We start from the raw sequence: 57,671 nt of genomic DNA on the forward strand, positions 1-57,671 counted from the left end.
TGATTGCATAGGCTGCTCCTCCGAATCGTGGGAGCCTCAAACGGCGCCCCATCCTTGGCACTCTCGTGCCCGTGGAGGAGCCGTCCACAGCATCAAAAGCGGACTTATAGGCGCTCCCAATCGAACCAGCGGATTGAAGGACCTCCGATCATCTTGGATAATCGCTCCACTGCCCGAAGACCTGCGAGTCCATTCAAGGCCGTCTAGCTCGATTTGTCTGTGAACATTACCCTGCGGTCGGCAGACGCCGGGAGGCTTAGGTGAGCAAGGCACGCGAGTTCATCGACTTCTGGGTTGAAAACAGTGTTCACCCCGCGGAGCAGTTCCGGGCTCCTGGAGCCTCTCAGGACGAGGCCGAGCTTACCAGCCGTCTTGTCGCGTCAGCAAAGGAGCAGGACATCTCGGAAACCGACTTGCAGGCCGAGATCGGGGAAGTTCGCAGCTACGTGAGAGACAAGCTCTCGGAGGCCAACCAGGCCGAGAGCGCTCGACTCGGCCGGCGTGTAAATTAGCGTCTGGCGCTTCTGACAGGAACGACTCGGCGCTCCGTTGATTGAGATATCGGTCTGTGGCGCGATACCTGGACCCCTCTAGGTTTTTCGTCATCCACCCGGAACGGCCCATCGTCCGACGCGCGTTAGGCGATGGGCCGGTTCTCGTAATGCCACCTCGTCGGCATCGTCACAACGCATTCGTGCAGCGCCGCGTGATGCACCGCTGGCTTTCTTCTTGAAGTCTCTCAACTGCTAGTGTATTGTCTCATATATCGATACTGGCCGAACAACTGTTCCGCTTTCGCCTCAGATCCTGACGGCGCGCACGTTTCAGACATTCTCCAACATCGACTAACCGGACGACTGGCCGCAACTCCGTGCGCCAGGTCCTGCGCGCATACGAAAGGAAGACCTGATGAACACAGGTACAGTGAAGTGGTTTAACACCCAAAAGGGCTTCGGCTTTATCCAGCCATCAAATGGCAGCAACGATGTTTTTGTTCACATCAGCGCGGTCGAACGTGCCGGTATGGGTACTCTGAGCGAAGGTCAGACGCTGTCTTATGACGTCGTCGCAGACCGTCGCACGGGCAAGTCCGCTGCCGAAAATCTTCGTGCTGCTTAGTTAAGAGCACGACAGACCTGTCGCTCTAGCCACGGATGTACTGGTAGAGCTTGTGGTCCTGCCCCGCTCCCGAGTTATCGGGGCGGGGTTTTTCATTCAAGCAGGTAAAAAGATCGAAAGCGGGCGCCACTGCGGCTTCCTTGCCTATGCCCGGTGACTACGTCAGCGTGTTCACCAGCCGCATCGGGAACGTGATTCCTCAGTGCCACGCAGGAGACTCAATGAGCATAGTTAAACGTCATCTAGCCGAGCAAGAAGAACGCCTGGTCCTGATCGAGGAAATTTGTATCGATACAGGAGCGCTTGTCTTGGACACTGCCACAGACGAAGTCTACTTCTCCGCGGACGAAGCGGCTTACAAGAACGCCTACGTCACGGTGTTCCAAGCTTGGGCAAAGGGCACGATTAAGGGCACCGCGGAACAGATATTCGAGGCTACAAAATCCATTCTTGAAGACTAGCAAGACCGCCGATAGAGCCGCAAACATCGAGGAAAAAATGTCATACGCCTATAAGCTAAATGAAGAGGTTCGGCACCACGCTCAAGGTCCCCAAGGACGCGCCGCAACTGAACTGCCAAGGATCTACACGATCGTACAGTGCATGCCGATCGAGTCCGATGGACGAGTAAGGTATCGCATCAAGTGCAGGTCCGAGAACATTGAGCGCGTGGTTACGGAAGATCAGCTTTCGTATCTTCACTGATCTCCGCGAGGATGACGCCTTGGTTGAGGGAGCTGGATGAGTACAAGTGAGTCCAGACCTTCAGCCACGCCAAAAGCACCGGACGCGCACCTGAAGGGTCATCGAGTCACTTCGCGTAACCCTGTGATCGGAGCCAAGCGATCCGACGCTCTCCGTTCATCCACTCGTCAATATCGGCTTTGCTCGCGAAGCCCGTAATCTCTCGCGCTTCTGCGCCCGGGTACTCGGCGATGATAGCCCAGTCGCCCTCGGATTTACGGACTGGTTTGAAGCTCACTTTTATTTTTGCCATGCCGAATTATGTAGGAAGGCGGTCGGAAAGGGAACCCCATCGTGCCATGTTGGGCCTAGAGGAAATAGCAGACGTTGCCCCCCGAGGATGCCTTACTCTGGAGCGATCCTGTAAACATCGCCAGGTTTGAGGTTGAGTTCCTCGAACATCCTCTGCTGCTTTTCAGTGAGGACCGCTGGTACAACTTCCGCAATCCAGCCTTCGGGAACGGCAGCAAGGACTAGCGTCAATGCCTGATTAGGCTTGGCTAAGGCGAGCCACATCTGCTTCGTTGGCTGCGGAGCGTCGTCCGAGGTCACCTCAACGATAGTGAATGAAGTGCCGAACGATTCTGCCATCAATGGCTAATCCGCGGAATTGCTAAGAGTTGCAATTACTAGCTGGGTCGCGGAAGGCGGACGGGGCCAGCAATCAATCTATAGGTGGGCACCCAAGCGGTGTTCCACGATTCCATGGTCGCGCCGCATACCGAGCACTCGAAGCTGGCGATCTGCCGACCCGGGGCCATCGCCTCGGTTCGGCTATAGACCGCTCCACAGTGGCAGGTTCGGCAGTGGGAATCGGGCATGCCCGTTTATGCGCTCAAAAGGCGAAACAGGCCACTGCGAAAATAGAACTAGGCCGCTGAGGATGGAAGCAGGATGGCCCGTGAAGCCGGGGCATACAGGCCCACAACTGGAACGTCCGATAGCTAAGCCTGGCACCGCTGTGCGGGCGCCGCCTTGCCCCCAGGTCTGCATATAATTACTCTCCACGCGAAGCTCAATTCGATACTGGTCACATGCCAACGACGACACGCGAGTACATTGATTTTTGGGTCGAGAACAGCGTTCACCCTGCGGAGCAATATGGGACGCCGGGCGCTTCACAAAGCGTGGACGAATTGGTTGGCCGCCTCGTTGAGGGGGCCAAGAACCAACACATCCCACGAGAGGCCCTTGAGAAAGAGGTCGGTGATCTAAAGCAGTACATCGAGGGAAAACTCGCGACTGCCAATCGGATTGAGCAGGATCGCCGCAAGTGACTTCGACTTGCGCAGATCCGACGAAGACGCGTCTACTTTGTTCCGATCAGGAAAGGCACTGCGAGAACGGCCATGGCAATGCGAGAGGAAATAAAGCGAGTGATACATGCTGCGACACCCGGTATGTCGCAGCAGCTCTACTCAACACTGCTGGTGTTAGGCGAGCTCCTTAGCAAGGCACTCGACCGAATCGATGAACTCGAGAAGAAGGCCAGCGGCCAAACGGCAGACAAGCGCTGATCGGCCGCCCCATCTCATTGCTCAAGCTTTTTCCGGTTACCTAGAACGACGTCAGGTTAGCCACAGGCGAGGTCCGCAATGGGTCGAAATGCGAAGAACTCAGGTTGAGCAAATCTGGTCCGCTCTACCGCGATGGGCGGACCTCCGACAGACACGGCGCAACTTCGCAGACGAGCCAATTTCGGACTTAGCAGCGACAGCATTTTGAATTCGCACGATTGCCCGCGTCATTCCTGATCCGATTTCCTGCATCGTGATCGACGCCCTCTTGCGGGTCCTCCGTCTTTGCCCATCTCCGTATCCGGAAGGCGATCGCGTTGCAGGCCCAAAAACCCGGAGACACGTCGATGACATCACAGGCCGACGAGACCGCACAGTCCACGCGCATGGAGAATATTCCGTACGATCAGCGGGCCAAGATCACTATCGAGCGCAAAGGCCAGACCGTGTTGATTGGCATCAACCGGCCCTACATCGACAACCGGCTGGACCCGGACGCGACAGAGAGCCTGGCGCGAGCCTACTACAATTACGATCGCGATCCCTCCCTCCGTGCCGCTGTTCTGTTCGGCTATGGCGATCGCTTCTCCAGAGGTATCGATGTCGATGCCTACAAGGCCTTCGCTCAGTCCGGAAAAAAGATGATGGATGGACCCGGCTTTATCGACCCTCTCAGGCGCACCAGGCCGGCGCTCACGAAGCCCTTGGTTGTCGCGGTGCATGGCGACACCTGGAACATGGCGCACGAGCTTTTTCTTGTCGCTGACATACGCGTGGCGTCGGAAGACACGGAGTTCGGTCAGGACGAGAACACGCACGGCCGTTTTCCCGGCGGCGGTGCAACGGTACGTTTCCCCAGAGAGGCCGGATGGGGCAATGCGATGCGCTTCATTCTAACCGGCGATCATTGGGGAGCGAAGGAAGCTCTCCGGATGGGAATGGTTCAGGAAGTGACCCCGGACCGGGATGCGGCTCTCGCGAAGGCTGTCGAGATCGCCAGCAAGATCGCCGCATGCGGCCCTCTCGGCATCAAGACGTCGCTGGCCTCCTCGCATATGGCGCTCGATGACTCCGAAACGGCGCTGGGCAAGCTCGACGACCAATATCGTGCGCTGTACGCGACCCGGGATTTCCGGGAAGGCCGCGATGCCGAGGCAGAAAAGCGTCCGCCCGTTTACGAGGGACGTTAGCGGCAAGCTCTCGACGATGGCTTATTTGCTCAGGACGTCCGGATTCTTAGGCGCTGCAAAGGCACGATTGCGCGGCCCTCAGGCCTGCGTTCCGCCGTCGACCGGAATGATCGCGCCGGTCATGTATGTGGAAGCTCGCGACGCCAACAGCAGCGCGAGCCCCTTGATCTCATCCAGTTCGGCAAGCCGCCCTAAGGGCACGGTATCTGCAAACGCCGCGGCACCTTCGGGCGTATGCATCCGGCCATTGCCGATATTCGTCCGAAAAGGACCTGGCGCGATGGCATTGACACGCACATTGTGTGGACCAAGCTCGAGAGCCGCGACGCGCACCACCTGTGCAATGCCGGCCTTTGCCGCGTGGTAGCCGTAACTCGGTAGCGCCGACGCGCGCAGCGCCGCGACGGAAGACGTCACGACGATCGATCCCTGCCGCCGTGGCTTCATATGTTTTGCCGCCACGCGAATTGTCCGAAAAGCGCCATCAAGATTGACCCGAAGGCAGGCGTCCCAAAGCTCCATGGACGCCGCCTTGAGCTCGCCTTCGGGCTTACCGTATCCGGGGCCACCGCTCACGCCTGCGTTCGCAAACACACAATCGAGCCGGCCAAGTCTTTCGACGTAAGCATCCACGACAGCTTCGACTTTGCCGGCCTTTGCTATGTCGACGCTGAACGTCTCAACGGCTCCACCGGCTTCGTCAATGGCAGCCGCCGCCTGCTTCAATTTGCCCTCGTCGATGTCAAGCATTGCGACCCGCCCTCCATTGGCTGCGATCACTTGCGCAATCGCGAGTCCAAGGCCAGACGCAGCGCCTGTAACGACGGCGACATGTCCGGACAGGTCAAACAAGTCAGCGGCTTTCATCGTGTCTCTCGTGGTTTAACGTTCGAGATCAATTTAGTCAGCGCGACCAAGCAAGGCGCCGCCATCGATGACGATATGGGTCCCCGTGATGTAGCTAGACGCTGGTGAAGCCAGGAAAAGCGCCAGCCCCTGTATCTCCTCGGGTCGACCGACGCGGTGAATAGGGCTGCCGGCTTCGAAGCGCTTCTTGAGGTCGGGCGTCGTGAGCTGGGTCAGAAACGGACCCGGCAAGATTGCGTTGACGAGAATGTTGTAGCGGGCGAGCTCAAGTGCGGACTGCTTGGCGAGGTGCGACACACCCGCCTTCGAGATCTGATAGGGCATACCGACGATAGCACCTGGCCTGATGCTCGCAATCGACGAGGTCAGGATGATGCGTCCGCCGTTCTGTCGCTTCATATGCGGAACAGCGGCTCGAATGGTCGAAAAGATCGAGGTCAAATTCGTATCGATGACCTTGTCCCACAGCCAGTCCGGGACGGCCTCGATCGCACCCTCCGGATCCCGTTCGCCAGCCATCGACAGAAAACCCGGTCCAGCGTCGATGCCCGCATTGGCGAACACGACATCGAGGCGGCCGTTTCGTTCGACGGCTTTGTTGACAGCGGCCCTGACTGCATCGCGATCCGTAACATCGACGGCAACGCCGGCTACATCGCCGCGCGCCTTGAGCTCGGACACGGCCTGATCGAGGCTAGACTCGTCTTTGTCCAGCAGGACGACGCGTGCATCATTGTCGAGCATTGCTTCGGCGAAGGCCCGACCCAGGCCTTTGGCACCGCCGGTAATAACGACAGAAAGGCCAGTGACGTCGAACAGATCCTGGGTTTTCACGTCGTGGCCCTTTGTTTGAGTGACCAGCGCCGGATGGGATCCTTGCCGCCCCAGTTCTGCGCCGCTGCAAAGTAGCTGTGATAGATGCCTTCGAGCGCCTCCGTCGTCTCGATCACCTCAAGCATGCCCGGCAAGTCGCGGCGGGTATCGACATAGACGATCCGCACGCCGCGCGGCGAGAGGTCGGAGAACACGACTGGGTAGCCGGCAGCCTCGTAGCGGGCGACGTCCGCATCGAAGTCCTTGGAACAGACGGCCCAGTGATGGAAACCGTGACCTTTGACCTTGATCGTCTCTTGATAGACCGACGGCTTGGTGTCGTGCTGCTCAATGAGCTCGATCATCATGTGGCCGGTAAAGGCGACGGCGAGAGTCAGGCTCATGTCGGTCGGCTGGCCTCGATACATTCCCTTGGCAGGCACGAAAGGACCGCTCACAAACCAAGGCCCGATATTCAGCGCCTTCACGTAATGCATCATCGCCTGATCGATGTTTTCGACCGTATAGGCTGCCTGCACCAGTCCGCCGACCGGCTGTCCGAATGAGAGTGGTTTCATCGTGCAAAAAACTCCCTACTAGCCGTCGTGCGCTCTTTGGCGACGACGAAGTCGAGAATTGCGGGCTTACCGCTTTCGTTGGCGACGAACGCCCGTTGTAGGGCGGCCTCGACCTGGTGGGGATCGGTGACACGCTCGCCGTAGCAGCCGGAGGCGACTGCAAGACTCGCGTAATCGAGATCAAGTGCGAATTCGGTCCCAATGAACCGCTCATTGAACGCATGCACTTGGATGTCGCGGATCGAGCCCAAGGCGTGATCGTTGAATATGCACCACGTGACACCGAGCTTGAGTTCGGCGGCAACGGGAAGGATATTCATCACCATCTGGAAGGATCCATCACCGACGAAGCAGACGGCAGGCCGGTCAGGATAGACGAGGCGTGCGACGGGAAAAGCCGATGCCGCGAAGCCCATTCCATAGAAGCTCGAGGGCACGATCGTCGCGCGTGGCTCAAAGATCTTAAAGTACGGGAATGCGCCACCCATACCCTGCGCGATCACGCCGACGTCGATGGCGACGGTCGCATTGCGTGGGAACACGCGCTGGATGCGGTCGAAGATCCGAATCGGATGAATTGGCGTGGCATTAGAGCTCGCCATGCTTTCGCGCTCCGTTTCGAGCGCAGCGCGCCGGTTCGATAACTCGGCGAGCCACTCCTTGGAGGCCGTGCGCTGACCAGTACCCTTTGTTCTTAACTCCGTGAGAAGATCCTGGAGAACCAGGCGCGCATCTCCCGTGATGCCGATGGTCGCAACGACCGAGCGGCCGAGTTCGTTCGGATCGATATCGATCTGGATATAGGTGGCTGCCGGCGCCGGAATATATTCCGGCTTCCAGTTGGTTTCCTGCTGTTCAAAGCGAGCGCCGATACCGATAACGACGTCGGCGTGTGGCAGAAGATACTTTGTGACATCCTGCCGATGATGACCGATGCCGCCAGCCGTGAGTTCATGATCGTCAGGAAAAATGCCACGCCCTGCGAGCGTCGTGACGACGGGACTACCCAGCGTCTCCGCGAGTTGACGCACTTCAGACGTCGCGTTTGCGGCTACGGCGCCGCCACCGGCGACAATTAGCGGCCTTCTTGCCGCGAGAAGAGCCGCCGCCGCGGTCTTGATGCGGTCGCTATCACCCCGAACCGCAGCTGGCTTGCCGACCGGGAGATAGTCGCCGACGTCAAACTGCATTCCAAGGATATCCTGAGGGATATCGATGAGCACAGGACCCGGCTTGCCCGAGCGGGCAATGGTAAACGCTTGACGCAGGCATTCGACAATGAGGTCCGGTCGGTCGACCCGGGCGCCCCATTTCGTGATAGCGGCAAAAATCTTGACTTGGTCGATTTCTTGGCTTGCGCCACGATGCGCGTTGCGAGTGGCACCACGCCCCGCGATGATGACCATCGGCAACGCACCGACATATGCTTCCGCTACGCTCGTGACCAAATTGGTGGCGCCGGGCCCTGCCGTCACACAGCACACGCCGGGCTCACCGGTAAGCTGCGCATAGCCGGCAGCCATGCTTGCAGCATGCTGCTCGTGCCGCACGAGAATGTGGGAGATCTGCTGTTGTCCGTAGAGAGCGTCGTAAATTCCGATTGTATGGCCGCCAGGCATACCAAAGATGAACTTCACGCCTTCCGCCTTGAGAACGTCAACGACGGCTTGGCCGCCACTCTTCATCACCATTGACCCGATCCAGTTTTTATCATTGACGACCGCAGCCCCGCTTCGCGCGACAATTTGCTACGTCGCTTACGGTTTGGCCGAGCCGGCCTTCACCAACGGACATCCGCCATCTTGGAGCGGACGGAACGCTTCATCTCCAGGTACTGTAGCCACCATGTTGTAGAGGTCCCACTTTCCTTTGGACTCCTCGGGCTTCTTGACTTGGAGAAGATAGAGATTGCGCAACACACGGCCGTCGATACGCACCTTCCCGTCTTTGGTTGTGAAGTCATTGACCGGTAGCTCGCGCATCTTTGCGGCGACGGCGTCCGCGTCGCGCGATCCGGCGGCATTGACTGCTTTGAGATAATGGAACACCGCGCTGTACGACATCGCAGGATCCCAATCCGGCGGATGACCTATCTTTTCTTCGAAGCGCTTCGACCAGGCACGCGTCTGGTCATTCAAGTCCCAATAGAAGGGATTGGCCAGAAGCAAGCCTTGGGCGGCCTTGAGCGAGATGCTTTGGACATGCTCCAGAAAGAGCACGTAAGCCGCGAAAGTCGCACCGTTTGAGGTGAGACCGAATTCGACGGCCTGTTTGATGGAGTTGACCGTATCGTCCGAAGAATTTGCAAGGCCGATCACGTTCGGATTGGTCGGCTGCGCCTGCAAGAGGAAGGAGGAGAAGTCGGAAGTGTTCAGCGGCGCGTAGACGGCGCCGAGGACCTTGCCCCCGTTGGCCTCGATTACGGCGCTGGTATCGCGCACAAGGGCGCGTCCGAATACATAATCGGCGCCGAGGAAGAACCAGCGGTTGCCACCCCGCTTGAGAACAGCGGCTCCCATTACGTTCGCCAGCGAATACGTGTCGACGGCCCATTGCGTCGTGTAATTATCGCATTTGGGACCAGTCACGTCGGAACTCAGGGCGCCAACAAATAGCGAAATCTTTTTCTTTTCCTTGGCAAGACTTTGGACCGCGAAAGCAACCGCCGAGTTCGGTACGTCGACGACCGCATCAACACCCTCAACGTCATACCAGCGGCGCACGATTGCCGAGCCGACGTCCGGCTTGTTCTGATGATCGGCAAAGATGAGTTCGGCCTTCTTGCCCAGCACCGGCCCCGCGTCGTCGATCGCCATGCGAACGGCTTCAACGGTCTCTCGACCGCCAGCCACGGCATAAACCGAAGACATGTCGTTCATGACGCCAATCTTGATGGGTGCATCGTCAGCGCGCGCCGAACTCGCCCACATCAACGCACCTGCGAGAACCACACCTAGACACCTCATCGCAAATCTCCTCCCAAGCGAGCGATCCTCGCGCTCTCAATTGTGATTTGTGATAACAAATCACAATTGAGTCAAGGATTCTTTGAGCGCGCCTCAGCACGCGCAACTAGGAGCAGCGCAGCACTCCCAGCTTCGTGTCTGAATTTGGATAGTTTGGGTGGAGGATTGGACGGCTAGTGGGCCGGCTGCTTGTCCCGGATTAAGGTCGCGATGATGCGATCGCCGCCCTTCATAAGATCTTCTGTTAGCGCCGCCCTTGCTGCCTTGGCATCGCCGGCACTAAGCGCAGCTATAATTCGCTGATGGCCGCGGGCGCCTTCCGAGGTCAAGTTGATCGGAATATGGTTGAAAACAGGCCCGATCTGGAGCCACAGCGACTCGATCAGGGAAAGTAATAAGGGGCTCTTGGCCGCTTCATACACCGTAAAATGGAACTCCTGGTTCAGCGCCCAAAATTGACGCTGCTTATTTCCACTCAAGGATTTAATCTTCTCATGGATGCGCTTGAGGGAAGCAATGACGTCAGGGCTAACGTGCTGACATGCCAGGGCCGCCGCCTCGCCCTCCAGAAGAATCCGAACTCTGCGAATTTCCAAGAACTCATCGATCGTCGTTTCAGGTACGATGACGCGATGGTTGGAGAGCATTTTCAGTGCACGTTCGACGACTAGGCGCCCAATGGCGTCTCGAACCGGCATCGGGCTAACATGTAGGCTTTGCGCCAGAGCTCGGAGCTTCATTTCCGAGCCGGGCGCGAAGCCTCCAGACATGATCATAGTCCGGAGTTCGCGGTACACGCGATCGTTGAGAGTTTCTCGTTCGACCGCACGAATCGAGCTCTCGAGCCCGACCTTGTCTACCCCTTTAACCATTCGCTGAGTCGCCTCGTCCCCGACAATTCCGTCACCTTATCAAGAGACGTGCGCTTGGCAATCTGACGCCTTCCCCGGATGCATCCTAGCCGCTCACCGATGATCCGCGCTCCACTCCGCCCAGGCGATAGACGCGTATCGCCGTATCCTTGAAGAGCAACGCTTTTTCCGTGACCGGGGCGCCTCCAGCTCCGCTTCAGGAGCCGAACTCCAAACAGGCTACTCATCGCGCCCGAGCCAATGGTTCCTTCCGCTGTGTGCATCCGGCCGTTACCGATGTTGGTCTTGAATGGTCCCGGCGGATCGCATTTACCCAACGCCCGTTCGACGGCATTGCGCAGGTCGTGCGCATGGCGGCGCTCGAACTTGGACCGCATAATGTGCGAGTAAAACGGTCCATGCCTGCCCCCACATGATCGGGAAACCTTAGCAAGCGTCGAGCCCTCGCAATGTATCAAAAAATATAATCCCACCTGCAGATTGAAGAACTTCTGCAGGTCTGCTTCGGGTCAAAAGTCGACGGATCGGCAGGCGTCGCGGCAGGTCGGCTAAGGGCCACAAGCAGACATTGGCCGAGCCCGCCTCGCGAGTTCTGACGGGAACGTGAGTCAATTGCACACTTCTCTGGTGCGGCCGGCCATCGGGGAGGTCTGATCACTGACGGGAGCGGCCTCTACTCTGCAACCTTTGCCGACAGGACGGCACCCAGCGGAATTGCAGAATAGCTGGCCAGAGGCTTGCGGTTTGTTCGATGGAGCGGTCTCGACCTGTCGCCGCTCCGTATCCCGCTTGCGCGGCTCTTCCCTAGTAGCGACAGGCTTCTTGTCCTGTGCCTTCTCGCATTCGTTGTCATCGTTGACCCGATAGCCTGCGCGACAAGCGATCTTCACGCAGGCATCTCCATCGGCCCTGAACCCATGATCACACACCAAGGGGCAAACGCGGACTGACTTGGCCTTGATCGCATCCAACGCATCGGAGCTTGCGAGCGTCGTGTTGAGCTTCGTCCCGGCGTACTTGTTGAAGAGTGTCAAGGAACGCTGTGACCTGGCACCCCAATCTGCCTCTTCCGCATTTGCAAGACAGCCCACCCGACGCAATTCTGACTGGACCGCTTTCGCGAGTTCTTGCGAGGGTTGCGCCGGTTCAGGCGAAGCCGCAGGCGATGGGAGAGCCGCGACCTTCTGATCGGCTGCTTTCTTCTCTGCTATTTGCCGATCGGCCAGAGCCTTTGCAACAGCGGCTTCGATCTCTTTGCGCCGTTGCTCGGCTGCGGAGGCTTTCGCCTCCTCGACCTGTTTGGCCTTCTCAGCGGCGATCTTTGCATCCTCAGCGGCCTTGGCCGTGGCGGCCGCCTTGTCCTGTTCGGCCTTCTTGGCACGTTCACTAGCGAGCCGGGCCTTGTGTTCTTCAGCCTGCTGCGCCTTATCGGCGGCCACAGCGCGAGCTTCCTCAGCAGCGATCTTGTTGAGTTGGCCCTTCGCCAAGTCGGCATAGAAACCATCGGCATATCGGCTGAGGAAAGCCGTCCAGCCGTCGCGGGTGCCGAGTTGCAGGGCAAGCTCGTAATTTCTACGAACCGCGTCCTCCGGACTTGCTTGTGGGCCCGTTGGCTGTGCCGCAACGAGGGCTACATCATCACCGCCGAGCGAGCCGTAGACATACGGTTCCTGCTTATAGCCGGTGTTCTTCAAAACGTCGTCTCGGACGAAGCCGAATGCTTTGCGTAGGTCGAGGCCGGGTGTTGGTAGTCGTTCGACAAGTGCTGCGGCGAACGGACTGTTCTTGGCGTCGCCGTCCGACGCCGTAGACCCTGCTTTTGCGGCGAACGCGATCATCGTGTTGGGGCTTGTCGGCTCGATCTTGGCGAGACCGCGCCCGACGGCACGGGCAGCCACAGTTCGCTTCATGGACTTGGCAAAGGGATTGTCGCGGCAGGCGTCCAGAATGATGAGCCGAAGCTGCTTCGCAGGCTCGACGGCGAACAGGGCTCGATCAAGCGCCACGGTCTCGTCGAGAACGTCGCTGTCGGTCTCCAGAGCCGCATCAGTCGGAATGAGGTAGTTGGCTCCGTCCAGCTCGATGCCGTGACCGGCGTAGTAGATGACCGCAACGTCCGCATCTCGCACGCGCCCGCCGAAGTCGCGCAATGCCTTGCGCATCTCTGAAGCGTTCAGATCGGTCCTGATGTCGATCCAGTCGAACCCGGCCTTCTTGAACATGCCACCAACCAGGGCTGCATCGTTCGCCGGGTTGGAGAGCTTTGGTACGCTCTTATAGGCGGAATTGCCGATCACCAACGCCATACGACGCTCGGCGTAGGCTGAGCCGCACATCAGCCAGATCGAAACAAACAAAAAAAGCCAACGAAAAGCGCCCATTACAGTCCCCGATAACATGTGCGCAGACTAGGCATAGCCTGCCGAAAGGCAAGGAGGGGTTATGTGACAATTGTCACATTCTGGATGCTTACAGGCTTTGCGGCGATGGTCCTTGGCACATGTCCGCTATGGGTCCTGGCTGTGTAAAAACGCGAGAATGCGAAAGACGGATAGAATAGCGTTCTTCAGTTCGCCGTCTAACTCGAAGTCGCTTGCGAACATGAGCGCTAGATCGGCCTTGGACGAACAACTTCTTCTATCGCTCTCATCTATCTCGGCGTTTTCACACAGCCAAGGTCACAAGCTGCCCATGCCACGGCGCCCACCACAGGTCCGCTATTGAGACAGAACCGGCCAGATGCGCTGCCTCCACGCGTGCGGCCATGCTTGGTTGGCCCTGCCGCTGCCCTCCTCGGGTGTTTCCCCCTAGACTTCGCTGCATCCAGCTGCCGATCGCTTCATCGCGGTCGGCCCTTTTTTGTTTCACGGGTCCCTCTGGCTTCCCGAGCGACCGCGGGTAATTCGCACCGCTCGCTCGCGCTAGCCGAAGCACTTCAAAAGTTAGGTTGACAAAGTTGACATGGTTGACAGAGGGGTTGACAGCCAAATCGACAAGACGCGGGCATCAACTCCCGCGCTACGTCGCCAGTCGGACCATCTAAATTCCAAGGTTAACACGGTTAACGCGGTTAACACCTCCGCGCTCACTCGATGCCGAACCCATACCTCTCGATGAATCCACTCCAGGTTACTCCTGGGACTTCTTGATCAAGCAACCCAAGCCGTACTTCTTGTAGTGCTCGGCTAGTTGCTCATTCGTCATGCATTTGAAGTCGGGCTTGTTCATGATCGCACCAGATAATTTGTCTTCCTGAGCGATCCCCCAGTTTGGTCCATACTTCGCTTTTAGCTCCGCCATGGTGGGGCGGCCCTTCCTATCTTCTGGAGGAGAAATAGATTTACCCAAGTTTTTGCGCCGCTCTCGATGGGCGAACTCTGCTGACACCGCAGTGCATTCCGACTTGATCTCGGCGAGGGTAGGAAACCATTTCAACTTCGTAGCCAGACCAAACACCGGATCGCAGACCTGAACCACAACCTCGAACGGATAGTGACAAAATATTCGGACCACGGCTGCCGCAAAGACCTCAGGATCATCAATCTCCGCTCGGCTGTACGAGCCGAGGAGTAACTTCGCGAACTTCGTCGCATCGGACTGACTTGTCTTGCTGTTCGGCTGCGGCGATCCGTGCATCGAGAACTTCCCGAATGGATTGCCGTTGGTTTGATCTTCGTCGGACATAGGCGGTCTCCGCGCTCGGCGTTGGTACGGTTGGCAATGGCTGCTGCAGGCGCGCGAATGCGGTCGCGAACACCTTCTCGTAGTAGGCTAATGGTTTTGGGCTGGACGACCTCGCGGTGATTTGCCGGGTCTCCTGGATGATCATGTTGGCTGCATAGGCGGACTTGGCCCAGAGACCCGCACGATCGAGCAAATTGTACCAACCAGGCGGCGCGCGTGACCGATCGGGAAAGCCGGCGGCGCTGAGAAAGGCTTGAGCAAGCCTCTCTGCTTCTGGGCTTTCGCTGCTAAGCTTTAGATCGGGGGGGTCCGATCCCTTCACCACATCACTATCATTGTGATTCTGATTGTGATGTGTGTTTGTCTCTTGCGGATGGAGAGGCCTCGGCTTTCGGTCGGCGTGCGATTTGCGTGCGTTTGCAGAAGCGATCGTCGACTTTTCAATGACTTTCGCCAATTCGAGGTCGAGCACATCGTGCCGCCAACCGTCGCAAAAAAGAGACTTCAGGACGGTCGACGATTTAGCCCACTGACGGTTCGTCATTCGCGTGACACGGCGGGCGATATCGTCACTCGCTGGCGGTTCGCCCTTAATCCAGTAATGCATAAGGAGGAGCAGGTACGCGCCATGCTCCACCGTGGTGAGGTGAGCGGTGCCGGCGAGATAATCGGCGATATAGAGAGGCATCCAATGCCGCTTCATGGCCTGGACTATCGCCCGACGGTGTTGCTGGCGATCCAGGCGATCAGCTCAGACTGCTGATATCGAACCGCGCGGCCCGCGCGCACAAACTTTGGGCCGGCGCCGCGCAGGCGCCAGGCCTGGAGGGTACGCACAGAGAGTGAGAGAAAATCGGCGGCTTGCTCCTCGGTGAGGAGAGCCAGGGACGAGCTGTTGGACATCGATAACCCCTTTCAAATCGAACGGGGTCAGAATGTCGTTCTCAGCGGCCCGTAATAGTCGCTGCGATTAAATTAGCGTATTCAATACGGGTGTATCGATTCCGAAAGGTCTCTGCCGCAATCCGGCGTAATTGGGCGGTTTCACGTGGAACGCGCTTGGCTAACTCGGTAGACCTAGCTCTTCACGGGCCCATTCTGGCAGCGCGGCAAGTGCTTTCGGGCTCCTTCGACCCTCGGCTCGCCAGGCAGGTGCCTTTGCATCTGTGACTGCCTTGCTCCAGCAGCGATTGATCGCACGCGGGCCTAAAAGCCACTTCTCGGCGACAGCCTCGTTCTCCAACTGCTTGCGGGTGAGACAGGGCTTTTCAGGAGAATCCTTTATGATGCGGATGAGCAAGCGAACAAATGCTCTTTCTCTTCCTTGGCTAGTCGTGGCCTTCTGAACTGCCTTGTCTACGCGCTCCGATTTCGCCCGTCGGGCGATAGATAGGCGTATGTCAAAGACTGTCGTGCCTGTCGGAATCTCGCGACCGGTCGATTTCTGCCAGTCGATGATCTTGATGTGTTGCCAACCACTAGGCGGGATAAATCGCTCCTCTGCTGCAACACTTCCAAAACGTCCGGTGGACGACAGCTCGCCAGCTAGAAGTGTCTTCCGAAGACCGTCCTCGGCCTGGAACTTCAGCTGCTTCCATTCGCGGTCTTTAATTTGGAATTCTCGATGGCGAAGATCAGGAAATCCGTGCAATCCAACACTGATTACGAATGGAGCTTTCCGGCCTCGGGCTATACGAGCGGCATGTACTTGCTCATAGAGGTCGCCTGAGACGGCCTCTTGGATGGCTTGAGCGATCGTCCATTTCTCGTTCGGCATGCCGACGCCTGATCTCCCGAATCACTTTGCGAATTTTCTTCTGCTTTTAAGAGAGTGCGAGGCAAATCGCCGGCTTCTGCACAATCTGTTCGAGACGACTAAGTACCATTGCGAGCGACGAAGCGCGACGCTTTGCACGTAGAACGGATTTTGCTGGACGGCTGTCTTGCGGTCAGCAGTTTGGGGGCATGTCTGAACCATCCCCACCGCACCGAATCTCCGAAATCGCCGAGCTTTTGGCGCTCGGCCTCAGCCGGATCCAGGCCCGAAAGGCAAGCGGATTAATCGATCACACGGGAGATGTTTCACTCGACATCTCGCCCGACCAGAGCGGACATGCCGCGCCTTTGGAATGGAGAATGGTGGATGGCTAGCGGCGGCGTTTTGGCGCAGATTTTGGCTCTTAAGAGTGCCCCGGTCGGCACGCTGAAGGCGCGCTGGCGCGAGCTGTTTGGGTCTGAGCCGCCTCCATACAACCGCCGTTTCCTCGAAAGCCGGTTGGCGTACCGGATCCAGGAGCTGGCGTACGGTGGACTCTCCGCTGACACCGTCCGGCGCCTGGAAGCCTTGGCGGCCGACCTGCCGAGCAAGGGCAGCAAGCGCGTTCGGCACAAAAATTCGGACCGCCCCGTCAGCGGCACCCGTCTCATTCGGGAGTGGAAGGGTGTCGAGCACCGGGTGACGGTCCGCGACGCCGACTTCGAGTACCAAGGCAGGCCATACAAATCGCTTTCTGCGGTCGCCAGAGCCATCACCGGCACGCGGTGGAATGGCCTGGTCTTCTTTGGCCTGAAGAGCCAGCGAGTTTCGGTATGAGCAAGCCGATCGTTCGCAAGCTGCGGTGTGCGGTCTACACCCGCAAGTCCAGCGAGGAAGGCCTGGACATGGCGTTCAATTCCCTGGAGGCCCAGCGAGAGGCATGCGAGGCTTATGTGGCAAGCCACAAGCAGGAAGGCTGGCTTCTCGTTCCGGACCATTATGACGACGGCGGGTTCTCCGGCGGTACCTTGGAGCGCCCTGCCCTCAAGCGTCTCCTGGCCGACATCGAGGCCGGCAAGGTCGACGTGGTAGTGGTCTACAAGATCGATCGGCTGTCGCGGTCCTTGATGGACTTTGCCAAGCTGGTGGAAGCGTTTGACCGACGCGCCGTCACCTTTGTCTCGGTCACGCAGGCCTTCAACACCACAACGTCCATGGGGCGGTTGACACTCAACATTCTGCTGTCCTTTGCCCAATTCGAGCGCGAGGTCACCGGTGAGCGCATCCGCGACAAGTTCGCGGCTTCTCGCAAGAAGGGCATGTGGATGGGCGGTTGGGCCCCGTTCGGCTACGAGGTCAAAGACCGCAAGTTGGTGATCAATGACAAGGATGCGGAGACCGTCAGGTGGATATTCCGCAGGTTCGTGACGCTGGGATCTGCCACCCTCCTCTCCCGAGAGCTAAAGCAGAAGGACGTTCGGAATCGCTACGGCCAGGCCATCGACAAGGGCGTGCTCTACAAGCTGCTCAATAACCGGACTTACATTGGAGACGCCGTGCACAAGGGCACCGCGTACCCGGGCGAGCATGACGCGATCATCGACCGTAAGCTTTGGGACCAGGTGCACTCCATCCTGCAGGAGAGCCCCCGCAAGCGAGCCGCAAAGCACCGGGCGCAGACCCCTGCCCTACTGAAGGGGCTGATTTTCGATTCCGCTGGCGTTGCGATGTCTCCCACTCATACTCGCCGTCGAGGCAAGCTTTATCGGTACTATGTCAGCCAGCAGACACTCAAAGGTGCGGCTGCAGCCAGCGTCGCCTTTCGTGTCCCCGCAGGCGAGATCGAGGAGATCGTCGTCGACCAAGTCCGGCGCGTACTCGCTTCGCCCGAATTGATTGTCGCGACATGGAAGCAAATGCGCACCCACATGCCCGGGGCGACCGAGCTATGGGTCCGCGACGCCCTCGTCGATTTTGACCAGGTGTGGGGCGAGTTATTCCCTGCCGAACAATCCCGCATCCTTCAGCTTATTGCAGCTAAGGTGGTCGTCGACACTGCAAAGGTCGATGTGCACCTTCGGGTGGACGGCTTCGCCTCGCTGATCGCGGATCTGAAGGGCAACGGGCGTATCGCGGAGGCCGCGTGACAACCAAATCCAAACCGAATGCGCGGCTCAGCCGCGATGGGCGCGAGCTAGTCGTTAGCATCCCGGTCGATTTCCGGCAGAGCGGCGGCAGGAAGCAGATTGTAGTGCCAGCCGGCGTAGAGGCTTGGACCCCTCCTCGATCACGACCAAGCAACAGCCTGATCGCAGCTCTAGCGAAAGCGCACTGCTGGCGCCGACTTATCGAGACCGGATGCTATGCCTCCGCAGCAGAACTTTCCAAACGCGAATTGGTCAACGAGTCCTACGTCTGCCGAGTGCTCCGTCTTACCTTGCTAGCTCCCGATCTAGTCCAGACCATCTTGGATGGTCGGCAAAGCAAAACCCTCGAGCTGAAATCGTTGCTGAAACCATTCCCCGCGGACTGGGCCGCGCAACGAACTCACTTCCGTTCGTGAGGTGCGGACAGCAAAACGGCTCGCAGGGGTTCTAGTGACGGCGAAATTTCAGCGGCTTGTGCCATCCGCTTTCGACATGAGGAATCCCGATCGGAGCGACTCAATTGCCGGCTGGGTTGGCATATTCACCATGATCGCGATGGGATACTCAGCAAGGTTCTGAAACGGTGGCCAGACAATGTCGGGCATCTAATGGCCGGAGAGCAGGTTTCAGCGATCTCAGCACAGTCATGCTAACGTCGCAGATCGGGCGGACTTCCATCGGTTGCAAGGCCGTGTAGTATCGCCTCATGATCAGCCCCGTCCCAGCCACCGTAGAAGATACAGCAGACCGGATGGTCATTCAGCTTGATCCTGGCGGTCCTATAGACCTTGAGGGTCTCGGCGCGAGCTTTGCTGCACTTGCACGATTCTATGCCAGGCATCACGGGCAGACCGCCGATCCTGACACAACTCCGCGCCTTTTCATCTCCAAGCTGGAAAATGGAAGTGTAATCGCGGAAATCGTCCCCTACGTCGTGATGCTCGGGCAGGCCGTGCCCTTCATGCAGCAGGCGATGGTCATCGCAAATTTTACCGACCGTGTAGCCAAAGCCATACGAGCCTTTTCTGGAGCGGAAGTCCCGGCAAAAGCGGACGCCCCTTCGAAGGAGGATGCGCGGGATGTCAAAGAGTTCATCAAGCCGCTCGTCGGCCGGCGAGGATCCGATCTTAAAATTTCGCACGCTCGATTTGAGCGGCGCGACGGAGAAAAAGCGACCGTTATCGAGTATCGCTTCGATGAAGCAGAGCTCAACCGCGCGGCACTGACCATCGATGCTGAACTGGCAAGTCCAGCGCTCCCCGCTCCACCACCCGAAGAACCGCCCTCTACGAAGCCGATTCGCGAGGCCATGCTCTTCTTCCAGCAGGCAAGCCGATCTGCAGGCAAGAGCACGGGCCGCACGAGCGACAAGGCAATAATTCCGTCAGTCTCGGAGAAGGCTCTGCCCGTATACTTTGTCGAGGATGCGGGCTTGAAAGAGCAGATGGTGCAAGGCCAACCAAATCCACTCAAGGACACCACCTACATCATCGATGCAGACGTACAGTTGGTAGATGGAGTGCCCAAGGGGTACGTCATCACACGCGTCCATCGCGTCATTGACGGCGACGATTGAACGCCTGGGCCGCCTGCCCCCCCACCAAACCTAAGCCGGGACTAGAATCGGCACAATGATTGGCCAGCATCAGATAAGAACGCACCAAGTTCACTTTTCAGAGTCAGTCGGCACAAATTGTGTAACTGTATCACGGTGCTCCCGAAGATGGGGGGTCGCGAAGAACCTCCAATCCTGGTTTAGCTCCTCGTAGTGGTTTCTCTGTGCGTCAGTCCAATCATCACAAGTCATAAGGATGAAGTCTTCAGCGATTGAATCGGCGAATTTGGGTGCCTCGATGCCAATTCCGATCACCTTCACGAGGTGGCCGAACTTGTTCTTAGCTGCACCGCAAGCAATTTCTAGTATCGCTTGGCGCTTCTCGCGGTAATCTGCTTCGGCTCGATAACTCCCCGGTACGCGCAGCTGCAGCAGAACGTAACCTATGCCGGACTGATATGACGGTAGAAAGGTAACCTGGCGGGCGAACGGCCCCGCACTTTCAGGGAATTTCTGAACAGCAGAAAGCATTTTCTCTGCAAGTCCTCGACGCATGAAGCGCGGCTCCTTCACCATCTCGTAAATGGCGCTCTCGCCGCGGAATATATTCGAGTTTCCACCTAGCGTGCCATTGAGGCTATTCTCACATGTGCGCTGAATCAATCGGTCCCAGAAATAGGAGACTTCATTAGTTCTCTTTGTGTTTTTGTAGACGGCGGTTGCTATGAAGTCCCGCCACTCGCCCTCACCTATCGTGACGAAGTCAAAGCTCTCATCTTTGGGCCCGATCACGTGCCGCTTGACGCTTTCGTCATAATTCCAGAGGTAATGTGCAAGCAGATCCTCTTCGCCGCAATAGTTCAGACAAGGAAAACGTTTTGCTGCTCGGACCTTTTCATCGAGATAGGCGGAAAGATCGACGACCGTATCGAGCTCTCCAAGGACGATTGGAAGGTTGTGACTGTCTAGTATGTGGACTGGCTTACGACGATCTATTTCGATGTGAAAAGGTCGGGTTTGACCGTCACCTCTGTCCGTATAGCTGATGGCAAGGCTTCCGTAGATATTCGATTCAGAGGCGCGTTCGCAGGCTTCCTTCGCTCCATGCGCAACGATGATCTTGTGCACTATGAAATTTTCAAGATTGATCCTGAGTGGGAAGGGTTGGGTTTTACGAGGATCCAAAAATATCCGGCGTCCGCTGCGGATATAGCGCTCGGCGCCGTGAGCAGTCCTGACCTGGCGATCAATCACATTGCGCTTCCATCGGTCCCACACCACCTGCGGATCCGATGAAGAGCTTTCCGGCAACACGTTTTCCCGGTCGAAGAAGATGAAGACGTGCTTGTCAAACACGGCGAGCAAGTCGCAGAGCTCGTGGCCATCGTCTTTGTGGGGGTTGGGATAGCTCCATAGCTTGAGGAAAGATCGCTCGCAAAAATCTACGAGCAGTTTTTCTGTGTAGGTCGTGCCGGCTGATTTTTTCATCGCTAGCTGCCTAAGGAGAGCTGCGCCTGGCTACTTTTTCTCGAATCCATGCTGTCGAAGATGAACGCGCTCGACGTCGAACTCGGGAGCCTATGATTTTCTTTACGTGATAACCCTCCGTCGTATGCATTAGCGGTAACGGATTGGACTTCGAAATTTGATTCCGCTTTAAGAATTCCGCCAGAGCAGTCATTCGACCTCCTCGTCCACAGCCTTATTGGCCTAGCCCCTAGGCAAACGGATCGTCGCAATATGCTTCGGCGCTGCTTTAGCCGTCTTGGATTCTTATCTGCCGGTAGCTTGCCTAGCATCTGGAACCCGAGAGAGAGACACGGCTCGGGCTCGTCTCTCGGGTTCCTCCAAATGGAATCCCTGCCATTCGAAAACGAACGTTTTCTAAATTCTAAATGGACGACTGGATTTTTTGGCGGTTTTGGCAGCCAAGTACGAAGCGAATTCTTCTACTTTTCCGACGATTAAAACGCCTTGATTTCCAATGAGTTTGTCGTCCGTTACCTGCTCGGAAAGTACAGAGGTTTGGAGAAAGCAGGGCAATGGAGCAGGCCGTAGGTGCAAACCTAATTAGCTGAGTACGGTTCAGCCTCAAAAAGCTCGGGAAATCAGCCGCTAGTTGGTACTTAGACTGACACGGAGAGGACGTTCGAAAAAGGGACTGGCGGAGAGAGTGGGATTCGAACCCACGGTACGGTTTCCCGCACACACGCTTTCCAAGCGTGCGCCTTAAGCCACTCGGCCATCTCTCCGGAGCGCCCTCTCTTGAAGGGGCGCCGATGATTTTGCAAGAGACCGCGGGGAAATCGGGTGAATTTTCCGTAAGATCTTGTATTTACGGGATAATATCTGACACGGCAGATACCATGACCCGCCTGCCGGCTGAACCGGTGACGGGTTTGGCGCGACGATTCACGCAAGAACAGCAAACACGACCGGGGACGCCATGACCATCCGAAGCACCATCGCCGCCCTCAGCCTGATTTCGGCCCTTGGCTCCGCCTTCGCCGTGCCCGCCGCCGCGCAGGTCTGCACCCGGCAAGGCGTCGATGTCAGCTGCAATGACGGCCGGCGCGGGGTGCTGTCGGGCGATGCCATCATCTGGCCGGACGGCACGCGCTCGAGCGCCTCGCCGCATCCGAGCGTGATCATCGGCAACAAGAGCTCGGTGCATGTCGGGCCCGGCGTGTTCGTCGGCCAGGGCAAGGGCATGGTGCCAATGGACGATCCGAACGCACCGAACAAGCGGCAATGCGCGATCCTGGATGGGGTGTCGTATTGTTATTGATGTCCTCTTTCCTTCTCCCCTTGTTGCGGGTGAAGGTGGCGCGAAGCGCCGGATGAGGGGTGTGCATCAACGAAATATGCTTCGGAAGATTTACGCGAGAGAGAAGCCCCTCACCCGTCTCGCCGCATATGCGGCGAGCCACCCTCTCCCGCAAGGGAGAGGGGACGAGCATCGAGCAAGCTCGTGAGAGCTAAATCAGCCTCACGCCTGATATCGCCGACTTCAGCCAGCGCAATGCCTGCGGCGGCTGCGCGGCGAGCGGGGCGACCGCGGCCTTCTCGGTCCGGCACTTCTCGAGCTCGGCGACGAAATCGGCCGACCATTGCTGGATGGTGTGGCCGCGCAGCTTCTTCATCATCGCGTCCCAGCGCATCTTGCGCTCGGTGAGCGGCATCGCGGCAGCGATCGCGATCGCGCGGGCCATGCCGTCGATGTCATGCGGATTGACGACCAGCGCGGCGTCGAGCTCGTTGGCCGCGCCTGCGAATTTCGACAGCACCAGCACGCCGGGATCGGCCGGGTTTTGCGCGGCGACATATTCCTTGGCGACGAGGTTCATGCCGTCATGCAGCGGCGTCACCACGCCGATCTGCGCGGTCCGGTAGAGCCCTGCGAGCACCGCCTGGCTGAAGCCCTTGTTCAAATAGCGGATCGGCGTCCAGTCGACCTCGCCGTGGCGGCCGTTGACGTCGGTGACGAGGCGCGCGACGTCGTTTTGCAGATTGCCATAGGCCTCGATGCCGCCGCGCGAGGGGTTGGCGATCTGGAGCAGCGAGATGCTGCGCGAGAATTGCGGCTGTTCGGTCCAGAGCCGGTCGAACGCGCTGATGCGGTTGACGAGGCCCTTCGAATAGTCGAGCCGGTCGACGCCGATCGCGAGGCGCTCACCATTGAGGCTGCGCCGCAGCCGCGACACGTCGGGATGCGAGGCCGATTTCGCCGCGTATTGGGCGAACTTCTCCGCATCGATGCCGATCGGGAAGACCTCGCAGCGGGTGCGGCCATGCTGCGAAATCGCAACGCCGTCCTCGACGGCGAGGCCAAGCTCGCTCGCGACATAGCCGAGAAAATTCTGACAATCCTCCTCGGTCTGGAAGCCCAAGAGATCGTAGGCCAGCATTGCCGTGATCAGCTCGCGATGATTGGGCACGCCCTGCATCACCGCGGCGACCGGCCACGGCGTATGCAGGAAGAAGCCGATCGGATCGTCGAGGCCGAGATCACGCAGTTCGGCGCCGAGCGCGAGGAAATGATAGTCCTGCACCCAGAACGCAGTCTTGGCTTTTCGGAAGCGCATCAAGGCGCGCGCCATGAAGGCGTTGACCTCGCGATAGCTGACGTAATCGTCGCGCGAGACGCGGATCAAATCGCTGCGCGAATGCAGCGCGGGCCACAGCGCCGAATTGGCAAAGCCTTCGTAATAGCCGCCGTAATGCGCCGCCGGCAGATCCAACGTCGCAATCGCGCCCGATCCGAGCGCTTCGATCTCAGCGAACGGTTCCTTCTGATGGCCGTCACGCACACGGCCTGAAGAACCCACCCAGATCGCGCCCGAATGTTCCACAACCGGCAACAAGGCCGCCGCGAGGCCGCCCGTCATGGGCTCGTTAGGCTTGCCGCGGGCGACGCGATTCGAAACGACGACTAAGTTCACAGGTCGTCCCCTCCTGTTTCATTCCACCCCGTTTAACTGCCGTTCATCAATATGGTTCCTGATCATCGTTTCAACCAATTGAAACCAAAATCGGGCACGCGCGTTGGAACTGGTTTCGCTTCGGGAACCCTAGATTTCGTTGCGAAGACAGCTTGTGCGGGCATGTTGCGCAGCACGCGTTGCAGCGCGCGGCGGCGCCGTTCCCAGAGCATCATGTCCGCGACATGGCGCTGCCTTTGTTTCACCTCGGGTCGAGCAGGCGGGCGAGGAATGCACGCACATCGTTCGGCGCGTCGAAATGGCCATTCACGCCCATGGCACGGCGGCCGACCGAGAAGGCAAGCCCGTTCATGTCGGGCATGATCGCGAACACGGTTTCATCGGTGACGTCATCACCAATGAAGATCGGACGCCGTCCTTTGAACGGTTCCCGCTGCATCAATTCGCGCACGCCGGTCGCCTTGGTGAATCCGGAATGCTTGATCTCGCAAACGAACTTGCCGGGCAGCACTTCGATCGGCGCATTGGGCAGGTCGGCGCGGATCACCGAGACGGATTCGTAGATCGCTTTCTCCGCGTGCGGCGCGAGGCGGTAATGCAGCGCGAGTGAATAACCCTTGTCCTCGAGCAGAATGCCGGGCGAAAGCTTGGCGATCGCGGCCAGGCGCCGCTTCAGCTCCTTGTCCAGCGGCGGCGCGTGCACGTCATCGGCCTCATTGTCGATCGACAGCCGCATCTCCGCACCGTGGCCGGCGACGGCGCGGAACACATCGGGCGCGAAGATCAGGTCGATGTCGTTGAGCGAACGACCGCTGACCAGCGCCAGCGCGCCGGAGGTACGCTCGGTCAGCCGGTTCAGCGTGTCCGACAGGCCCGGCGGCACCCACACTTCGCGCGGCGTCGGCATCAGGTCGAGCAACGTGCCGTCGATATCGAGCAGGATTGCGGTCTCGTCGAGATGCGGCACCAGCGCATGCGGAACCGGTACCGCATCGGGTGCTTCGTCGTCAGGCATGGTGCGCTTCTGGTCCAACGCCATTTCTGCAAATTCTGATTTCATCAGTCTACTCCATAAAGGCGAGCGGCCGCGCGATTTGTTCGAGCGATTTGCGCTCCGCAGGGACGGCATAGCGCCAAGCCACGATCGCGGCTGCGATCATCAGGAATGACCCCAGCAGATAGCCGGCGAACACGCTGGTGCGTGATCCCGTGTCGATCAATACGCCGAACAGCGCCGGCCCGATCACGCCGCCGATGCCGGTGCCGACCGCGTAGAACACCGCGATCGCCAGCGCGCGAACTTCGAGCGGAAAGGTCTCGCTGACGGTGAGATAGGCCGCGCTCGCGGCCGGCGAGGCGAAGAAGAAGATCACCATCCAGGCGATGGTCTGCCCCTGCGCGGTAAGCACACCGATGGAGAACAGATAGCCGGAGATCGCCAGCAACAGGCCCGATACGCCATAGGTGAACATGATCATGACACGGCGGCCGAGCGTATCGAACAGCCGGCCGAGCAGCAGCGGCCCGAGGAAATTGCCGGCGGCGAACGGGAGCAGGTACCAGCCGACATGATCGGCGCTGATGCCGTAGAAATCGGTCAGCACCAGCGCGAAGGTGAAGAAGATGGCATTGTAGAAGAATGCCTGCGCGCTCATCAGCACGAGGCCGACCAGCGCGCGCTGGCGGTATGCCGAGAACAGCGTATGCACGACCTCGCGGATCGGCGTGTGATCGCGCATCTTCAGCCGGATTTTCATGAAGCGCCCGTCGCTCGTTTCCTGATCACGTCCGATCACCGAGCGTTCGATCTCGTCGACGATCGCATGGGCCTGATCGGGACGGCCATGGATCATCAGCCAGCGCGGACTCTCCGGAATCCACATCCGCATCAGGAGCACGACGAGGCCGACGGTCGCGCCGATGAGATAAGCCAGGCGCCAGCCGAGATCGGGGCTGATCACAGCAGGATCCAGCAGCACGATGGACGCCACTGCGCCCATAGCGGCCCCGATCCAGAAGCTGCCGTTGATGACGAGATCGGTCCAGCCGCGATAGCGCGCCGGCACCAACTCCTGGATGGTCGAGTTGATCGCGGTGTATTCGCCGCCGATGCCGGCGCCGGTGAGAAAGCGAAACAGAGCGTAGCTGGCGACATCCCATGACAGCGCGGTCGCGGCCGTCGCCGAGAGATAGAGCGCCAGCGTGATGAAGAACAGCTTCTTGCGGCCGATGCGGTCAGTCAGCCAGCCGAAGCCGAGAGCACCGAGCACGGCGCCGGCGAGATAGGCGGAATTGGCAATACCGAGATCGAGATTGGAGAATTGCAGCGACGGGCTCTGCTTCAGCGCACCGGAGAGCGCACCGGCCAGCGTCACCTCGAGCCCGTCGAGGATCCAGGTGATGCCGAGCGCCAGCACGACGCGGGTGTGAAACCCGCTCCAGGGCAGCGCGTCGAGCCGCGCGGGGATACTGGTCTCGACGATGCGATCGGCCGGGGCTGCCGCGACCACAGGAGCATAGTTCGGCGCTGGGCTTTGCTGCAATTCCATCAGGTTGTTGTCTGATCAATGGAAGCGCCCCCGGTTCACATGATGTGGACGGGGTCGATCCGATCATCGGGGTGCGGCATTCCGCCTGCCACCTGCGACAACGTCTGCGGCGAGGCCGGGTTCCCATGGGAACGGCCCTTCATACCGCTCGTTTCCGATGGAGCCGCAAGGAGTTGACGCATGGCTCATGTCAGAAAGACGACACAATCCCGCAAAACAGCCGCGCGCAGGTCGACGAGCGCCAAGCGCGGCACCGTGCGGACGCGCGCGAAGGGCGCTGCGCCGAAGCGCTGGTCGCAGCGCGTGACGAAGCAGAGCGACGCGCTCGACCTGAAGCGCGGCGTGTTCAAGCTGACCAGCCCGAAGAAGATCGCGACGTCGCTGAAGCGATCGGCCGAGCACAGCTCACGCCGCAAGACCGGCGCCTATCGCTCGGCGCTGTCGATGCTGACCTTCTACATCAACCGCGCCGGCAAGACCTTGCCAAAGACGCAGCGCACGCGATTGGAGAAGGCGAAGCTGGAGCTGAAGCGAGCGTTCGGGAGGGAGTGAGATTTGTAGGGTGGGTCAGGCGAAGCCGTAACCCACCACTCGACTCCCAGCCGTGACATCACGGTGGTGGATCACGCTTCGCCCATCCACCCTACGCGTTCTTTCCGCGGTCCGCTACGCCGCCCTGATATTCCCCATGAACCGATCGAGCTCGGCGCGCAGGCGGGTGCTTTCGGATGACAGCGTCTTGGCCGAATGCAGCACTTCCTCCGAGGCCGAACCGGTCTCGGCGGCGCCGCGGTTGACCTCGCCGATGTCGGTGGCCGCGGTCTGGGTGCCCTGCGCGACGGTCTGGACGCTGCGGGCGATCTCCTGCGTCGCCGCGCCCTGCTGCTCGACGGCGCTCGCGATCGAGGTCGAGATCGACGAGATCTGTCCGATGGTCGCGCCGATCTCCTTGATCGCGGCGACCGATTCGGCGGTAGCGCCCTGCATGCCCGTGATGTGCGAGGAGATCTCGTCCGTCGCCTTCGCGGTCTGGCTCGCCAATGACTTCACTTCGCTGGCGACCACCGCAAAGCCGCGGCCGGCTTCACCGGCGCGTGCCGCCTCGATGGTGGCATTGAGCGCCAGAAGATTGGTCTGCTCTGCAATCGCGGTGATCAGCTTGACGACTTCGCCGATCTGCTGGGCGGCATGCGACAGCTTGCCGATGCGACCGTCAGTCTCCTTGGCCTGCACCACGGCAGCTTCCGCAATCCGGCTGGAGTCGCGGACCTGACGGCCGATCTCCTCGACCGAGGCCGAGAGCTCCTCCGTCGCGGTGGCGACCGACTGCATGTTGGAGGATGCCTGCTCGGACACGCCGGCGACCTGGCTCGACAGGCTCTGGGTGGTCTCGGCGGTGCGGGTCAGCGTGGACGCCGCCGATTCCAGCTGCACGGCCGAGGCCGACACGTTGGAGACGATGGCGCCGACCGCGCTCTCGAAATCATCGGCAAAGCGGATCAGCTCGGAGCGGCGGGCAGCGCTCGCCTCCCTGTTCTGGGCTTCGCTGGCGGCGGCATCGCGCTCGGCTTTTGCCACGGCTTGAACCTTGAACTCCTCGACCGCGCCCGCCATCTCGCCGATCTCGTCCTTGCGGCCGAGACCGGGCAGCACCACGTCGAAGTTGCCCGAAGCGAGCTCACGCATCGCTTTGCACATCGCGATCATCGGACGCGAGATGCCGTTGCCGAGCCACAGGGCCAACACGGCACCGATGGCAAGGCCGCCGAGCGCCATCATCAGCATCAGTTGCTCGGTCTCTCCGATCGTCGCGTTGGCGCTCGCCTCGATGCGCTGCTGGTCGGCGGTCAAATCCGAACGCAGCTCGGCCGAGAGCTTGAGGATGGTTGCCGCCGTCTTGGTCATCTCACCGTTCGACTTGACGATGATCTTCACATTCTCGGTCAGCTTCGCGAACGAGGTACGGTACTGCTTCAGCAGATTTCCGATCTCGGTGACGCGGTCGGTGATCTTCTGGTCGCTGGCATAGATCGAGACCAGCAGGGTCTCCAGGAATTTGATGCGGGCGATCACGCCGTCGGCGGTCTTCGGCTCCGGCTTGGCCACGAAGGCGCCGACCGAAGTGGAGACCGCCAGATATTGCGAGGTGATGTCCTTGGCCGTGGTCTGGACCGATGCCAGCCCCGCCAGCGCGGCAGTATCGGCGAGGTCGTCGAACTTGAAGCGGATCTTGTTACCGACGCTGTTGAGCTCATCGGCCGCGATCTTGTTGTTCTCGCGCGTCAGGACGATGATCTCTCCGAACACCTTCGTGAAGCGCTGAAACTCGGCTTCCAGCTTGCCGACCTGCTCACGGCGGGCGGCGCCGGTCGTGGCGGACATCGACTTGGCGATCGCGCTCTTCAGATTGTCTTCGGCGGCCTTGGCTGCGGTCTCGTCGTCCACCGCGCCCGTCAGGGTATAGGCCCGGGCCAGTCCCTGATAGGCGATCAGCTCACGATCGACCGTCCGCGCGAGGTCGGCTTCCGATACGCTGGTGCGGTAGGAAGCCACGGCGGCCTGGATCCGCTCGAAGCCGAAATAGGCGAAAGCCATGCTGACGGCGAGGATGGCTAGCACCGCCACGAAGCCGAGGATGATCTTTGCGCGAAAACGCAAGGTTGGCAGCTTCGATTGGTTCGACTTCGACTTGGACTTGGACTTGACCGACATTCCCCCACCCCATTCCATTCGCGGAAAACCAGGCGCAGCCCGGAAGCAGCCCGCTTCCTGACTCGCCCGCACGGTAATCGGCAAAGGATAAGCTGTGGTAAATTTGTGGCGCCGCAACTCGCGGTTAGGTGACGCGGGGAAGATGCGTACTCCGCTGTCGCCCCCGACAAGCGAAGCGCAGATCGGGGACCTCCGCGCGAGCGCTTGCGCTCGTCGCCATAGCCACAGGGAGTGGTTTGGCGAAGACTCGGAGTTACGGGTCTTGCGTCCCAACTTCTCCCCGGGGTTATGGGTCCCTGCGTTCGCAGGGACGACAGCGGAGAGCTGGCGATGGCGGAGCGTCTAACGCTCAGCGAGCCTTACGCCGCCCGAATATTGGCCATGAACCGATCGAGCTCGGCGCGCAGGCGGGTGCTTTCGGATGACAGCGTCTTGGCCGAATGCAGCACCTCCTCGGAAGCCGAGCCGGTCTCGGCGGCGCCGCGGTTGACCTCGCCGATGTCGGTGGCCGCGGTCTGGGTGCCCTGCGCGACGGTCTGGACGCTGCGCGCGATTTCCTGCGTCGCCGCGCCCTGCTGCTCGACGGCGCTCGCGATCGACGTCGAGATCGACGAGATCTGGCCGATGGTCGCACCGATCTCCTTGATCGCGGCGACCGATTCGGCCGTGGCGCCCTGCATGCCCGTGATGTGCGAGGAGATCTCGTCCGTCGCCTTCGCGGTCTGGCTCGCCAGCGACTTCACTTCGCTGGCGACCACGGCAAAGCCGCGGCCGGCTTCACCGGCGCGCGCCGCCTCGATGGTGGCATTGAGCGCCAGAAGATTGGTCTGCTCGGCAATCGCGGTGATCAGCTTGACGACTTCGCCGATCTGCTGGGCGGCATGCGAGAGCTTGCCGATGCGACCGTCAGTCTCCTTGGCCTGCACCACGGCAGCTTCCGCAATCCGGCTGGAGTCGCGGACCTGACGGCCGATCTCCTCGACCGAGGCCGACAGCTCCTCCGTCGCGGTGGCGACCGACTGCATGTTGGAGGATGCCTGCTCGGACACGCCGGCGACCTGGCTCGACAGGCTCTGGGTGGTCTCGGCGGTGCGGGTCAGCGTGGACGCCGCCGATTCCAGCTGCACGGCCGAGGCCGACACGTTGGAGACGATGGCGCCGACCGCGCTCTCGAAATCGTCGGCAAAGCGGATCAGCTCGGAGCGGCGGGCAGCGCTCGCCTCCCTGTTCTGGGCTTCGCTGGCGGCGGCATCGCGCTCGGCTTTTGCCACGGCCTGGACCTTGAACTCCTCGACCGCGCCCGCCATCTCGCCGATCTCGTCCTTGCGGCCGAGACCGGGCAGCACCACGTCGAAATTACCCGAGGCCAGCTCGCGCATCGCCTTGCACATCGCGATCATCGGACGCGAGATGCCGGTGCCAAGCAGGAAGGCGAGGACCGCACCAAGCAGCGTACCGCCAATGGCGAGCATCAGCACCAGTTGCTCGGTCTGTCCGATGGTCGCCTCCGACTCCGTGTCCAGCCGCTGCTGTTCGGCCACGAGGTCCGCCTTCATGGCGGTCGCGCCTTGCTGGATCGCACCAGCCGAGCCGCTCATCTCGGTGACGAGCTCGTCGACCATCTTGGCGTTGGCGATCAGCTTCTCCAGCGCCTCGCGATAGGCGCCGAGGATGGTCTTGGCCTCCTTCAGCCCGGCGACGATCTTATCGTCCATGGAATAGACCGCGCCGAGCGAGTTCTCGACGAACTTCAGCCGCGCCAGCGCGCTGGTCGCGATGGCCTGATCGGACGTCAGCACAAAATTGGTGGCTGCAGCACTCGCGGTTTGGAACTGAGCGTTGACCTGCTTGGTGCCGAACTCGATCGCCTGCGCCTCGGAATCGGAAGCGTTGTTGCCGACGTCGTCGAGCTTGTACTTCAGGAGATTGGCTTGGCGCTGCAACTGGTTCTGCACCAGCAACGTGCTGTCACGCTTGGCCTGCAGAACCTTGCCGAAGGTTGCGGAGAAATTCGCGAACTCCTTGGCGAGCTTGTCGAGACTCTCCTTCCGTGCCGGGGTCTTGGCGCTCTTGACGGCCTGGTCGATGGCATTCTTCAGGCTGGCCTCGGCCTCGAGCGCCGCCTTGGCGTCATCTTCCTTGCCGGTCACGACGAAATATTTGACGGCCGAACGGTAGCCGAGCAGCTCGCGGTCGATGTTGCGGGCGAGGTCCGCCTCCGACACGCTGCTACGGTAGGACCCGACCCCGGCGGAGACTCGCTCGAAGCCGAAATAGGAGAAGGCCATGCTGCCGGCGGAGATCGCCAGCACGACCGCAAAGCCCAGGATGATCTTGGCGCGGAATCTCAGGGTGGGAAATATTGTGCGCTTTGACGGCGACGCGATACGCCCGGACATTCCCACCCCCATTATTTATTCCAAACAGCCGCGATCCGAAGGCGCCCCGCCTCCCCGACCGCATGCGCAAAACTAAGGCAGAATCGTCAAGGGGCGGTAAATTCCTCCGGCCCGCAATCCCGGGCTGCACAAGCACCAGACCGGCAACTTCCAGTCCGGGCCGGAGACCGCGCGACGTGTTGCGGGTAGACTGGAAAAGCCCTAGTGTTTTCGGCACTTGGCGGCAGATCTTGGCGACAGACCAAGCCGGTCCTTGAGGAGAGAAACGAAGTGGGGCAGGCCGATCTTCGGTTTGGCGGTTCGTCCGGCGTTGCGGTCGCGAAATCGAAAGCTCCGACCGTCGACGAGGCCGTTGCCGAGCTGGTCGCCCAGCTTCCGTCGGACGAGCTGGCCCTGGTCCTGGTCTTCCTCTCCCCCTGCTACGATCCTCATCGGTTCATCGCCGAGATCACGAGACACTTTGCGGACACGCCGGTCTGCGGCTGCACGACGGCCGGCGAGCTGGCGCCGGACGGCTGGGACGAGAACAGCGTTGTCGCGATGACGTTCAGCCAGGCCGACTTCAACGCCGTGGTCCGGCCGATCCTGAATCTCGCCAATTTCCACGTCGAGGACGGCCGCCGGATCGGCAGCGAGCTTCGCCACGAGTTGCTGCGGACGACCTCGGAGGTCGGCGGCGGCAACCCGTTCGGCCTGGTGCTGATCGACGGCATGTGCCGCCGCGAGGAGGCTGTGATGTCCGCCCTCTATGCCTCGCTCGACAATATCCCGATCGTCGGCGGGTCGGCCGGCGACGGCCTGCGCTTCGAAAGGACCTGGGTGTTCTTCGACGGCAGGGCCCACACCGACGCGGCTCTCCTCATTCTCCTCAACACGTCGCTGCCGTTCCGCGTGTTCAAATGCGACAATTTCGAGCCCACCACACAGAAGATGGTGGTCACCGAGGCCGATATCGAGCAGCGCGTCGTCAAGGAATTGAACGCCGAGCCTGCCGCCGCGGAATATTCCCGCGCCGTCGGAATCATCGACGCCAAGCTCGACCCGTTCTCCTTCGCGTCCCATCCGGTGCTGGTCCGGGTCGGCGGGTCCTATTATGCGCGGTCGATCCAGCGCGTCGATCCCGACGGCTCGCTGCGCTTCTTCTGTGCGATCGATGAGGGCATGGTGCTGACGACGGCAACCTCGTGCAGCCTGGTCGGAGCCACTCGCGACGCCTTCGCGGAAACCCGCGACCAGATCGGTGACGTCTCTCTCTATATTGGCTTCGAATGCCTGCTGCGCCGGCTGGATGCCGAGCAGCACCAGCTCTCACGCGAAATGTCCGAGCTGTACCGGCAGAACCGCGTCGTCGGATTCCATACCTACGGCGAACAGTTCGGCTCGATGCACGTGAACCAGACCTTCACCGGCGTCGCCATCGGCAGGCGGCCGACGTAACGGAGCCGATGTGGCAGAGACCTGGCAGGATGCCGAAACGATCGAGCAGCTCCGGCGGGAGTCCGTCAAGCTGAAGAAGATCAACGCGGCGCTGATGTCCCGCGTCGAGCGGTCGATGGATCAGCAGCTCAATGCGTTCTCGCTGTTCGAAACCGCAATTGCGCTCGACCATCAGATTCGCGACCGGACCCATCAGTTGCGGGATGCTCTGCGTTCGGTCGAACGGGCCAATGAAGGCCTGTACCGCGCCAAGCAGCAGGCGGAGGCTGCAAGCTCGCTGAAATCATCCGTGCTGATTTCGGTCACCCACGATCTCCTCCAGCCGCTGAACGCGGCGCGCCTGACCCTGTCGGCACTCACCGAGATGATGGAGTCGCAGGAAGCGGGCCTGCTCATCGACCAGGTTGACCGGTCACTGGTCACGCTGGAAGACCTGCTGCGCTCGCTTCTGGAGATCGCGAAGCTCGATGCGGGCGCGCTCCGGCCCGACGTGCGGCCGATCGCGCTTGGGCCGCTGCTCGACCAGCTCCGCGACGAGTTCGAGCCTATCGCCTGGAGGCAGGGACTGTCCTTGCGCATCCGCACCTCGCCGCTTGCGGTCCTGTCCGACCCGCTGATGCTCCGGAGGATCCTGCAAAACCTTCTCGCGAATGCGATCCGCTATACCCGCAGCGGCGGCGTCATCCTGGGATGCAGGCGGCGTGGCGATCGCATCGCGATCCAGGTCTCCGATACCGGACCCGGGATTGCGCAAGCGCAGCAGGAGGCGATCTTCCGGGAGTTCCAGCGCGGCGATGCGAGCGCGACCGACCAGGCCGGCTTCGGTCTCGGTCTTTCGATCGTGCGCCGCTTCGCGACGGCGCTCGGGCACGAGGTGCGGCTGTCGTCGCATCTCGGCCGGGGATCGACCTTTGTGCTCGACCTGGAGCCGGCCGATCGCGCCGATGTCAGCGACGATCTCCAGGAAATGAAGCCCGCCGATCTGCACTATGGCGCTCTGGGAGGGGCCAAGATCCTGCTCATCGAGAACGACGCCTCGGGCGCGGAGGCGCTGGCCGCCTTGCTGGAGGGATGGGGCTGCGATGTCGCGACCACGAGATCCGCCGCGGACGCCGCCCAGCGTTTGAGTGAGCTAGGCGGCTCGCCGGACGCCATCATCGCCGATCTCCATCTCGATCACGGCGAAAGCGGATTGTCGGCCGTCGAGGAAATCCGGCGCCAGTTGAACTCGGACGTGCCGGCGATGATCATCACCGCGGATTATTCCGAAAAGGCTGCGGCGGAAGCCAGCCGCTATGGGCTGGAAGTGCTGAAGAAGCCGATCAGGCCGGCGGAAATGCGCGCACTGCTGTCGTTCCTGCTGAGCTAGTTCATCACCCCGCGCCGCATCGACGGCGATAGAGGCTGCATCATGCGGGCGGATCGGTCCGGGCGCGGTCGCGCTTCGCGGCAGCTCCGGAGCCCGCCAGCGTGGCAAAATCGATCTTCGACATTTCGACGATCGCCTTGGTGCGGCTCAGCACGTTCAGCTTGCGCAGGATATCCGAGACGTGAACCTTCACGGTGGTCTCGGATATCTTCAGCTCAAAGGCGATCTGCTTGTTCTGCAGGCCGCGCTTGAGCATTTCAAGGACGCGCAATTGCTGCGGCGTCAGATCGTGAAGGCGCTTCAGGAGATCCTGGGCCGCGATCGGCGAGCGCTGCGGGCGGGCCAGCGCGCGAAAAGCGGCCGGCAGACACACCGCGCCGCGCACGACTTCGCTGATCGAATGCGCCAGCTCCTGCTTGGACGAGGATTTGAGGATGTAGCCGGATACGCCGAGCGACAATGCGCCCGAGATGATCTGTGCGTCCTGGTGTCCCGACACGATGACGACGGGAATGCGGGGAAACGCCTTGCGGATGCGGATGATGCCGGACAGTCCGGTCGTCCCGGGTATCGACAGGTCGAGGAGAATGAGGTCGACATCGGGTCTCGACGCCAACAATTCGAGCGCACCGTCGATCGAGGTGGCCTGAAGCATATCGGCATCCGGCGTCGCCATTTGCAGCGCCCCTTCGAGCGCCTCGCGAAACAGCGGATGATCCTCGACAATCAGAAACCGCATCAGATTTGGGCCGTTCCCAGCTCGTCACCGAAGTCAGCGATCAGAGCGGCGAGCATGCCGTCGCCGGAGCAATCCTGCTTGATCCAGATCAAGTCGGACCAGCAGCTCATTGCGGCCTCCCGCGATCGGTCCTTAGCTGGGGCCGCTGCCGCGGATCCGGCAGATCGACCTTGCCGATCTCGACGATCGCCTTGTTGCGGCTGAACAGTCCGAGCTTGCGCAGGATCTCGGTGATGTGCGCCTTCACGGTCGATTCGGCGAGTTGAAGCTCCTGCGCGATCTGCCGATTCGGATAGCCGCGACGAAGCAGATCGAGCACGCGAAGCTGCTGCGGCGTCAGTTCGCGGAGCTTGACCTTGAGTGCCTTGCTGCTGTCGGCCCGCTTCCGCTGCGGCTCTGCCACGAAATCCTTCGGCACGGACACCGATCCGCCGAGCACGCCTTCGATCGATTGCGCGAGCTCGCGCTTGGACGTGGATTTTGGCAGATAGCCGGCAGCACCCAGCGCCAGCGCCTCGCGGACCACATGCTGATCCTCCTCGCTCGAGACGATGGCGACCGGCAGGCGCGGATAGGCCTCGCGCAGCCTGAGAAAGCCGGAGAAACCGGTTGCGTCGGGAAGCGAAAGATCGAGCAGCGCTAGGTCGATCCCGCGTTCGACCGAAAGCACCCGCAAGGCGTCCTCGATCGACATCGCTTCCAGAATGCGGGCCTCCGGCAACGCCAGCCGCACGGCATTGCCGAGCGCCTCGCGAAACAGCGGGTGATCATCGATGATCAGGAAGCTGGTCATGGCACCTTCCCCGGGGTCCATCGCGCGGGCGCATCCATCGGACGTTGGTGCCGATGGATGCGAAACGGACCCTAGAACATCTCCCCGATGCCGTCCGGTCAAGACCATTCAGTCGTTCGATTCGACCTGAACCGTCAGCAGAAAGGCGTAGATGTTGTCGAACTGGCTGTCGGTGAAGACCTCTTTCCAGGACGGCATGCCCTTGGCCGGACGCCCCTCATGCACCGTGGTCAAGAATTTCTCTCGCATCTCGTCGCCGTAGCGGTGACGCAGCAGCCTCAGATCGATCTTCCGCTCGCTCTGGATCGCGTCGGGACCATGGCAATGCGCACAGGTGCCGTTGAAGATCTCCTTGCCCTGACCGACAGCTTCGGCATTTGACGCCAGCGCGTCGCCCTTGGTCTCGGTCGCGACGACGTTGGCCACTTGCGCCACGCCGGTCCCGGCGCCGGTCGTGGTTCCCGCCGGTGTCTGCACGGCGCTGAGGCGGAGAGGCTGACCGGTCGGCAGGCCGTACTTCACCTTGAGATCGGCGATGGTCCGCTCGAGGTCCGGCAAGACCGCATCGATCTGGTCGCGCAGCTCTGTCGAGGCCTTCGCGAAGCCGATCGCCGCGTCCCACGACAAACCTTCGCCTTCGGTGAGCTGAACGCGATAGCGATCCTGGTAGACGGTCTTGTTCAGCCAGCCGGCCACGGGTCCCCAGATAAAGGCGACGTCGGCCTTGCCCCGATCCAGCGCCTGCATGCCTTCCTCGGGCGACAGCACCGTCACCTTCTGGATGTCGTCACGCATCGCCAGGAGGTTTTGCGGCGTGCTGGCGAACTGCACGGCGACCCGTTTGCCCCGGAGATCGTCGACCCCTGAGATCGTCCGGTCCTTTGCGGTCACGAGGGCATAGCCTTCACGCGCAACCGTGCTCGAGAAGATCACGGCCGGCCCCATGAAATCCTCGGAGCGCGGCAGGCCGATCATGGCGTCGCATTGCTTGCCGAGCAGTGTGACGCGGACAGTGCGCTTGCCGAAATACGATTTGTACCAGTCGTAGGCGATCGGCCGCCCGAGCGCCCGCGCCAGCGCCTGCCCGATCTCGACATAGAGGCCGGGTTGCGAGGGGCTGTTGCTCGAGAACGGAAGATTGGTCGGATCGGCACAGAGCCGGAACGGCTGCACTTCGTTCGCGCGGCTCGGGGCGGCTGGCACGATGAGCGCGGAGCCGGCAACACATGCGAGCAAAGCTGCGATGGCGCGACGTCTGCTGTGGCCAAGGCCAGAACGATTTGGACGCATCCTCACCTCCCGTGGTTGGGCATCGTTGGCGTGACGTTGGGACAAGGCCTGGCCTCGGCCGCAACGACGCGATCACATTTTGGGAAAAGAGCGCGTGTATCCCGTCACTCGGGGATACACGCGCCAGTGGTCACTGGACGGAGAACACGAAGAGCGAGCCGCCCTCGGGAGCTGCAGCCGTCATCTTCTTGCCAACCTCGCCCAGGAACGCGGGCAGCGCTGCCGTGCGGCCGACGACGATGGCGACGTATTGCTTGCCGTCGACCATGTAGGTCACAGGGCCCGCGCCGATGCCGGAGCCGAGATTCTTGCTCCAGAGCATTTTGCCGGATTTCGCATCGATGGCACGGAAATCGCCATGGATGTTGCCGGCGAACACCAGGCCGCCGCCAGTGGTCAGCGTCCCGCCATTGAAGGGCAGGTCTTCCTTGATGGACCAGACCTTCTTCTGGTTGACGGGATCCCAGGCCACGAGCTCGCCGAGGAAGCCACCGGGGCCTTCCTTGGTCGGGAATTCGGCTCCGAGATAGAACACGCCGCGCTTGTAGGCGACGTCGCTGACCGACCAATCCATGCAGACATTGTTGGAGGGAATGTAGACGAGGCCGGTCTGCGGGTTGAACGACATCGGCTGCCAGTTCTTGCCGCCGATCAAATTGGGGCAGATGTCCTTGGCGGGATGGCCGGGGCCCGGACGCTTGTCGGGATCCTCGACCGCGCGCATGGTGGCGAGATCGAATTTCTGCGCCCAGTTCGAGAAGACATACTTCTCCGCCGAAAGAACCTTGCCGGTCTCGCGGTTGGCGACGAAGAAGAATCCGTTGCGATCCGCCTTCATCAGCGCCGGAACGTTGCTGCCGCCGATGTTGAGGTCGGCGAGCACGGCTTCGTTCACGCCGTCATAATCCCAGGCGTCGGCAGGTGTGGTCTGGATATGCCATTTGATCTTGCCGGTGTTCGGGTCGAGCGCCAGCGTCGAGGCCGTGTAGAGATTGGTCAGCTTGCCGAAATCGCCGTTGCCGGTCGAGCGCACGGCAGTGTTCCACGGCCCGGGATTGCTGGTGCCCCAGTACACGGTATCGGTCTTGGGATCATAAGAGCCGACCAGCCAGGCCGCGCCGCCGCCATGCTGCGCGGAATCGCCCTTCCAGGTATCGCCGCCGGGCTCCTCCGGCGTCGGAACGGTATAGGTCTGCCAGGCGAGCTTGCCGGTGTTGATGTCGAAGGCCTGAAGCGCGCCGCGCACACCGTACTCACCACCGCCGAAGCCGGTGATGACCTTGTCGCGCACGACCAGCGGCGGCGAGGTGATGACCGAGCCCTGCTTGTAATCGACCACCTTCGAAGTCCACAGCGCCTTGCCCGTCGCAGCGTCGAGCGCGGTCAACTTGCCGTCGAGCCGGCCGACGAAAATCTTGCCGTCGGCGTAGGAGACGCCGCGATTGTTCACGTCGCAGCAGGCGTATTGCAGCACGTCGTCCGGAATCTCCGGCTCGTAGGTCCACTTTCGCGCGCCGGTCGCAGCGTCGAGCGCATAGACGTATTTCGGTCCCCATGATGTCGAGACGTACAACGTGTTGCCGATGACGATCGGTGAGGATTCGTTCGAGCGCAGCGATGCAAGCGAGAACGAATAGGCAAGCGACAGCTTGCCGGCGTTCTCGGCGTTGATCTGGTTGAGCGGGCTGAAACGCGTGTTGGCGTAGTCGTGGCCCGCGACCGCCCATTGATTGGAATCGGATTGCGCTTTGAGCAGTGAATCGTTGGCGCGAACGCCAATTGTGCCGGCGCCCAGCATCGCGATCATCGAAATGCCGGCCAAGAAGCCCCTCGTTCCAAAGGTCATTTATTCCCTCCGTGATGTTGCTTTGCGCGCCACGTTGAGCGCCGATGCGCTTTTGCGCTTTTCGATACGCAGTTCGACTGCGAACCATCACGGAAATTACAGCATCGCCTTTTCGCGCTTAGTATAGGCGGAAGGTAGTAGTGCAAATCACTGGCGGGCTTGGCCGCTCATCTCGTTGTCGGCACTCGTTTCTTGTCGCTTGTTGGCAGCTCGAAACCAGCGATCGGATTGCGGCAACATCGTGTGGCCATCCGCGCGTTCCGTCGAAAGTCGACATCAGCGACGACCGCAAATCACGACGACGGCTCAACCGCGGCGAGGGCTGCTGAGCGGTTACAATATCCGTCAATGTCGCTGTATCGTTGCAGCTCGCTTTGACCGGCCGCATTCAGGCACGAGGGTGATGCTCGGCGGCGAAACCATCTCGAGAGATTGGTTGTCTTCTTCGCGTCCATCGATCGCCAGGGATCAGGGCGGACTTGGGCAGGCCGCCTCCCGGCAGGCCGGCCAAGCCGGTCCGGCTCGTCATGGCGGATAAACATTCCAATAAAATCAATGGCTTATCGTGCAAAGCCCTACTACCAAGATCGCGATTACAAAGTTGCCCGGCCGTGCTCCTATTTGCGGAGCGACGACAGGAGTCGTCTCAAGGGAGAGACAATCGGCGGCGCCAGGACCGACATCCACGGGGCGAGCAGCCTTCGCGCGATGGCCGAGCAGGACGCCGCGGAAGACGCGAGAGACCATCTCCTTGCAAGTTTCAGACGGGTCGCGCCATGCACTGGCGGCGACAAGGATCGGTGTTGTCTGATCGCGGCGCCTCGACGACCGTTTCGTGACACCCGGCGACCCAAAATCCCAGTTGCAAAGTTTCATCGCGCTGTTTCTAATTGGAATAACTACAAACATTCTGGGAGGACGACACCGTGTCTACAGTCAAACTGACAGTGAACGGCAAGGCCGTTGCTGTCGACGTCGAGGACCGCACGCTGCTGGTCCAACTGCTGCGCGATCATCTCAATCTCACGGGGACCCATGTCGGCTGCGACACCAGCCAGTGCGGCGCCTGTGTCGTGCACATGGACGGCCGAGCGGTGAAATCCTGCACCATGCTGGCGGGCCAGGCCGACGGCGCCAGCATCACCACCATCGAAGGCATCGCCAAGGGCGACGAGCTGCACCCGATGCAGGCCGCCTTCCGCGACAATCACGGCCTGCAATGCGGCTATTGCACGCCGGGCATGATCATGTCGGCGATCGACATCGTGCACCGCCATGGTGGCCAGCTCGACGAAGCCACCGTCCGCACCGAGCTCGAAGGCAATATCTGCCGCTGCACCGGCTACCACAACATCGTCAAAGCCGTGCTGGATGCAGCCGGGCGCATGAAGGTCTCGCAGGCGGCCGAGTAAAGCGGCGCGCCTCGAAAAGAACCACGGCTGCAGCTTTCGAGGGAAAGCGCGGTCAAAGAAATTTCCGGTCGGGAGGACCAGACATGGGTGTTGAAGGTATAGGCGCGCGCGTCGTGCGCAAGGAAGACAAGCGTTTCATCACCGGCAAGGGCCGGTACGTGGACGACATCAAATTGGTGGGCATGACCCATGCCCATTTCATCCGCAGCCCGCACGCCCACGCCAAGGTGAAGGGGATCGATTCCTCCGCCGCGCTGAAGATGCCGGGCGTGGTCGCCGTGCTCACGGGCCGAGAGATTGTCGACGACAAGGTCGGCAATCTCATTTGCGGCTGGGCCATCACCTCCAAGGACGGCAGCCCGATGAAGATGGGCGCATGGCCGGCGATGGCGCCGGAGACGGTGCGCTTCGTCGGGCAGGCCGTCGCGGTCGTGATCGCCGAAAGCAAGAATCTCGCGCGCGATGCGGCCGAGGCCGTCGTCGTTGATTACGAGGAACTTCCCGCAGTCGCCGACGTCCAGGCCGCGATCAAGTCTGGCGCGCCGCAGCTTCACCCCGAAGCTCCCGGCAACCAGGTCTATGACTGGGTGATCGGCGACGAGGGCGCCACCGATGCCGCCTTCGCCAAGGCCGCCAATGTGGTCAAGCTCGACGTCACCAACAACCGCCTCGCCCCGAACGCGATGGAGCCGCGCGCGGCGATCGCCGATTACGACGCGGCGGAAGAGCATTTCACGCTCTATACGACCTCGCAGAACCCGCACGTCGCCCGCCTCGTGCTCTCGGCGTTCTACAACATCGCCCCCGAGCACAAGCTGCGCGTGATCGCTCCTGATGTCGGCGGCGGCTTCGGCTCCAAGATCTTCATCTATCCCGAAGAGATGGTGGCGCTGTGGGCCTCCAAGAAGGTCGGCCGTCCCGTGAAATGGACCGGCGACCGCACCGAGGCCTTCCTCACCGACGCGCACGGCCGCGACCATGTGACCCATGCCGAGATGGCGTTCGACGCCAACAACAAGATCACCGGCTTCAAGGTGAAGACCTACGCCAATTTCGGCGCCTACATGTCGCTGTTCTCGTCCTCGGTGCCGACCTATCTCTACGCGACGCTGCTGTCGGGCCAGTACAACATCCCGGCGATCCATGCCGAGGTGATCGGGGTCTACACCAACACCACGCCGGTCGACGCCTATCGCGGCGCGGGCCGCCCCGAGGCGAGCTATCTGATCGAGCGGCTGATGGAAACGGCGGCGCGGCAGCTCAAGGTCGATCCGGCCGAGCTGCGCCGGACCAACTTCATCACCCAGTTCCCGCACCAGACGCCCGTCATCATGGCCTACGACACCGGCGACTTTAACGCCTCGCTCGATGCCGCCATGAAGGCGATCGACTATGCCGGCTTCGCCGCGCGCAAGGCGCAAGCCAAGTCGCAAGGCAAGCTGCGCGGCATCGGCGTGTCCTGCTACATCGAGGCCTGCGGCATCGCGCCGTCGAAGGCGGTCGGCAGCCTCGGCGCCGGCGTCGGCCTGTGGGAATCGGCCGAGGTGCGCGTCAACCCGGTCGGCACCATCGAGATCCTGACGGGATCGCACAGCCACGGCCAGGGCCACGAGACGACGTTCTGCCAGCTCGTCGCGGATCGCCTCGGCGTTCCCATCAGCCAGGTCTCGATCGTCCATGGCGACACCGACAAGGTGCAGTTCGGCATGGGCACCTACGGCTCGCGCTCGGCGGCCGTCGGCCTCACCGCGATCCTGAAGGCCATGGAGAAGATGGAGTCCAAGGCCAAGAAGATCGCCGCGCACGCGCTGGAAGCGTCCGAAGCGGACATCGTCATCGAGAACGGCGAGTTCAAGGTGACCGGCACCGACAAGGCGATTGCCCTGCCGATGGTCGCGCTCGCGGCCTACACCGCGCACAATCTGCCTGACGGGATGGAGCCGGGTCTGAAGGAGAGCGCCTTCTACGATCCGACCAACTTCACCTTCCCGGCCGGCACCTATATCTGCGAGCTCGAGGTCGACCCCGGCACCGGCAAGACGTCCTTCGTCAACTTCGTCGCGGCCGACGATTTCGGCCGGCTGATCAACCCGATGATCGTCGAGGGCCAGGTCCATGGCGGCCTTGTTCAAGGCATCGGACAGGCGCTGCTCGAGCACGCGATCTACGACGCCAACGGCCAGCCGGTCACGGCCTCGTTCATGGACTACGCCATGCCGCGCGCCGACGATGTGCCCTCCTTCAACCTCTCCCACACCACGACCCTTTGCCCGGGCAATCCCTTGGGCATCAAGGGCTGCGGTGAGGCCGGCGCGATCGGCGCCTCTGCGGCCGTGATCAACGCGATCACGGATGCGATCGGCAAAAACAATCTGGAAATGCCCGCAACCCCTGATCGGGTGTGGCGCACGATCAACGCGGCTTAAGAGGGAGGAACGAAGATGTACCAGACCACCTATCATCGCGCTTCCTCGGTCGACGAGGCTGCAAGCCTGTTCGCCAAGGGCAGCGAGTCCAAGTTCCTTGCCGGCGGCCAGACGCTGCTGCCTGTGATGAAGCAGCGCCTCGCAAGCCCGTCCGACGTGATCGACCTCGGCAAGATCAAGGAGCTGCAGGGCGTCGAATTGTCGGGCGACACGCTGACCATCAAGGCCGCCACGATCTATTACGACATCATGACCAATGCCGATGTGAAGAAGGCGATTCCTGCGATCGCCTATCTCACCTCGGTGCTCGGCGACCCCGCCGTGCGTTACCGCGGTACGATCGGCGGCTCGATCGCCAACAACGATCCCGCCGCGGATTTCCCCGCTGCATTGCTCGCACTCGGCGCCACCGTGAAGACCAACAAGCGGTCGATCTCGGCCGAGGACTTCTTCCAGGGCCTGTTCACCACGGCGCTCGAAGACGGCGAGATCATCACCGCCGTGTCGTTCCCGGTGCCGGCGAAAGCAGGCTACGAGAAGATGCGGCATCCGGCCTCGCGCTTTGCGCTGACCGGCGTGTTCGTCGCGCAGACCAAATCGGGCGAGGTTCGCGTCGCCGCGACTGGTGCCTCGCAATCCGGTGTGATGCGGGTGCCTGCGATTGAAGCCGCGCTGAAGGCGAACTGGTCGCCGTCGGCGATCGATGGCGTCAGCATTTCGGCGAGCGGATTGCTGGCTGACATCCACGGCACTGCCGAGTACCGCGCCAACCTCGTCAAGGTAATGGCGCAGCGCGCGGTGGCCGCGGCGCGCTGATAGCGCCTCGACACAAATTTTCCGCGGCGCGCACTTCGGTGCGCGCCGTTTTATTTTGGCGGTGCGGCATCAAAAGCGCTTGCCTCGCTGGCATGAAGGCGAGAAAAGTTAATCAGCCGATTAACTCGCTCCAAGAATAATGTCAGCGGCGATGCCGAACCATCGGCATCCGCCCGCGACCCGAGGAAACAACAACGTGCTCGACAAATCAGCGCCCACCTCGACCGTCCGCGCCTCCGGCCCGCTCTCGGGCTTCCGCATCGTCGAATTCGCCGGCATCGGCCCTGGCCCGTTCGCCTGCATGATGCTGGCGGACATGGGCGCCGACGTCGTCACGCTCGACCGGGTCGGCGCGAAGAAGAGCATGAAGTCGGTGGCGGGACGCGGCCGCAAGGTGATCGAGCTCGACCTGAAGGACAAGGCGGCGATCGCAGAGGTGCTCGACCTGCTTGCCAGCGCCGATGCGCTGGTCGAGGGCTTTCGTCCCGGCGTGATGGAGCGGCTCGGGCTCGGGCCGGACGTCGTGCTCGCTCGCAATCCCAAACTGGTCTATGGCCGCATGACCGGCTGGGGCCAGGAAGGCCCGCTCGCCAACGCGGCCGGCCACGACATCAATTACATCTCCATCACCGGCGCGCTGGCCGCCATCGGCACGAAGGAAGCACCGGTGCCGCCGCTCAATCTGGTCGGCGATTTCGGCGGCGGCGCGCTCTATCTCGTCGTCGGCGTGCTCGCAGCCCTGCTGGAAGCGCAGCGATCCGGCAAGGGCCAGGTCGTCGATGCCGCGATGTGCGACGGGGCGGCCTCGCTGATGTCGTTCTTCTTCGACATGACCACGCTCGGCCGCTGGACCGAAGGGCGCAACCAGAACTTCCTCGACGGCGGCGCGCACTTCTACGGCGTCTATGAATGTGCCTGCGGGCACTTCGTCTCGATCGGCTCGATCGAGCCGCAGTTCTACGCGCTGCTGCGCGAGCATGCGGGCCTGACGGATGCCGATTTCGACGCGCAGATGAACCCCAAGGCCTGGCCGGCGCTGAAGGAGAAGCTGAAGGCCGTGTTCAAGAGCAAGACGCGCGAGGACTGGTGCAAGATCATGGAAGGCACCGACATCTGCTTCGCGCCGGTGCTGACCATGTCGGAAGCAACCCAGCATCCGCACATGGTCGCCCGCAACGTGTTCGTCGAGCGCCACGGCGTGAAGCAGCCCGCCCCGGCGCCGCGCTTCTCGCGGACACCGTCGGCGGTGCGTGAGCCGGAGCCGGCGGAAATCGGCGCGGTGATGCAGGCGTGGAAGAGGTAAGTCTCACCCGGACAAAGGTCGCGTAGGGTGGACAAAGGCGCGGAGCGCCGTGCCCACTCTTCGTATAAATTGGGCGGGACGTGGGCACGCTTCGCTTTGCCCACCCCACGGCAGTGTGCGTGAGGCTAGAACCTACGCCGCATCCACCTTCAAAACCCCGCGCCGGATCTGATCCTCCTCGATCGATTCGAACAGAGCCTTGAAATTGCCCTCGCCGAATCCGTCGTCGCCCTTGCGCTGGATGAACTCGAAAAAGATCGGGCCGATCGCGTTGGCCGAGAAGATCTGGAGCAGCACCTTGGTCTGGCCGCCCTCGACCACGCCTTCACCGTCGATCAGGATGCCGTTCTTCTGGAGACGCGCGAGGTCCTCGCCATGCTTGGGCAGGCGCGCGTCGATCCGCTCGAAATAAGTCTCGGGCGGCGGCGGCATGAACGGCAGACCGGCGTCACGCAGGTCTTCGATGGTGCGGTAGATATCGCGGCAGCCGCAGGCGATATGCTGGATGCCCTCGCCGCGATAGGTCTTCAGATATTCCTCGATCTGGCCGGAATCGCCGGCATCCTCGTTGATCGGAATCCGGACCTTGCCATCCGGGCTGGTCAGCGCGCGGGAGAACAGTCCGGAGGCGCGGCCCTCGATGTCGAAGAAGCGGATCTGGCGGAAGTTGAACAGCTTCTCGTAGAAGCCGGCCCAGACATCCATGCGGCCGCGGTGGACGTTGTGGGTGAGATGGTCGAGATAGAACAGGCCAGCGCCGGCAGGCCGCGGATCGCGTGCGCCGAGCCATTCGAACTCGGCATCATAGGCCGAACCTTTGGCACCGTAGCGGTCGACCAGATAGAGCAGGCTGCCGCCGATGCCCTTGATCGCGGGCACGTCGAGCGTCTTCTGCGCCGATGACACATCGGCAGGCTCTGCACCGAGCGAAATCGCGCGGTCATAGGCCGCCTTCGCATCGACGACGCGGAACGCCATCGAGGGCGCGCAGGGCCCGTGCGTGGCAACGAACTCGTAACCGTGGCTGCCCGGCTCCTCGTTGACGAGATAGTTGATGTCGCCCTGGCGGTAGACCGTGATCTTCTTGGTCTTGTGGCGCGCGACGGGCGCATAACCCATCAGCTTGAACAGCGCATGCAGCTCTTCTGGATTGGGATGCGCATATTCGACGAACTCGAACCCATCGGTGCCCATCGGATTGTCGGCGCTAACAGTGGCCGGCGGTGCATCGTGCGGAAACGGTCCCATAGGCGGCTCTCCCAAATTGCTGCTGGGAGGAACTATCCTTCATGGGGCCCGCAAAGAGCGTGCAAACGGGACGGTCTTTGGCTATCATGTGCACGATCCGTGCATAATATGGGCAAACGACGCATGATTTCGGTTGACGCCTTCGACCTCAGGATCCTGGGCGCGCTCCAGGACGATGGCCGCCTCACCAACCAGGAGCTCGCCGACCTCGCGGGGCTTTCGGCCTCACAATGCTCGCGCCGGCGGATGCGGCTGGAGGAGGAGAAGGTGATCGCGGGCTATCACGCCGATCTCTCCAGCGAGGCACTCGGCTTCGGCGTGGTCGCCTTCATCCAGGTGACGCTCGCGACTCACTCGCCGGATAATTCGAAGCGGTTTCGCGCATTGGTTGGCCGTATCGACGAAATTCAGGAGGCCTATTCCCTCACCGGTGACGCCGACTACGTGCTGAAGGCGGTGCTGCGCGATCTCAAGGGTCTCTCCAACCTCGTCAATGACGTCTTGATGCCGCACCAGAGCGTGGCGCATGTGCGCTCTTCCATCGTGCTCGACAGGCTGAAGGAGAGCTCGCGATTGCCGCTCAGGGAGATCAAGGCCGGCTGAAATCGAGGGAACTACGTCATTCGCGCTTCCCCCGCGATCTGCGATGATCCCGGCCAATCCGGAGATTCAGCCATGGCCCTCCAGCTTCGACCGAACTGCGAATATTGCGACCGCGACCTGCCGCCCGATGCAATTGATGCGCGGATCTGCTCCTACGAATGCACGTTCTGCGCGGATTGCGTCGAGACGAAACTCTCCAACGTCTGCCCGAACTGCGGCGGCGGTTTCGCGCCGCGCCCGATCAGGCCGACGCAGGAATGGCGGCCGGGCGTCTGCACGAACAAGCAGGCACCGTCGGACAAGCGGGTGCATTTGAAATACAGCGTCGAGGACGTCGCGGCACATTGCGCGCGGATCCGGGACGTGCCGCCAGAGAAGCGGTAGATCTCGTAGGGTGGGCAAAGGCGCGTTAGCGCCGTGCCCACGTCATCGATATGGTGGGCACGCTTCGCTTTGCCCACCCTACGAGACCGGAGCGCGCCGCAATCACTCCGCCGCCAAAATCGTCCCTTCCACCTCGCCGAAGCCGACGCGATAGCCATCCCCCTGGCACCAGCCGCGCATCACGAGGCTGTCGCCATCCTCCAGGAACGAACGCTTGGCGCCGCCGGGCAATTCAACCGGCTCGGTGCCGTTCCAGCTGATCTCGAGCAAGCTGCCGCGCTGGTTCTTTTCCGGACCGGAGATGGTGCCGGACCCTAAGAGATCGCCGACATTCATGGCGCAGCCGGAGGAAGCGTGGTGCATGAGCTGCTGCACCGAGGACCAATACATGTACTTGAAATTGGTGCGGCTGATGCTGGCGGGCGCGTTGGCGCCGGCGGCGCGCAAGGAGACGTCGAGCTCGACATCGTAATTCTGCGGCTTGCCCTGCCTGAGATAATCGAGCGGCACCGGCTGCTGCTCCGGTCCGTTCAGGCGGAACGGCTCCAGCGCCTCGCGCGTCACCACCCAGGGGCTGATCGAGGTCGCGAACGCTTTGGCCAGGAACGGACCGAGCGGCACATATTCCCATTGCTGGATATCGCGCGCGCTCCAGTCGTTGAGCAGCACGAAGCCGAAGATCATCTCTTCCGCCTGTTGCTCACTCAGCAGGCCGCCCATCGACGAGGATTGGCCGATCACGACGCCCATCTCCAGCTCGAAATCGAGCCGCTTGCAGGGCCCGAAGCTCGGCACCTCGACGTTCGGCGGCTTCAGCTGCCCGCGCGGCCGCTTCACCTGGGTGCCTGAAACCACCACTGTCGAGGCGCGGCCGTTATAGGCGATCGGCATATGCAGCCAGTTTGGCTGCAGCGCATTGTCCTTGCCGCGGAACATCACGCCGACATTGGTGGCGTGCTCCTTCGACGAATAGAAATCGGTATAGCCGGAGACGGCGAACGGCAGATGCAGCCTGGCATCGCGCATCGGCACGAGCGCGCGGCTACGCAGTTCCCCATTGTCACGCAGCTCAGCATGATCGGCCCGCAGAAGCTCACTGATCCGCGCCCGGGTCTTGGCCCAGACCTTTGGCCCCAGCGTCATGAAGGGATTGAGCGAGGGCCCGGAGAACACCCCGAGCGGGCCGACATCGAGGCGGGATTCCTGCTCGAGCTCCCAGAGATCGAGCACGTAATCGCCGATCGCGACACCGACGCGCGGCGTCGGATTGGCCGCCGTCGAGAACACGCCGTAGGGCAGGTTCTGGATCGGGAAGTCGGAGGCGGGATCGATCTCGATGAAGGAGCGGAGGCTGGGGTCGTTGGGATGGGGCATGGGTTTCCCGTGGCGCAGCGGTGACGGTGTCACCCTCCCCTGGAGGGGGAGGGTCGGCTCATATTGAGCGCAGCGAAATATGGGACGGGGTGGGGTGATCTCTCAACACGGGCAGCGTTCCTCGCAGAGAGACCGTCACCCCACCCCGCTACGCATTCCCCTTCGCTGCATGCGTAACGACCCTCCCCCTCCAGGGGAGGGTAGAAAGCTACGGCTTGCTTGGATCGAACCGCTTCTCGAGTCCCTTCCAGCAATCCGCGTAATCATCCTGCAGCGTGGAGGAGTTCGCCGCATGCGCGGTGACGCGCTGAGGGTAGCGGGTCTCGAACATGAAGGCCATCGTCCCCGTCAGCTTCACCGGCTTCAATTCGCCGTTGCTGGCATGCTCGAAGGCGTCGCGATCGGGGCCGTGCGGCAGCATGCAATTGTGCAAGGAGATACCGCCGGGGACGAAGCCTTGCGGCTTGGCATCGTAGACGCCGTAGATCAGGCCCATGAACTCGCTCATGATGTTCATGTGATACCAGGGCGGCCGGAAGGTGTTGTCGGCGACCATCCAGCGCTCGGGGAAGATCACGAAGTCGATATTCGCGGTGCCCGCCGTCTCCGACGGCGAAGTGAGAACCGTGAAGATCGAGGGATCGGGATGATCGAAGCCGATCGCGCCGACCGGCGAGAAGGTGCGCAGATCGTATTTGTAGGGCGCGTAATTGCCGTGCCAGGCGACGACATCGATCGGCGAATGCGGCAAGGTCGTCTTGAACAGCGCCCCGCCCCATTTCACGTAGAGCTCGGTCGGCGTGTCCTTGTCCTCGTAATGCGCGACGGGGGTGAGGAAGTCGCGGGCGTTGGCGAGGCAATTGGCGCCGATCGGCCCGCGCTCCGGCAGCGTGAACGCGCCGCCGTAATTCTCGCAGAGATAGCCGCGCGCCGGCCCGTTCGGAATCTCGACGCGGAACTTGACGCCGCGTGGGATCACGACGATCTCGCCGGGCTCGGCGTCGATGCGGCCGAACTCGGTGACGAGGCGAAGATTGCCCTGCTGAAGCACGAACATCAGCTCGCCGTCGGCATTGTAGAAATGCTGGTCCACCATCGATTTGGTGATGAGATAGACGTGCGCGGCCATGCCGGCCTGCGTATTAACATCGCCCGCCGTCGTCATGGTTTGCACGCCCTGGACGAAGGTCATTTCTTCCTTCGGCAGCGGCGTCGGATCCCAGCGCATCTGCGCGATCGGCAGATCGTATTCGTGGCACGGTGCGGAGCGCCACAGGCCGGCATCGACCTTCTCGAAGCGCCCGGAATGCTTCACCGAGGGGCGGATGCGGTAGAGCCAGGAACGCTCATTGGTGCCGCGCGGCGCGGTGAAGGGCGAGCCGGAGAGCTGCTCCGCGTAGAGCCCGTAGGCGCAGCGCTGCGGCGAGTTGCGCCCGATCGGCAGCGCGCCCGGCAGCGCCTCGGTCTCGAAGCTGTTGCCGAAGCCGGACATGTAGCCCGGCGTCACCTGCGCCGAGCTTCGGACGATCTGATCGGGCGAGGTGTTGATGTTCATCACTATCCTCCTCCTTGCAGGGCTGCCCACATGTCCTGGTCGCGCTTGTCGGTCCAGATCACGGGATCGTCGATCCCCGACGCCTCGTCATAGGCGCGAGACACGTTGAACGGCAGGCAGTGCTCGTAGATGGCGAAGCTGTGGAATTTCGGATCCATCACCTCGCGGGTCGCCGCCATCGATTCCTTCAGCGTGCGCCCCTTGGCCACCGAAATTTCGGCCGCGCCATAGAGCGAGGTGACGAAATCGCGCGTCATCGCGATGGCTTCGCGCACCGTGGCGGTGCCGTTGAGCGCATCGCCGCGGCCCGGCGCGATGGCCTTGGGATTGAAGTTGCGGATCTCGTTCAATGTCATCGGCCATTCGCGCAGATGCGCATCGCCGCAATAGCAGGCCGAGTGATATTCGATGAGATCGCCGGAGAACATCACTTCGGCATCGGGCACCCAGGCGACGATATCGCCGGAGGTGTGGCCGGCCCCGAGCTGCATCAGCCGCACTTCGCGCTTGCCGAGATAGATCGACATCTCCCCTTCGAACGTTAGCGTCGGCCAGGTCAGGCCGGGGATGCTTTGCGCGTCCTGGAACAGCCGCGGGAAGCGGCCGTACTCGGAATCCCAATCCTGCTTACCGCGCTCCTCGATCAGCCGATAGGTCTCCTGCGAGGCGACGATGCCTTGCGCCTTGTAGGCGGAGGCGCCCAGCACGCGCACGGCATGATAGTGCGACAGCACCACATATTTGATCGGCTTGTCGGTCACAGTGCGGACGCGCTCGATCACCTTGTTGGCCATCGCCGGCGTCGCCTGCGCGTCGAACACCAGGCAACCGTCGTCGCCGACGATCACGGCCGTGTTTGGATCACCCTCGGCGGTGAAGGCATAGAGATCGGTGCCGATCTCGGAGAAGGTGATTTTCTTTTCCGAGAGGTCACCGGTGGATGCGAAGTTCTTCGCCATCAATTCGTCCTTTGAGTCTTTTGGGCTATTGTTGTTGCTGCTGTTGTTGCTGCTGGCCGTCGATCATACGGCGCTTGGCAAGCTCGATCGCCTCACGCAGCACACCGATGTCGCCGATATGGTTGGCGAGGATCAGCACCAGTGCCGCGTCGAAATCGGCGCTTTGCTCCTCGGTGAACCCGCGATGCGCTTCGACGATGGCGCGAAAGGCATCGTCCGGCCGCGCAAAGTTGGAGCTGGTTGACAACGGCATGCGAAACCTCAATTGAGACCTTGAGCCTGCGACAACGCCGCCGCGATCGTGGCGCGCGTCGGATGGCGGAAGCGCGCGGCGACATAGCCATCGGGCCTGAGCAGATAGGCTGTATCAGGCGCGGCGTCGTAGCGCCTTGCGGCAAGGCCCGAGGGATCGGCAAGTCCGCCCTCGCCACCGATGCGAATATTCTTGATGCCATCGGGCACATCGATCGCCGCGCCATTGTTGAACGAGAGCAGGGTGAAGTCCGTTCCACCCCTGCGGAAGGCGTCCGTCAGATAAGCCTGCTCGGCAATTGGCGCATCGAGCATGGAGCAGCCGGGCGACGGTCCGCCGCCCCACACATCTGCATCCGGCGACGACAACGGGGAGTCGTAGCTGCACGGCACCGACAGGCGCCCGCCATTGACCATGCGCTTGCCGAACTCGGTCTCCTTGGCCAACGACAGCACCGCCTTGCGCAGCCGCGCTTCCTGATGCGAATTCGGCGCCATGAAATCGGTCGAGCGCGTCGACTCGCGGATGTTCTCGTCGGCCGCCAGGCTGCGCTCGGCATGATAGCTTTCGAGCAGGCTTGCGGGCGAGGTGCCGCGCAGCACGCGATCGAGCTTCCAGGACAGATTTTCCGCGTCCTCGAGCCCGGAATTGGCGCCGCGGGCACCGAACGGCGAGACCTGATGCGCGGAATCGCCGGCAAAAATCACGCGGCCATGGATGAACCGGTCCATCCGCCGACACTGGAATTTGTACAGCGAGATCCACTCGAACTCGAACTTGTCGTGGCCGAGCATGCGCGCGATCCGCGGCCGCACGTTCTCCGGCTTCTTCTCGACCACCGGATCGGCGTAGCGATTGAGCTGGAGGTCGATACGCCAGACGTCGTCGGGCTGCCGGTGCAACAGCGCCGAGCGTCCCGCATGGAACGGCGGATCGAACCAGAACCAGCGTTCGGTCGGGAATTCCGCGGTCATCTTGACGTCGGCGATCAGGAACTGGTCCTCGAACACCTGCCCCGCAAACTCGGCGCCGACCATCTGCCGCAGCGAGGAGCGGGCGCCGTCGCAGGCGATCACATATTGCGCGTGCAGGCGATAGGCGCCCTCCGGGGTTTCGATCGTCAATGCGACGGAATCGTTGCGCTGCTCCAGCGCCGTCACCTTGTTGCGCCAGCGCAAGTCGATCTCAGGTAGATCGCTAATACGATCGACCAGATAGGCTTCGGCGTAGTATTGCTGGAGATTGATGAAGGCGGGCCGCTTGTGGCCGTCCTCGGGCAGGAGGTTGAACTGGTAGAGCAGGGACTCCCCGTGGAAGATCCGGCCGACGCTCCACACCACGCCCTTGGCGACCATGCGGTCGCCGACGCCGAGCCGGTCCCAATATTCCAGCGACCGCTTCGAGAAGCAGATCGCGCGCGAGCCCTCGCCGATGCGGTCGGCATCATCCAGAAGGACGACGCGCTGGCCGCGCTGGGCAAGATCGATCGCGAGCGACAGCCCGACCGGGCCGGCGCCGACAACCACGACCGGATGCTCGGCCGGGCCTTGGCCGGCGCGGTCCTGATCGGCATGGCGGCGATAGCCGAACTGGGCTTTGGCCTGATAGGTCGTGGCCTGCGCCATACTCGAACCTCGGCTCTGGTCAGGAGAGGCCTGATCTGCTAGATAGTCTCACGTGCAACTATTTTGGACCGGAGCCGGCCGGCCGTCAACTGGAATTCGGAGCGCGCTCCTTGGCGAGGACATCCAGCGACATCGCACTGAAGGCACGCGAAGCCGACGAGGCCTCCGTGCGACCAAAGGCACGGCTCGACCTGTTCAAGTTCGTGCCGTTCCGCCTCAACCGGCTCGCAGCGGAAGTCAGTTCCGCGCTCGCGGTCGAATACCAGGAGCGGCACGGTCTCGACATTCCGGCCTGGCGCGTGATCGCCACGCTCGGGTTCCGCAACGATGCCTGTAGCGCGCAATACATCGCGCAATGCACCCGCACGCACAAATCCACCATCAGCCGCGCGGTGACTGCGCTGCTCAACGAGGATCTGATCGAGCGGGTCGAGAACGAAGCCGACCGCCGCGAATTCCGCCTGCAACTGACGAAGAAGGGCCGCGCGCTCTACGAAGAGCTGTTCCCGCAGCTGCTGCGGCGGGAAGACGAAATCCTCGCCTGCCTCTCCGCGCAGGAGCGCAAGCAGCTCTCGGTGCTGCTCGGCAAAATCGAAGCGAATCTCGATCTGATCCAAACCAGCGAAGAGGCCGACGCGAAAGAAGCGTATTAGGACGCGTACTCATGGAGGCGCAGACGTCGGCTTTTTGGGAGTCCGGTTGAGAAAGCTTGGTGGGCCCGTGACGGCAGTGGCGTATATAGCGATGCTCCTTATGGCGCTTATCGCAACTCGCGCATACGCCGTTGACATGGGTTATCTGGCTCCCCCCGGAGTCGCTGCAAACAAGTTTCCCTCACCGCAGCGCCCGATCGCTCGAATCGTCAGCCCGCGCCGCTCCGCCGAAGAGCGCCGCGACGCCCTCAATGAGGCCGGTCAAATCGCACGCGTTCTTGAACTGAAACCAGGTATGACAGTCGGTGACATTGGAGCAGGCAGTGGCTACCACACGGTCAGGCTCTCGCACCTCGTCGGACCCGCCGGCTCTGTCGTTGCCCAGGACGTCACGCGGGATTACCTCGTCGAACTCGCCAGGCGAACAAAACTTCTGAAGTTGACGAACGTGCAATTCGCGCTCGGCGAACCACACGACCCGCGTCTGCCCGCTTCTTCACTGGATGCCGCAATCCTTGTGCATATGTACCACGAGATAGCCCAACCCTATGCCTTCCTCTACAATCTCGCGCCCGCCTTGAAGCAGAGTGCACGGGTCGGAATTGTCGATCTTGAGCTTCCGACGTCGAAGCATGGCATGCCAATTGCGCTCTTGCGCTGCGAATTAACTGCCGTCGGCTATCGCGAGGTCGCCGCATATAAGCTCGCAGGGGACGGAGGATACCTGGCGATATTCTCTCCCCCGGAGCTAGCGGCTCGAAAATCTCCCCGCGATATCGTTGCTTGTGTGGATCCTGCCGGCACTCGTTGAAACCATATCTGCCGCCCGTCTCGGAGACCGCACACGTCCGAAGAAAAGGTCAGACCGGAATTGCCGATCGAGACTCAAACCCGGCGCTCGCGATCCGGCTCGGCGAGATCGAAGCGAGTCTCGATCTGATCCAGACCAGCAAAGAGGCCGACGCCAAGCAGGCGTATTAGCCGACGCTGTCATTCCGGGGCGCCGCAAAGCGGCGAACCCGGAATCCAGAGATTGTGGCGCGCGATTCTCAGGTGCGCAACTGCGCACCATAGTTCGCGCTTCGCGCGCCCCGGAATGACGGCTTCGCCCTCACTTCGCAAACGACCGCGACGGCGGCAGGTGCAGTGCCCAGGCATCGACCTTGTCGCTGGCGCGCGGGTAGATCTCGGTCACGATCGGATCGTGGCCGGGGATGAATCGATCAGGGTGGCCGGCGAGGCGCTCGATGGTCTCCCAGCCCACCGCCATGTCGCCGACATTGTAGACGATCGGGAACGGGCTCCTGCGCTGCAGATTGGCGTAGTAATGCGCGGCATCGGAGGCCAGCACCACAGAGCCGCGCGCGGTTTCGACCTTCACCACCTGCAGGCCGTCGGAATGGCCGCCGACGCGGTGCACGGTGACGCCGGGTGCGACCTCGCCATCGCCGGAATAGAAGGTGACGCGCTCGCCATAGACGTGGCGCACCATCTGCGTGACGTGCTCGACCGAGAACGGATGTCGCAGCAGTCCGTTGCACATGCAGCGCCCGGTCGCGTAGGCCATCTCGCGCTCCTGGAGGTGGAAGCGCGCATTCTGGAAGCGATCGAGATTGCCGGCGTGGTCGTAATGCAGATGCGTCACGATGACGTCGCGAATGCTTGACGCCGCGACGCCAAAGCGCTCCAGCGCATCGACCGGATTGAGCGTCAGCTTGCGCGCCCGCGCGCTCGCCTCCTCGGCATTGAAGCCGGTGTCGACCAGGATGTCGCGGCCGCCCCCGCGGATCAGCCAGACGAAGTAGTCGAGGTCCTGCGCCGCACTGTCATGCGGATCGGGCTGAAGGAAGTTCATGCTGGGGGTGCGCGGCGACATCGTCGCATAGCGCAGGGCGTAAATCTCGTAGGCGTTTCCCATGGTTTTTGCTTTTGCTTTGCTTTTCTGAGTGGATCTTCGGCACGATCCTGCGCACCAAGCCATTCTCCGCTGCAAAGGTCAAACGCCGCGCCGCATCACGGCGGCAGGCCATTCAATGTGAGACCAATCACATTTTCGTCGCCATGGAGTCCCTAACGTCCGCCGGTAAGATCGAGCCGGATCACGTCGAGCACAAACATGACAGCCTGTTTATCCTCCCTGCGGCGCACCCAGGCGTTGCGGTCAATCGTCGCGATAACGCCGAATCTCCAAGCAGTTGACGCCCCCCGTCCCCGGTCTGATAATGCAGGAAGCGTAAGTTAAGGTCGCCGCGGCGCAAGCTGGGAACGGCGCCTTTTTGGCTGGACCGCGCTGATTATGAAAATTCGCTTCTTTTTTCTTCTGCCCTTGCTCGTCTCGCTCGTCCCGACTGCCCCATCGCTTGCGGCCGGTGACCGCTTTGCGCTGGTCATCGGCAACGCCAAATATCCGGATGCGGATGCCCCGCTGAAGGAACCGATCAACGATGCCCGTGACGTCGCCGACGAGCTCAAGCGCGACGGCTTTTCGGTCGAGATCGGCGAGAATCTGACCGGCGACGGCATGCGCCGCGCCTTTGACAAGCTCTACGGCAAGATCAAGCCGGGATCGGTGGCGCTGGTGTTCTTCAGCGGCTTCGGCATCCAGTCGGCGCGCCAGAGCTACATGCTGCCGATCGATGCGCAGATCTGGACCGAATCCGACGTGCGCCGCGACGGTTTCAGCCTCGAGACCGTCCTCGGCGAGCTCAACACCCGCGGCGCCGGCGTCAAGATCGCGCTGGTCGACGCTAGCAGGCGCAATCCGTTCGAGCGCCGGTTCCGCAGCTTCTCGGCCGGCCTGACCCCGGTGATCGCGCCGAACGGAACGCTGGTGATGTATTCGGCGGCGCTGGCCTCGGTGGTCTCCGACGCCGGCGGCGAGCACAGCCTGTTCGTCCAGGAGCTCCTGAAGGAAATCCGGGTCCCCGACCTGATGGCCGAGGAGACGCTGAACCGGACCAAGATGGGCGTCACCCGGGCTTCGCGCGGCGAGCAGGTGCCTTGGATATCCTCTTCATTGGCCGAAGATTTCTCGTTCAGCCCGGGAGCCGGCGGATCGCGTCCGGCACCGTCGACGCCGCCCGCGCCTCCTGCGCCGCCGCCGGTCGTCGCCAACAACCCGCCGCCGTCACCGCCCGCGGCGCCGACACCGCCTCCGCCGCCGAAGCCGGCCGACACCGCGGCGGCACCCGCGCCTGCTTCTCCACCTCCTGCGCCTGCGCCGGCCCCCACGCCGAAGCCGCAGGTCGAGGCCGCCCTGCCCCCGCCGCCACCGCCGGTCAAACCGATTGATCCCGCTCCGGCACCGAGCACCGACAGCGGGCCGAGCGCCGCCGCGCTGGCCGACGATCCCACGATCAAGAGCCTGACCTCCAAGATTGCCGCCAATCCGGATGACGTGAACGCGCTGTACCGGCGCGGCCAGGTCTATGCCAGCAAGGGCGCCTACAACCTCGCCATCAAGGATTTCGACGACACGCTCCGGATCAACACCAAGGATGTCGAGGCGCTGAACAACCGCTGCTGGACCCGCACCGTGGTCGGCGACCTCCAGGGCGCGCTGAAGGATTGCAACGAGGCGTTGCGGCTGCGGCCCAACTTCGTCGACGCGCTGGACAGCCGCGGGCTCGTCAACCTCAAATCGGGCGCGGTCAAGAATGCCATCGCCGATTTCGAT

49 protein-coding genes, 1 tRNA gene and 2 pseudogenes (1 of these 52 running past the window's edge) are annotated in these 57,671 nt (G+C 61.7%); 22 read left to right on the top strand and 30 right to left on the bottom strand.

Features of this window, described 5'->3' with window-relative positions; translation table 11 throughout:
* Window positions 1–260 precede the first annotated feature (260 nt).
* From GGD67_RS36345 to GGD67_RS36355, 3 genes are all read left to right on the top strand, one after another.
* Window positions 261–512, top strand: a complete 252-nt coding sequence (locus GGD67_RS36345; RefSeq protein ID WP_179739652.1) for a hypothetical protein — start codon at window positions 261–263, stop codon at window positions 510–512.
* A gap of 397 nt (window positions 513–909) precedes the next feature.
* Window positions 910–1,119, top strand: coding sequence for a cold-shock protein (locus GGD67_RS36350; RefSeq protein WP_016839772.1), 210 nt, complete (start codon window positions 910–912; stop codon window positions 1,117–1,119).
* 221 nt (window positions 1,120–1,340) lie between these two features.
* On the top strand, window positions 1,341–1,580 hold the full coding sequence (locus GGD67_RS36355; protein ID WP_016839771.1) for a hypothetical protein: 240 nt from the start codon (window positions 1,341–1,343) through the stop codon (window positions 1,578–1,580).
* A 628-nt stretch (window positions 1,581–2,208) separates the two neighbouring features.
* Here the strand turns inward: GGD67_RS36355 and GGD67_RS36360 are convergent.
* Window positions 2,209–2,454, bottom strand: a complete 246-nt coding sequence (locus tag GGD67_RS36360; protein WP_179739655.1) for a hypothetical protein — start codon at window positions 2,452–2,454, stop codon at window positions 2,209–2,211.
* 443 nt (window positions 2,455–2,897) lie between these two features.
* Between GGD67_RS36360 and GGD67_RS36365 the strand changes: the two genes are divergently transcribed.
* Both GGD67_RS36365 and GGD67_RS36370 read left to right on the top strand, forming a co-directional pair.
* Entirely contained in the window at window positions 2,898–3,140 is a 243-nt protein-coding gene (locus GGD67_RS36365; protein ID WP_179739658.1) for a hypothetical protein, read from the top strand.
* 587 nt (window positions 3,141–3,727) lie between these two features.
* Window positions 3,728–4,570: an enoyl-CoA hydratase-related protein gene (locus GGD67_RS36370; protein ID WP_246784568.1), complete on the top strand. Its 843-nt coding sequence runs from the start codon at window positions 3,728–3,730 to the stop codon at window positions 4,568–4,570.
* A gap of 78 nt (window positions 4,571–4,648) precedes the next feature.
* Here the strand turns inward: GGD67_RS36370 and GGD67_RS36375 are convergent, their stop codons facing one another.
* The 11 genes and pseudogenes from GGD67_RS36375 to GGD67_RS36425 form a co-directional block, all read right to left on the bottom strand.
* Entirely contained in the window at window positions 4,649–5,437 is a 789-nt protein-coding gene (locus GGD67_RS36375) for an SDR family NAD(P)-dependent oxidoreductase (protein ID WP_179739661.1), read from the bottom strand.
* A gap of 33 nt (window positions 5,438–5,470) precedes the next feature.
* The gene (locus tag GGD67_RS36380; RefSeq protein WP_179739664.1) at window positions 5,471–6,271 is read right to left on the bottom strand and encodes an SDR family NAD(P)-dependent oxidoreductase; all 801 of its coding nucleotides are present in this window, start codon (window positions 6,269–6,271) and stop codon (window positions 5,471–5,473) included.
* Window positions 6,268–6,828, bottom strand: coding sequence for a VOC family protein (locus GGD67_RS36385; protein WP_179739666.1), 561 nt, complete (start codon window positions 6,826–6,828; stop codon window positions 6,268–6,270). The genes GGD67_RS36380 and GGD67_RS36385 overlap by 4 nt, the downstream gene beginning before the upstream one ends.
* Window positions 6,825–8,519, bottom strand: a complete 1,695-nt coding sequence (locus tag GGD67_RS36390; RefSeq protein ID WP_179739668.1) for a thiamine pyrophosphate-binding protein — start codon at window positions 8,517–8,519, stop codon at window positions 6,825–6,827. Before GGD67_RS36390 ends, GGD67_RS36385 begins: the two co-directional genes overlap by 4 nt.
* A 66-nt stretch (window positions 8,520–8,585) precedes the next feature.
* Window positions 8,586–9,794 (bottom strand): ABC transporter substrate-binding protein, encoded by a 1,209-nt coding sequence (locus GGD67_RS36395; RefSeq protein ID WP_179739670.1) that lies wholly within the window; start codon window positions 9,792–9,794, stop codon window positions 8,586–8,588.
* Between the two features lie 173 nt (window positions 9,795–9,967).
* Complete coding sequence (locus GGD67_RS36400) at window positions 9,968–10,666, bottom strand: GntR family transcriptional regulator (protein WP_179739672.1); 699 nt, start codon at window positions 10,664–10,666, stop codon at window positions 9,968–9,970.
* Between the two features lie 608 nt (window positions 10,667–11,274).
* Window positions 11,275–13,047, bottom strand: a complete 1,773-nt coding sequence (locus tag GGD67_RS36405; RefSeq protein ID WP_179739674.1) for a caspase family protein — start codon at window positions 13,045–13,047, stop codon at window positions 11,275–11,277.
* 748 nt (window positions 13,048–13,795) lie between these two features.
* Window positions 13,796–14,350 (bottom strand): hypothetical protein, encoded by a 555-nt coding sequence (locus tag GGD67_RS39645; RefSeq protein WP_246784615.1) that lies wholly within the window; start codon window positions 14,348–14,350, stop codon window positions 13,796–13,798.
* Between the two features lie 466 nt (window positions 14,351–14,816).
* Window positions 14,817–15,053, bottom strand: a pseudogene (locus GGD67_RS40220) (YdaU family protein); the annotation flags it as partial.
* Between the two features lie 8 nt (window positions 15,054–15,061).
* Window positions 15,062–15,253, bottom strand: coding sequence for an AlpA family transcriptional regulator (locus GGD67_RS36420; protein ID WP_179739680.1), 192 nt, complete (start codon window positions 15,251–15,253; stop codon window positions 15,062–15,064).
* A gap of 160 nt (window positions 15,254–15,413) precedes the next feature.
* Window positions 15,414–16,127, bottom strand: coding sequence for a hypothetical protein (locus tag GGD67_RS36425; protein WP_179739683.1), 714 nt, complete (start codon window positions 16,125–16,127; stop codon window positions 15,414–15,416).
* Window positions 16,128–16,493: 366 nt separating this feature from the next.
* On the opposite strand from GGD67_RS36425, the gene GGD67_RS36435 reads away from it, so the two are divergent.
* From GGD67_RS36435 to GGD67_RS36445, 3 genes are all read left to right on the top strand, one after another.
* Window positions 16,494–16,943 (top strand): DUF2924 domain-containing protein, encoded by a 450-nt coding sequence (locus tag GGD67_RS36435; RefSeq protein ID WP_179739686.1) that lies wholly within the window; start codon window positions 16,494–16,496, stop codon window positions 16,941–16,943.
* On the top strand, window positions 16,940–18,253 hold the full coding sequence (locus tag GGD67_RS36440) for a recombinase family protein (protein WP_179739688.1): 1,314 nt from the start codon (window positions 16,940–16,942) through the stop codon (window positions 18,251–18,253). The genes GGD67_RS36435 and GGD67_RS36440 overlap by 4 nt, the downstream gene beginning before the upstream one ends.
* A 751-nt stretch (window positions 18,254–19,004) precedes the next feature.
* Window positions 19,005–19,829, top strand: a complete 825-nt coding sequence (locus GGD67_RS36445) for a hypothetical protein (RefSeq protein ID WP_179739690.1) — start codon at window positions 19,005–19,007, stop codon at window positions 19,827–19,829.
* A 90-nt stretch (window positions 19,830–19,919) separates the two neighbouring features.
* Here the strand turns inward: GGD67_RS36445 and GGD67_RS36450 are convergent, their stop codons facing one another.
* Together GGD67_RS36450 and GGD67_RS36455 are read right to left on the bottom strand one after the other, a co-directional pair.
* On the bottom strand, window positions 19,920–21,296 hold the full coding sequence (locus GGD67_RS36450; RefSeq protein ID WP_179739692.1) for a hypothetical protein: 1,377 nt from the start codon (window positions 21,294–21,296) through the stop codon (window positions 19,920–19,922).
* A 674-nt stretch (window positions 21,297–21,970) separates the two neighbouring features.
* Window positions 21,971–22,060 (bottom strand) — tRNA-Ser (locus GGD67_RS36455).
* 194 nt (window positions 22,061–22,254) lie between these two features.
* On the opposite strand from GGD67_RS36455, the gene GGD67_RS36460 reads away from it, so the two are divergent.
* Window positions 22,255–22,596, top strand: a complete 342-nt coding sequence (locus GGD67_RS36460; protein ID WP_018322549.1) for a hypothetical protein — start codon at window positions 22,255–22,257, stop codon at window positions 22,594–22,596.
* Window positions 22,597–22,786: 190 nt separating this feature from the next.
* Here the strand turns inward: GGD67_RS36460 and GGD67_RS36465 are convergent, their stop codons facing one another.
* The 3 genes from GGD67_RS36465 to GGD67_RS36475 all read right to left on the bottom strand — a co-directional run bounded on the left by GGD67_RS36465 (window position 22,787) and on the right by GGD67_RS36475 (window position 26,799).
* Window positions 22,787–24,250 (bottom strand): trehalose-6-phosphate synthase, encoded by a 1,464-nt coding sequence (locus GGD67_RS36465; protein WP_026202766.1) that lies wholly within the window; start codon window positions 24,248–24,250, stop codon window positions 22,787–22,789.
* Between the two features lie 241 nt (window positions 24,251–24,491).
* Entirely contained in the window at window positions 24,492–25,310 is an 819-nt protein-coding gene (gene otsB / locus GGD67_RS36470; RefSeq protein ID WP_179739695.1) for a trehalose-phosphatase, read from the bottom strand.
* 4 nt (window positions 25,311–25,314) lie between these two features.
* Window positions 25,315–26,799 carry an MFS transporter gene (locus GGD67_RS36475; RefSeq protein WP_179739696.1) on the bottom strand — a complete coding sequence of 495 codons (1,485 nt, stop codon included), beginning with the start codon at window positions 26,797–26,799 and terminating at the stop codon, window positions 25,315–25,317.
* Between the two features lie 180 nt (window positions 26,800–26,979).
* On the opposite strand from GGD67_RS36475, the gene GGD67_RS36480 reads away from it, so the two are divergent.
* Window positions 26,980–27,351 (top strand): DUF3175 domain-containing protein, encoded by a 372-nt coding sequence (locus GGD67_RS36480; protein ID WP_179739697.1) that lies wholly within the window; start codon window positions 26,980–26,982, stop codon window positions 27,349–27,351.
* Between the two features lie 114 nt (window positions 27,352–27,465).
* Here the strand turns inward: GGD67_RS36480 and GGD67_RS36485 are convergent, their stop codons facing one another.
* Together GGD67_RS36485 and GGD67_RS36490 are read right to left on the bottom strand one after the other, a co-directional pair.
* Window positions 27,466–29,511 carry a methyl-accepting chemotaxis protein gene (locus GGD67_RS36485; RefSeq protein ID WP_179739698.1) on the bottom strand — a complete coding sequence of 682 codons (2,046 nt, stop codon included), beginning with the start codon at window positions 29,509–29,511 and terminating at the stop codon, window positions 27,466–27,468.
* Window positions 29,512–29,870: 359 nt separating this feature from the next.
* A complete protein-coding gene (locus GGD67_RS36490; RefSeq protein WP_179739699.1) occupies window positions 29,871–31,910 on the bottom strand; it encodes a methyl-accepting chemotaxis protein in 2,040 nt (679 codons plus the stop codon).
* 270 nt (window positions 31,911–32,180) lie between these two features.
* On the opposite strand from GGD67_RS36490, the gene GGD67_RS36495 reads away from it, so the two are divergent.
* Both GGD67_RS36495 and GGD67_RS36500 read left to right on the top strand, forming a co-directional pair.
* Entirely contained in the window at window positions 32,181–33,347 is a 1,167-nt protein-coding gene (locus GGD67_RS36495; protein WP_018321556.1) for an FIST N-terminal domain-containing protein, read from the top strand.
* A 10-nt stretch (window positions 33,348–33,357) separates the two neighbouring features.
* Window positions 33,358–34,716 carry a hybrid sensor histidine kinase/response regulator gene (locus tag GGD67_RS36500; RefSeq protein ID WP_179739700.1) on the top strand — a complete coding sequence of 453 codons (1,359 nt, stop codon included), beginning with the start codon at window positions 33,358–33,360 and terminating at the stop codon, window positions 34,714–34,716.
* 40 nt (window positions 34,717–34,756) lie between these two features.
* On the opposite strand, the gene GGD67_RS36505 is transcribed toward GGD67_RS36500, so the two are convergent.
* From GGD67_RS36505 to GGD67_RS36520, 4 genes are all read right to left on the bottom strand, one after another.
* Complete coding sequence (locus tag GGD67_RS36505; protein ID WP_018321558.1) at window positions 34,757–35,455, bottom strand: response regulator transcription factor; 699 nt, start codon at window positions 35,453–35,455, stop codon at window positions 34,757–34,759.
* A gap of 106 nt (window positions 35,456–35,561) precedes the next feature.
* Entirely contained in the window at window positions 35,562–36,248 is a 687-nt protein-coding gene (locus GGD67_RS36510; protein ID WP_179739701.1) for a response regulator transcription factor, read from the bottom strand.
* 108 nt (window positions 36,249–36,356) lie between these two features.
* On the bottom strand, window positions 36,357–37,538 hold the full coding sequence (locus GGD67_RS36515; protein ID WP_210286767.1) for a c-type cytochrome: 1,182 nt from the start codon (window positions 37,536–37,538) through the stop codon (window positions 36,357–36,359).
* Between the two features lie 130 nt (window positions 37,539–37,668).
* Window positions 37,669–39,384 carry a PQQ-dependent methanol/ethanol family dehydrogenase gene (locus GGD67_RS36520; protein ID WP_246784522.1) on the bottom strand — a complete coding sequence of 572 codons (1,716 nt, stop codon included), beginning with the start codon at window positions 39,382–39,384 and terminating at the stop codon, window positions 37,669–37,671.
* 926 nt (window positions 39,385–40,310) lie between these two features.
* On the opposite strand from GGD67_RS36520, the gene GGD67_RS36525 reads away from it, so the two are divergent.
* From GGD67_RS36525 to GGD67_RS36540, 4 genes are all read left to right on the top strand, one after another.
* Window positions 40,311–40,796 carry a (2Fe-2S)-binding protein gene (locus GGD67_RS36525; RefSeq protein WP_018321562.1) on the top strand — a complete coding sequence of 162 codons (486 nt, stop codon included), beginning with the start codon at window positions 40,311–40,313 and terminating at the stop codon, window positions 40,794–40,796.
* A gap of 83 nt (window positions 40,797–40,879) precedes the next feature.
* On the top strand, window positions 40,880–43,222 hold the full coding sequence (locus GGD67_RS36530; RefSeq protein WP_018321563.1) for a xanthine dehydrogenase family protein molybdopterin-binding subunit: 2,343 nt from the start codon (window positions 40,880–40,882) through the stop codon (window positions 43,220–43,222).
* 15 nt (window positions 43,223–43,237) lie between these two features.
* Complete coding sequence (locus GGD67_RS36535; protein WP_018321564.1) at window positions 43,238–44,038, top strand: xanthine dehydrogenase family protein subunit M; 801 nt, start codon at window positions 43,238–43,240, stop codon at window positions 44,036–44,038.
* A 196-nt stretch (window positions 44,039–44,234) separates the two neighbouring features.
* Window positions 44,235–45,341: a CaiB/BaiF CoA-transferase family protein gene (locus tag GGD67_RS36540; protein ID WP_179739702.1), complete on the top strand. Its 1,107-nt coding sequence runs from the start codon at window positions 44,235–44,237 to the stop codon at window positions 45,339–45,341.
* 132 nt (window positions 45,342–45,473) lie between these two features.
* Here GGD67_RS36540 and hppD read toward each other — a convergent pair whose 3' ends face one another.
* A complete protein-coding gene (gene hppD, locus GGD67_RS36545; RefSeq protein WP_179739703.1) occupies window positions 45,474–46,589 on the bottom strand; it encodes a 4-hydroxyphenylpyruvate dioxygenase in 1,116 nt (371 codons plus the stop codon).
* 123 nt (window positions 46,590–46,712) lie between these two features.
* On the opposite strand from hppD, the gene GGD67_RS36550 reads away from it, so the two are divergent.
* Together GGD67_RS36550 and GGD67_RS36555 are read left to right on the top strand one after the other, a co-directional pair.
* Window positions 46,713–47,192, top strand: a complete 480-nt coding sequence (locus GGD67_RS36550) for an Lrp/AsnC family transcriptional regulator (protein WP_026202578.1) — start codon at window positions 46,713–46,715, stop codon at window positions 47,190–47,192.
* A gap of 72 nt (window positions 47,193–47,264) precedes the next feature.
* Window positions 47,265–47,576 carry a DUF1272 domain-containing protein gene (locus GGD67_RS36555; protein WP_179739705.1) on the top strand — a complete coding sequence of 104 codons (312 nt, stop codon included), beginning with the start codon at window positions 47,265–47,267 and terminating at the stop codon, window positions 47,574–47,576.
* 102 nt (window positions 47,577–47,678) lie between these two features.
* Here GGD67_RS36555 and fahA read toward each other — a convergent pair whose 3' ends face one another.
* The 5 genes from fahA to GGD67_RS36580 form a co-directional block, all read right to left on the bottom strand.
* Window positions 47,679–48,950: a fumarylacetoacetase gene (fahA, locus tag GGD67_RS36560; protein WP_179739707.1), complete on the bottom strand. Its 1,272-nt coding sequence runs from the start codon at window positions 48,948–48,950 to the stop codon at window positions 47,679–47,681.
* 208 nt (window positions 48,951–49,158) lie between these two features.
* Complete coding sequence (gene hmgA / locus GGD67_RS36565; protein WP_179739709.1) at window positions 49,159–50,505, bottom strand: homogentisate 1,2-dioxygenase; 1,347 nt, start codon at window positions 50,503–50,505, stop codon at window positions 49,159–49,161.
* Window positions 50,506–50,507: 2 nt separating this feature from the next.
* Window positions 50,508–51,464: an MBL fold metallo-hydrolase gene (locus tag GGD67_RS36570; protein WP_179739711.1), complete on the bottom strand. Its 957-nt coding sequence runs from the start codon at window positions 51,462–51,464 to the stop codon at window positions 50,508–50,510.
* Between the two features lie 25 nt (window positions 51,465–51,489).
* Complete coding sequence (locus GGD67_RS36575) at window positions 51,490–51,717, bottom strand: DUF2783 domain-containing protein (RefSeq protein ID WP_018321572.1); 228 nt, start codon at window positions 51,715–51,717, stop codon at window positions 51,490–51,492.
* An 8-nt stretch (window positions 51,718–51,725) separates the two neighbouring features.
* Entirely contained in the window at window positions 51,726–53,342 is a 1,617-nt protein-coding gene (locus tag GGD67_RS36580) for an FAD-dependent oxidoreductase (protein WP_179739713.1), read from the bottom strand.
* Between the two features lie 110 nt (window positions 53,343–53,452).
* On the opposite strand from GGD67_RS36580, the gene GGD67_RS36585 reads away from it, so the two are divergent.
* The 3 genes and pseudogenes from GGD67_RS36585 to GGD67_RS40035 all read left to right on the top strand — a co-directional run.
* Window positions 53,453–53,995, top strand: a complete 543-nt coding sequence (locus GGD67_RS36585; RefSeq protein WP_018321574.1) for a MarR family winged helix-turn-helix transcriptional regulator — start codon at window positions 53,453–53,455, stop codon at window positions 53,993–53,995.
* Window positions 53,996–54,095: 100 nt separating this feature from the next.
* Entirely contained in the window at window positions 54,096–54,806 is a 711-nt protein-coding gene (locus GGD67_RS36590) for a methyltransferase domain-containing protein (RefSeq protein WP_246784521.1), read from the top strand.
* 86 nt (window positions 54,807–54,892) lie between these two features.
* Window positions 54,893–54,976 (top strand): annotated as a pseudogene (locus GGD67_RS40035) (MarR family transcriptional regulator); the annotation flags it as partial.
* Between the two features lie 130 nt (window positions 54,977–55,106).
* Here the strand turns inward: GGD67_RS40035 and GGD67_RS36595 are convergent.
* Entirely contained in the window at window positions 55,107–55,913 is an 807-nt protein-coding gene (locus GGD67_RS36595) for an N-acyl homoserine lactonase family protein (protein WP_179739715.1), read from the bottom strand.
* A 378-nt stretch (window positions 55,914–56,291) separates the two neighbouring features.
* On the opposite strand from GGD67_RS36595, the gene GGD67_RS36600 reads away from it, so the two are divergent.
* Window positions 56,292–57,671, top strand: the 5' portion of a protein-coding gene (locus GGD67_RS36600; RefSeq protein ID WP_179739717.1) for a caspase family protein. 162 nt of this gene lie beyond the right edge of the window; only the first 1,380 of its 1,542 coding nucleotides appear in the window; it begins with the start codon at window positions 56,292–56,294; its stop codon lies off the right edge, out of view.

The sequence above is a fragment of the Bradyrhizobium sp. IAR9 genome (assembly GCF_013408065.1).
Classification (GTDB): Bacteria; Pseudomonadota; Alphaproteobacteria; order Rhizobiales; family Xanthobacteraceae; genus Bradyrhizobium.

Bases quoted from the DNA above. Each gene is read 5' to 3' on its own strand.
- GGD67_RS36355 (WP_016839771.1), top strand. From the start codon at position 1,341: ATGAGCATAGTTAAACGTCATCTAGCCGAGCAAGAAGAACGCCTGGTC.
- GGD67_RS36375 (WP_179739661.1), bottom strand. From the start codon at position 5,437: ATGAAAGCCGCTGACTTGTTTGACCTGTCCGGACATGTCGCCGTCGTT.
- GGD67_RS36460 (WP_018322549.1), top strand. From the start codon at position 22,255: ATGACCATCCGAAGCACCATCGCCGCCCTCAGCCTGATTTCGGCCCTT.
- GGD67_RS36570 (WP_179739711.1), bottom strand. From the start codon at position 51,464: ATGGCGAAGAACTTCGCATCCACCGGTGACCTCTCGGAAAAGAAAATC.
- GGD67_RS36580 (WP_179739713.1), bottom strand. From the start codon at position 53,342: ATGGCGCAGGCCACGACCTATCAGGCCAAAGCCCAGTTCGGCTATCGC.
- GGD67_RS36485 (WP_179739698.1), bottom strand. From the start codon at position 29,511: ATGTCGGTCAAGTCCAAGTCCAAGTCGAAGTCGAACCAATCGAAGCTG.
- GGD67_RS36420 (WP_179739680.1), bottom strand. From the start codon at position 15,253: ATGTCCAACAGCTCGTCCCTGGCTCTCCTCACCGAGGAGCAAGCCGCC.
- GGD67_RS36405 (WP_179739674.1), bottom strand. From the start codon at position 13,047: ATGGGCGCTTTTCGTTGGCTTTTTTTGTTTGTTTCGATCTGGCTGATG.
- hppD (WP_179739703.1), bottom strand. From the start codon at position 46,589: ATGGGACCGTTTCCGCACGATGCACCGCCGGCCACTGTTAGCGCCGAC.
- GGD67_RS36530 (WP_018321563.1), top strand. From the start codon at position 40,880: ATGGGTGTTGAAGGTATAGGCGCGCGCGTCGTGCGCAAGGAAGACAAG.
- GGD67_RS36395 (WP_179739670.1), bottom strand. From the start codon at position 9,794: ATGAGGTGTCTAGGTGTGGTTCTCGCAGGTGCGTTGATGTGGGCGAGT.
- GGD67_RS36425 (WP_179739683.1), bottom strand. From the start codon at position 16,127: ATGCCGAACGAGAAATGGACGATCGCTCAAGCCATCCAAGAGGCCGTC.
- GGD67_RS36370 (WP_246784568.1), top strand. From the start codon at position 3,728: ATGACATCACAGGCCGACGAGACCGCACAGTCCACGCGCATGGAGAAT.
- GGD67_RS36535 (WP_018321564.1), top strand. From the start codon at position 43,238: ATGTACCAGACCACCTATCATCGCGCTTCCTCGGTCGACGAGGCTGCA.
- GGD67_RS36440 (WP_179739688.1), top strand. From the start codon at position 16,940: ATGAGCAAGCCGATCGTTCGCAAGCTGCGGTGTGCGGTCTACACCCGC.
- GGD67_RS36590 (WP_246784521.1), top strand. From the start codon at position 54,096: ATGGCGCTTATCGCAACTCGCGCATACGCCGTTGACATGGGTTATCTG.
- GGD67_RS36385 (WP_179739666.1), bottom strand. From the start codon at position 6,828: ATGAAACCACTCTCATTCGGACAGCCGGTCGGCGGACTGGTGCAGGCA.
- GGD67_RS36350 (WP_016839772.1), top strand. From the start codon at position 910: ATGAACACAGGTACAGTGAAGTGGTTTAACACCCAAAAGGGCTTCGGC.
- GGD67_RS36450 (WP_179739692.1), bottom strand. From the start codon at position 21,296: ATGAAAAAATCAGCCGGCACGACCTACACAGAAAAACTGCTCGTAGAT.
- GGD67_RS36390 (WP_179739668.1), bottom strand. From the start codon at position 8,519: ATGGTGATGAAGAGTGGCGGCCAAGCCGTCGTTGACGTTCTCAAGGCG.
- GGD67_RS36490 (WP_179739699.1), bottom strand. From the start codon at position 31,910: ATGTCCGGGCGTATCGCGTCGCCGTCAAAGCGCACAATATTTCCCACC.
- GGD67_RS36435 (WP_179739686.1), top strand. From the start codon at position 16,494: ATGGCTAGCGGCGGCGTTTTGGCGCAGATTTTGGCTCTTAAGAGTGCC.
- GGD67_RS36365 (WP_179739658.1), top strand. From the start codon at position 2,898: ATGCCAACGACGACACGCGAGTACATTGATTTTTGGGTCGAGAACAGC.
- GGD67_RS36595 (WP_179739715.1), bottom strand. From the start codon at position 55,913: ATGGGAAACGCCTACGAGATTTACGCCCTGCGCTATGCGACGATGTCG.
- GGD67_RS36550 (WP_026202578.1), top strand. From the start codon at position 46,713: ATGATTTCGGTTGACGCCTTCGACCTCAGGATCCTGGGCGCGCTCCAG.
- GGD67_RS36480 (WP_179739697.1), top strand. From the start codon at position 26,980: ATGGCTCATGTCAGAAAGACGACACAATCCCGCAAAACAGCCGCGCGC.
- GGD67_RS36520 (WP_246784522.1), bottom strand. From the start codon at position 39,384: ATGACCTTTGGAACGAGGGGCTTCTTGGCCGGCATTTCGATGATCGCG.
- GGD67_RS36575 (WP_018321572.1), bottom strand. From the start codon at position 51,717: ATGCCGTTGTCAACCAGCTCCAACTTTGCGCGGCCGGACGATGCCTTT.
- otsB (WP_179739695.1), bottom strand. From the start codon at position 25,310: ATGAAATCAGAATTTGCAGAAATGGCGTTGGACCAGAAGCGCACCATG.
- GGD67_RS36555 (WP_179739705.1), top strand. From the start codon at position 47,265: ATGGCCCTCCAGCTTCGACCGAACTGCGAATATTGCGACCGCGACCTG.
- GGD67_RS36505 (WP_018321558.1), bottom strand. From the start codon at position 35,455: ATGCGGTTTCTGATTGTCGAGGATCATCCGCTGTTTCGCGAGGCGCTC.
- GGD67_RS36510 (WP_179739701.1), bottom strand. From the start codon at position 36,248: ATGACCAGCTTCCTGATCATCGATGATCACCCGCTGTTTCGCGAGGCG.
- GGD67_RS36515 (WP_210286767.1), bottom strand. From the start codon at position 37,538: ATGCGTCCAAATCGTTCTGGCCTTGGCCACAGCAGACGTCGCGCCATC.
- GGD67_RS39645 (WP_246784615.1), bottom strand. From the start codon at position 14,350: ATGTCCGACGAAGATCAAACCAACGGCAATCCATTCGGGAAGTTCTCG.
- fahA (WP_179739707.1), bottom strand. From the start codon at position 48,950: ATGCCCCATCCCAACGACCCCAGCCTCCGCTCCTTCATCGAGATCGAT.
- GGD67_RS36475 (WP_179739696.1), bottom strand. From the start codon at position 26,799: ATGGAATTGCAGCAAAGCCCAGCGCCGAACTATGCTCCTGTGGTCGCG.
- GGD67_RS36360 (WP_179739655.1), bottom strand. From the start codon at position 2,454: ATGGCAGAATCGTTCGGCACTTCATTCACTATCGTTGAGGTGACCTCG.
- GGD67_RS36445 (WP_179739690.1), top strand. From the start codon at position 19,005: ATGGTCATTCAGCTTGATCCTGGCGGTCCTATAGACCTTGAGGGTCTC.
- GGD67_RS36400 (WP_179739672.1), bottom strand. From the start codon at position 10,666: ATGGTTAAAGGGGTAGACAAGGTCGGGCTCGAGAGCTCGATTCGTGCG.
- hmgA (WP_179739709.1), bottom strand. From the start codon at position 50,505: ATGAACATCAACACCTCGCCCGATCAGATCGTCCGAAGCTCGGCGCAG.